55 protein-coding genes, 4 tRNA genes and 2 pseudogenes (2 of these 61 cut by a window edge) are annotated in these 56511 nt (G+C 70.6%); 14 read left to right on the forward strand and 47 right to left on the reverse strand.

All coding sequences use genetic code 11. The annotated features are described in order from the left end of the window. From fusA to AC507J_RS15910, 21 genes are all read right to left on the reverse strand, one after another. On the reverse strand, window positions 1-1284 hold the 5' portion of the coding sequence (gene fusA / locus AC507J_RS15810; protein WP_496289903.1) for an elongation factor G. Its footprint begins 813 nt before the window's first position; the window shows 1284 of its 2097 coding nt (coding positions 1-1284); its start codon is at window positions 1282-1284; its stop codon lies beyond the left edge, outside the window. A 75-nt stretch (window positions 1285-1359) separates the two neighbouring features. Continuing rightward, window positions 1360-1830 carry a 30S ribosomal protein S7 gene (gene rpsG / locus AC507J_RS15815; RefSeq protein ID WP_091650217.1) on the reverse strand — a complete coding sequence of 157 codons (471 nt, stop codon included), beginning with the start codon at window positions 1828-1830 and terminating at the stop codon, window positions 1360-1362. A 1-nt stretch (window position 1831) separates the two neighbouring features. Continuing rightward, window positions 1832-2206 carry a 30S ribosomal protein S12 gene (gene rpsL / locus AC507J_RS15820; protein ID WP_013735958.1) on the reverse strand — a complete coding sequence of 125 codons (375 nt, stop codon included), beginning with the start codon at window positions 2204-2206 and terminating at the stop codon, window positions 1832-1834. Between the two features lie 474 nt (window positions 2207-2680). Beyond that, a complete protein-coding gene (locus tag AC507J_RS15825; protein WP_496289963.1) occupies window positions 2681-3061 on the reverse strand; it encodes a phage holin family protein in 381 nt (126 codons plus the stop codon). 797 nt (window positions 3062-3858) lie between these two features. Further along, window positions 3859-4233: a hypothetical protein gene (locus AC507J_RS15830; protein ID WP_496289904.1), complete on the reverse strand. Its 375-nt coding sequence runs from the start codon at window positions 4231-4233 to the stop codon at window positions 3859-3861. 100 nt (window positions 4234-4333) lie between these two features. Continuing rightward, window positions 4334-8221, reverse strand: coding sequence for a DNA-directed RNA polymerase subunit beta' (locus AC507J_RS15835; protein WP_496289964.1), 3888 nt, complete (start codon window positions 8219-8221; stop codon window positions 4334-4336). Between the two features lie 97 nt (window positions 8222-8318). Next, entirely contained in the window at window positions 8319-11750 is a 3432-nt protein-coding gene (gene rpoB, locus AC507J_RS15840; protein WP_496289905.1) for a DNA-directed RNA polymerase subunit beta, read from the reverse strand. Window positions 11751-12311: 561 nt separating this feature from the next. Next, complete coding sequence (gene rplL / locus AC507J_RS15845) at window positions 12312-12698, reverse strand: 50S ribosomal protein L7/L12 (protein ID WP_496289906.1); 387 nt, start codon at window positions 12696-12698, stop codon at window positions 12312-12314. A 55-nt stretch (window positions 12699-12753) separates the two neighbouring features. Beyond that, window positions 12754-13302, reverse strand: coding sequence for a 50S ribosomal protein L10 (gene rplJ, locus AC507J_RS15850; protein WP_496289907.1), 549 nt, complete (start codon window positions 13300-13302; stop codon window positions 12754-12756). 424 nt (window positions 13303-13726) lie between these two features. After that, window positions 13727-14443: a 50S ribosomal protein L1 gene (gene rplA, locus AC507J_RS15855; RefSeq protein WP_496289908.1), complete on the reverse strand. Its 717-nt coding sequence runs from the start codon at window positions 14441-14443 to the stop codon at window positions 13727-13729. Window positions 14444-14526: 83 nt separating this feature from the next. After that, the gene (rplK, locus tag AC507J_RS15860) at window positions 14527-14958 is read right to left on the reverse strand and encodes a 50S ribosomal protein L11 (protein ID WP_341717663.1); all 432 of its coding nucleotides are present in this window, start codon (window positions 14956-14958) and stop codon (window positions 14527-14529) included. Window positions 14959-15156: 198 nt separating this feature from the next. Beyond that, window positions 15157-15879, reverse strand: coding sequence for a transcription termination/antitermination protein NusG (nusG, locus tag AC507J_RS15865; protein WP_496289909.1), 723 nt, complete (start codon window positions 15877-15879; stop codon window positions 15157-15159). A gap of 38 nt (window positions 15880-15917) precedes the next feature. Continuing rightward, the gene (secE, locus tag AC507J_RS15870; protein ID WP_496289965.1) at window positions 15918-16310 is read right to left on the reverse strand and encodes a preprotein translocase subunit SecE; all 393 of its coding nucleotides are present in this window, start codon (window positions 16308-16310) and stop codon (window positions 15918-15920) included. Window positions 16311-16519: 209 nt separating this feature from the next. Continuing rightward, window positions 16520-16592 (reverse strand) — tRNA-Trp (locus AC507J_RS15875). 126 nt (window positions 16593-16718) lie between these two features. Beyond that, window positions 16719-17111: a MaoC family dehydratase gene (locus AC507J_RS15880; protein WP_496289910.1), complete on the reverse strand. Its 393-nt coding sequence runs from the start codon at window positions 17109-17111 to the stop codon at window positions 16719-16721. Window position 17112: 1 nt separating this feature from the next. Beyond that, a complete protein-coding gene (locus AC507J_RS15885; RefSeq protein ID WP_496289911.1) occupies window positions 17113-17559 on the reverse strand; it encodes an FAS1-like dehydratase domain-containing protein in 447 nt (148 codons plus the stop codon). A 127-nt stretch (window positions 17560-17686) separates the two neighbouring features. Next, complete coding sequence (rpmG, locus tag AC507J_RS15890) at window positions 17687-17854, reverse strand: 50S ribosomal protein L33 (RefSeq protein WP_013288652.1); 168 nt, start codon at window positions 17852-17854, stop codon at window positions 17687-17689. Window positions 17855-17983: 129 nt separating this feature from the next. After that, window positions 17984-18056: transfer RNA gene (locus AC507J_RS15895), tRNA-Met, on the reverse strand. A gap of 25 nt (window positions 18057-18081) precedes the next feature. After that, window positions 18082-18154, reverse strand: a tRNA-Thr gene (locus tag AC507J_RS15900). A 92-nt stretch (window positions 18155-18246) separates the two neighbouring features. Beyond that, window positions 18247-20778: a putative bifunctional diguanylate cyclase/phosphodiesterase gene (locus tag AC507J_RS15905; RefSeq protein WP_496289912.1), complete on the reverse strand. Its 2532-nt coding sequence runs from the start codon at window positions 20776-20778 to the stop codon at window positions 18247-18249. Window positions 20779-20823: 45 nt separating this feature from the next. Beyond that, window positions 20824-20958, reverse strand: coding sequence for a hypothetical protein (locus AC507J_RS15910; RefSeq protein ID WP_496289913.1), 135 nt, complete (start codon window positions 20956-20958; stop codon window positions 20824-20826). A 662-nt stretch (window positions 20959-21620) separates the two neighbouring features. Between AC507J_RS15910 and AC507J_RS15915 the strand changes: the two genes are divergently transcribed. Further along, window positions 21621-21914, forward strand: a complete 294-nt coding sequence (locus tag AC507J_RS15915; RefSeq protein ID WP_496289914.1) for a hypothetical protein — start codon at window positions 21621-21623, stop codon at window positions 21912-21914. Window positions 21915-21923: 9 nt separating this feature from the next. On the opposite strand, the gene AC507J_RS15920 is transcribed toward AC507J_RS15915, so the two are convergent. Together AC507J_RS15920 and AC507J_RS15925 are read right to left on the reverse strand one after the other, a co-directional pair. Beyond that, window positions 21924-22271 carry a hypothetical protein gene (locus tag AC507J_RS15920; RefSeq protein WP_496289915.1) on the reverse strand — a complete coding sequence of 116 codons (348 nt, stop codon included), beginning with the start codon at window positions 22269-22271 and terminating at the stop codon, window positions 21924-21926. Next, a complete protein-coding gene (locus AC507J_RS15925) occupies window positions 22258-22596 on the reverse strand; it encodes a hypothetical protein (protein WP_496289916.1) in 339 nt (112 codons plus the stop codon). Before AC507J_RS15925 ends, AC507J_RS15920 begins: the two co-directional genes overlap by 14 nt. A gap of 165 nt (window positions 22597-22761) precedes the next feature. Between AC507J_RS15925 and AC507J_RS15930 the strand changes: the two genes are divergently transcribed. The 3 genes from AC507J_RS15930 (at window position 22762) to AC507J_RS15940 (ending at window position 24954) form a co-directional block, all read left to right on the forward strand. Continuing rightward, window positions 22762-23628: a GntR family transcriptional regulator gene (locus AC507J_RS15930; RefSeq protein ID WP_496289917.1), complete on the forward strand. Its 867-nt coding sequence runs from the start codon at window positions 22762-22764 to the stop codon at window positions 23626-23628. A gap of 50 nt (window positions 23629-23678) precedes the next feature. Beyond that, complete coding sequence (locus AC507J_RS15935) at window positions 23679-24353, forward strand: HAD family hydrolase (RefSeq protein WP_496289918.1); 675 nt, start codon at window positions 23679-23681, stop codon at window positions 24351-24353. A gap of 61 nt (window positions 24354-24414) precedes the next feature. Beyond that, window positions 24415-24954 (forward strand): 2'-5' RNA ligase family protein, encoded by a 540-nt coding sequence (locus tag AC507J_RS15940; RefSeq protein WP_496289919.1) that lies wholly within the window; start codon window positions 24415-24417, stop codon window positions 24952-24954. Here AC507J_RS15940 and AC507J_RS15945 read toward each other — a convergent pair. The 4 genes from AC507J_RS15945 to AC507J_RS15960 all read right to left on the reverse strand — a co-directional run bounded on the left by AC507J_RS15945 (window position 24914) and on the right by AC507J_RS15960 (window position 26130). Then, a complete protein-coding gene (locus AC507J_RS15945) occupies window positions 24914-25219 on the reverse strand; it encodes a helix-turn-helix domain-containing protein (protein WP_496289920.1) in 306 nt (101 codons plus the stop codon). The genes AC507J_RS15940 and AC507J_RS15945 overlap by 41 nt on opposite strands. Further along, the gene (locus tag AC507J_RS15950) at window positions 25219-25584 is read right to left on the reverse strand and encodes a type II toxin-antitoxin system RelE/ParE family toxin (protein WP_496289921.1); all 366 of its coding nucleotides are present in this window, start codon (window positions 25582-25584) and stop codon (window positions 25219-25221) included. Before AC507J_RS15950 ends, AC507J_RS15945 begins: the two co-directional genes overlap by 1 nt. Before the next feature lie 28 nt (window positions 25585-25612). Further along, on the reverse strand, window positions 25613-25909 hold the full coding sequence (locus AC507J_RS15955) for a hypothetical protein (protein ID WP_496289922.1): 297 nt from the start codon (window positions 25907-25909) through the stop codon (window positions 25613-25615). 137 nt (window positions 25910-26046) lie between these two features. After that, window positions 26047-26130 (reverse strand) — tRNA-Tyr (locus AC507J_RS15960). Window positions 26131-26278: 148 nt separating this feature from the next. On the opposite strand from AC507J_RS15960, the gene AC507J_RS15965 reads away from it, so the two are divergent. After that, on the forward strand, window positions 26279-26773 hold the full coding sequence (locus AC507J_RS15965) for a YajQ family cyclic di-GMP-binding protein (RefSeq protein WP_496289923.1): 495 nt from the start codon (window positions 26279-26281) through the stop codon (window positions 26771-26773). A gap of 177 nt (window positions 26774-26950) precedes the next feature. On the opposite strand, the gene AC507J_RS15970 is transcribed toward AC507J_RS15965, so the two are convergent. The 3 genes from AC507J_RS15970 to AC507J_RS15980 form a co-directional block, all read right to left on the reverse strand. Beyond that, a complete protein-coding gene (locus AC507J_RS15970; RefSeq protein WP_496289924.1) occupies window positions 26951-27781 on the reverse strand; it encodes an SDR family NAD(P)-dependent oxidoreductase in 831 nt (276 codons plus the stop codon). Between the two features lie 161 nt (window positions 27782-27942). Beyond that, window positions 27943-29202: an MFS transporter gene (locus tag AC507J_RS15975; RefSeq protein WP_496289925.1), complete on the reverse strand. Its 1260-nt coding sequence runs from the start codon at window positions 29200-29202 to the stop codon at window positions 27943-27945. 128 nt (window positions 29203-29330) lie between these two features. Continuing rightward, entirely contained in the window at window positions 29331-29915 is a 585-nt protein-coding gene (locus AC507J_RS15980) for a TetR/AcrR family transcriptional regulator (protein ID WP_496289926.1), read from the reverse strand. Window positions 29916-30040: 125 nt separating this feature from the next. Between AC507J_RS15980 and AC507J_RS15985 the strand changes: the two genes are divergently transcribed. Next, window positions 30041-31252 (forward strand): macrolide family glycosyltransferase, encoded by a 1212-nt coding sequence (locus tag AC507J_RS15985; RefSeq protein WP_496289966.1) that lies wholly within the window; start codon window positions 30041-30043, stop codon window positions 31250-31252. Window positions 31253-31327: 75 nt separating this feature from the next. On the opposite strand, the gene htpX is transcribed toward AC507J_RS15985, so the two are convergent. The 7 genes and pseudogenes from htpX to AC507J_RS16020 form a co-directional block, all read right to left on the reverse strand. Continuing rightward, window positions 31328-32200: a zinc metalloprotease HtpX gene (htpX, locus tag AC507J_RS15990; protein ID WP_496289927.1), complete on the reverse strand. Its 873-nt coding sequence runs from the start codon at window positions 32198-32200 to the stop codon at window positions 31328-31330. 156 nt (window positions 32201-32356) lie between these two features. Then, window positions 32357-33820 carry an NADH-quinone oxidoreductase subunit N gene (locus tag AC507J_RS15995; RefSeq protein ID WP_496289928.1) on the reverse strand — a complete coding sequence of 488 codons (1464 nt, stop codon included), beginning with the start codon at window positions 33818-33820 and terminating at the stop codon, window positions 32357-32359. Between the two features lie 376 nt (window positions 33821-34196). Continuing rightward, a pseudogene (locus tag AC507J_RS16000) lies at window positions 34197-35591 on the reverse strand (complex I subunit 4 family protein); the annotation flags it as partial. Window positions 35592-35718: 127 nt separating this feature from the next. Then, window positions 35719-37674 (reverse strand): NADH-quinone oxidoreductase subunit 5 family protein, encoded by a 1956-nt coding sequence (locus AC507J_RS16005; protein WP_496289929.1) that lies wholly within the window; start codon window positions 37672-37674, stop codon window positions 35719-35721. Further along, window positions 37671-38048 (reverse strand): NADH-quinone oxidoreductase subunit NuoK, encoded by a 378-nt coding sequence (nuoK, locus tag AC507J_RS16010; RefSeq protein WP_496289930.1) that lies wholly within the window; start codon window positions 38046-38048, stop codon window positions 37671-37673. The genes AC507J_RS16005 and nuoK overlap by 4 nt, the downstream gene beginning before the upstream one ends. Further along, complete coding sequence (locus tag AC507J_RS16015; RefSeq protein WP_496289931.1) at window positions 38045-38620, reverse strand: NADH-quinone oxidoreductase subunit J family protein; 576 nt, start codon at window positions 38618-38620, stop codon at window positions 38045-38047. Before AC507J_RS16015 ends, nuoK begins: the two co-directional genes overlap by 4 nt. Beyond that, window positions 38617-39351, reverse strand: a complete 735-nt coding sequence (locus AC507J_RS16020; RefSeq protein WP_496289932.1) for a NuoI/complex I 23 kDa subunit family protein — start codon at window positions 39349-39351, stop codon at window positions 38617-38619. The genes AC507J_RS16015 and AC507J_RS16020 overlap by 4 nt, the downstream gene beginning before the upstream one ends. Window positions 39352-39446: 95 nt before the next feature. Here AC507J_RS16020 and AC507J_RS16025 point away from each other — a divergent pair, with 95 nt between their 5' ends. Beyond that, a complete protein-coding gene (locus AC507J_RS16025; protein WP_496289933.1) occupies window positions 39447-39677 on the forward strand; it encodes a hypothetical protein in 231 nt (76 codons plus the stop codon). A 103-nt stretch (window positions 39678-39780) separates the two neighbouring features. Here AC507J_RS16025 and AC507J_RS16030 read toward each other — a convergent pair whose 3' ends face one another. Then, window positions 39781-40371, reverse strand: a complete 591-nt coding sequence (locus AC507J_RS16030; RefSeq protein ID WP_496289934.1) for a TetR/AcrR family transcriptional regulator — start codon at window positions 40369-40371, stop codon at window positions 39781-39783. A gap of 61 nt (window positions 40372-40432) precedes the next feature. On the opposite strand from AC507J_RS16030, the gene AC507J_RS16035 reads away from it, so the two are divergent. Together AC507J_RS16035 and AC507J_RS16040 are read left to right on the forward strand one after the other, a co-directional pair. Continuing rightward, window positions 40433-41161, forward strand: coding sequence for a CPBP family intramembrane glutamic endopeptidase (locus AC507J_RS16035; protein WP_496289935.1), 729 nt, complete (start codon window positions 40433-40435; stop codon window positions 41159-41161). Window positions 41162-41319: 158 nt separating this feature from the next. Continuing rightward, window positions 41320-42366: a glutathione S-transferase family protein gene (locus AC507J_RS16040; protein WP_496289936.1), complete on the forward strand. Its 1047-nt coding sequence runs from the start codon at window positions 41320-41322 to the stop codon at window positions 42364-42366. A 77-nt stretch (window positions 42367-42443) separates the two neighbouring features. Here AC507J_RS16040 and AC507J_RS16045 read toward each other — a convergent pair whose 3' ends face one another. After that, the gene (locus AC507J_RS16045; RefSeq protein ID WP_496289937.1) at window positions 42444-43406 is read right to left on the reverse strand and encodes a complex I subunit 1/NuoH family protein; all 963 of its coding nucleotides are present in this window, start codon (window positions 43404-43406) and stop codon (window positions 42444-42446) included. Further along, complete coding sequence (locus AC507J_RS16050) at window positions 43406-44164, reverse strand: NADH-quinone oxidoreductase subunit C (protein WP_496289938.1); 759 nt, start codon at window positions 44162-44164, stop codon at window positions 43406-43408. Before AC507J_RS16050 ends, AC507J_RS16045 begins: the two co-directional genes overlap by 1 nt. Before the next feature lie 150 nt (window positions 44165-44314). Here AC507J_RS16050 and AC507J_RS16055 point away from each other — a divergent pair, with 150 nt between their 5' ends. After that, window positions 44315-45361: a glucose 1-dehydrogenase gene (locus AC507J_RS16055; protein WP_496289939.1), complete on the forward strand. Its 1047-nt coding sequence runs from the start codon at window positions 44315-44317 to the stop codon at window positions 45359-45361. A gap of 46 nt (window positions 45362-45407) precedes the next feature. On the opposite strand, the gene AC507J_RS16060 is transcribed toward AC507J_RS16055, so the two are convergent. After that, entirely contained in the window at window positions 45408-45986 is a 579-nt protein-coding gene (locus tag AC507J_RS16060) for an NADH-quinone oxidoreductase subunit B (protein WP_496289967.1), read from the reverse strand. 138 nt (window positions 45987-46124) lie between these two features. On the opposite strand from AC507J_RS16060, the gene AC507J_RS16065 reads away from it, so the two are divergent. After that, window positions 46125-46685 carry a SigE family RNA polymerase sigma factor gene (locus tag AC507J_RS16065; RefSeq protein WP_496289940.1) on the forward strand — a complete coding sequence of 187 codons (561 nt, stop codon included), beginning with the start codon at window positions 46125-46127 and terminating at the stop codon, window positions 46683-46685. Next, on the forward strand, window positions 46678-47877 hold the full coding sequence (locus AC507J_RS16070; RefSeq protein ID WP_496289941.1) for a hypothetical protein: 1200 nt from the start codon (window positions 46678-46680) through the stop codon (window positions 47875-47877). The genes AC507J_RS16065 and AC507J_RS16070 overlap by 8 nt, the downstream gene beginning before the upstream one ends. 90 nt (window positions 47878-47967) lie before the next feature. Here AC507J_RS16070 and AC507J_RS16075 read toward each other — a convergent pair whose 3' ends face one another. From AC507J_RS16075 to AC507J_RS16085, 3 genes are read right to left on the reverse strand one after another with little or no spacing between them, the layout of a single operon-like run. Further along, a complete protein-coding gene (locus AC507J_RS16075) occupies window positions 47968-49446 on the reverse strand; it encodes a pyridoxal phosphate-dependent decarboxylase family protein (RefSeq protein WP_496289942.1) in 1479 nt (492 codons plus the stop codon). Continuing rightward, window positions 49443-51059 (reverse strand): MFS transporter, encoded by a 1617-nt coding sequence (locus AC507J_RS16080; protein ID WP_496289943.1) that lies wholly within the window; start codon window positions 51057-51059, stop codon window positions 49443-49445. The genes AC507J_RS16075 and AC507J_RS16080 overlap by 4 nt, the downstream gene beginning before the upstream one ends. Window positions 51060-51091: 32 nt before the next feature. Beyond that, window positions 51092-51406 (reverse strand): MGMT family protein, encoded by a 315-nt coding sequence (locus AC507J_RS16085; RefSeq protein ID WP_496289944.1) that lies wholly within the window; start codon window positions 51404-51406, stop codon window positions 51092-51094. Between the two features lie 61 nt (window positions 51407-51467). Between AC507J_RS16085 and proB the strand changes: the two genes are divergently transcribed. Then, window positions 51468-52577, forward strand: a complete 1110-nt coding sequence (proB, locus tag AC507J_RS16090; RefSeq protein WP_496289945.1) for a glutamate 5-kinase — start codon at window positions 51468-51470, stop codon at window positions 52575-52577. Window positions 52578-52654: 77 nt separating this feature from the next. Then, window positions 52655-53899 carry a glutamate-5-semialdehyde dehydrogenase gene (locus tag AC507J_RS16095; protein ID WP_496289946.1) on the forward strand — a complete coding sequence of 415 codons (1245 nt, stop codon included), beginning with the start codon at window positions 52655-52657 and terminating at the stop codon, window positions 53897-53899. Between the two features lie 5 nt (window positions 53900-53904). Here the strand turns inward: AC507J_RS16095 and AC507J_RS16100 are convergent, their stop codons facing one another. The 3 genes and pseudogenes from AC507J_RS16100 to AC507J_RS16110 all read right to left on the reverse strand — a co-directional run. Further along, complete coding sequence (locus tag AC507J_RS16100) at window positions 53905-54726, reverse strand: prenyltransferase/squalene oxidase repeat-containing protein (RefSeq protein ID WP_496289947.1); 822 nt, start codon at window positions 54724-54726, stop codon at window positions 53905-53907. 153 nt (window positions 54727-54879) lie between these two features. Then, a pseudogene (gene moeZ, locus AC507J_RS16105) lies at window positions 54880-56131 on the reverse strand (adenylyltransferase/sulfurtransferase MoeZ). 95 nt (window positions 56132-56226) lie between these two features. After that, window positions 56227-56511, reverse strand: partial view of a DUF3152 domain-containing protein gene (locus AC507J_RS16110; protein WP_496289948.1) — the 3' portion only. It continues 507 nt past the right edge of the window; only the last 285 of its 792 coding nucleotides appear in the window; its start codon lies beyond the right edge, outside the window; its stop codon occupies window positions 56227-56229.

Here is a 56511-nt window from a genome sequence, read left to right on the forward strand (position 1 = left end):
GATGGCGGTGCTGAGCTTCTCCTGGTCGGCCTTGGTCTTCGGCTCGATGGCCACCTCGATGACCGGCTCCGGGAAGGTCATCGACTCCAGGATGACCGGGTTCGCCGGGTCGCAGAGGGTGTCACCGGTGGTGGTCTGCTTCAGACCCTGCACCGCGATGATGTCGCCAGCCTGGGCCGAGCTGCGCTCTTCCCGCTTGTTGGCGTGCATCTGGTAGATCTTGCCGATCCGCTCCTTGCGGTCCTTGGTGGAGTTGACCACCTGGGAGCCGGACTCGAGCGTGCCGGAGTAGATCCGGACGTAGGTGAGCTTGCCGAGGTGCTTGTCCGTCTGGATCTTGAAGGCCAGACCGGAGAACGGCTCCGACACCGACGGCTTACGCTGCATCGGGGTCTCGCCGTCGGTGGCCGTGCCCTCGATCGCCGGGATGTCCAGCGGCGACGGCAGGTACGCGACGACCGCGTCCAGCATCGGCTGGATGCCCTTGTTCTTGAAGGCGGTGCCGGTGAGGACCGGGTTGGCCTTGCCGCCGATGGTGGCGCGACGGATGGCGGCCTTGATCTCCTCGGCGGAGATCTCCTCGCCCTCCAGGTACTTCTCCATCACCGAGTCGTCGACGTCGGCGAGCGTCTCCATCAGCTTCTCGCGCCACTCCGCGGCGGAGTCGGCGAGGTCGGCCGGGATTTCCTCGACCGCGTAGTCCTCACCCTTCTGGGTCTCGCCACGCCAGGTGAGGGCGCGCATCTCGACCAGGTCGACCACGCCGATGAAGTCGGACTCGGCGCCGATCGGGATCTGAAGCACCAGCGGGGTGGCGTTCAGCCGGTCGATCATCATCTGCACGCAGCGGAAGAAGTCCGCACCGGTGCGGTCGAGCTTGTTGACGAAACACATCCGGGGGACGTTGTACTTGTCCGCCTGGCGCCAGACGTTCTCCGTCTGCGGCTCCACGCCGGCCACGCCGTCGTAGACCGCGACCGCACCGTCCAGGACCCGCAGCGACCGCTCCACCTCGACCGTGAAGTCGACGTGGCCGGGCGTGTCGATGATCTGGATCGTGTGGCCCTTCCACTCGCACTTCGTGGCGGCGGAAGTGATGGTGATACCGCGCTCCTGCTCCTGCTCCATCCAGTCCATGACGGCAGCGCCCTCGTGGACCTCACCGATCTTGTACGTGATACCGGTGTAGAACAGGATCCGCTCGGTGGTAGTGGTCTTACCGGCATCGATGTGCGCCATGATGCCGATGTTGCGTACGTTGGCGAGCGCGTCTGCGGCGGCCACTTCAATCCCTACTTATCGTCGTCTCGACACAACTGGTGGCGGTCCCGGCACCGGTTGGGCGCCGGGACCAGGGTGTTACCAGCGGTAGTGCGCGAAGGCCTTGTTGGACTCCGCCATCTTGTGCGTGTCCTCGCGCCGCTTGACGGCGGCACCGAGGCCGTTGCTCGCGTCCAGCAGCTCGTTCATCAGCCGCTCGACCATGGTCTTCTCGCGCCGCGCGCGGGAGTAGGTGACCAGCCAGCGCAGGCCCAGCGTGGTCGCCCGGGCCGGGCGGACCTCGACCGGCACCTGGTAGGTCGCGCCACCGACACGGCGGCTGCGGACCTCAAGGGTCGGCTTGACGTTGTCCATCGCCCGCTTGAGCGTGACGACCGGGTCGGTGCCGGACTTCTCCCGGCAGCCCTCGAGCGCCGCGTACACGACGCGCTCGGCCAGCTGACGCTTGCCCCGCAGGAGAATCTTGTTCACCAGCTGGGTGACCAGCGGCGAGTTGTACACCGGGTCAGCGACCAGCGGCCGCCGCGGAGCGGGTCCCTTACGCGGCATGTCAGCTCTTCTCCTTCTTCGCGCCGTAACGGCTGCGCGCCTGCTTGCGGTTGCGGACACCCTGGGTGTCCAGCGAGCCGCGAACGATCTTGTAACGCACGCCGGGGAGGTCCTTCACCCGACCGCCGCGGACGAGCACGATCGAGTGCTCCTGGAGGTTGTGCCCGACGCCCGGGATGTAGGCGGTCACCTCGACCTGGCTGCTGAGCTTGACACGAGCGACCTTGCGCAGCGCCGAGTTCGGCTTCTTCGGGGTGGTGGTGTACACGCGGGTGCACACGCCGCGCCGCTGAGGGGATCCCTTCAGCGCGGGGGTCTTGGTCTTGGTGGTCTTCGCCTGTCGGCCCTTTCGGACCAGCTGCTGAATGGTGGGCACCGGGTTTCTCCGCTCCCTTCGGCCGCTCGTTGCGGCCGCGCCGTCTGCCGTAGCCGACCGGGTGATCGACTCTCCTACATTCCGGCCAGGGCCACCTCGCGGAGGTCCCGGCACCCGCGGTCGGGCGTGTCGCCCATCTCACGGTCCCGGTTCCGACACGTGCGCGTGGGCCCCGGGGTTCTGTCACCGGCACACGGATCGCCGCAGGCCGGATCATCTCGCTCTGTCGTGGTGCCACCCGAATCCCGGATGACCGGATCCAGCGCACGCACGAGTTGCCCGGGCGGGCCCGGGCACAAGGGGAAAGAGTACCTACCACAGCCGCGCAGGTCAAAACGGAAGACCCCGCCGGCCTGCGCACCGTTCGGCGACCGGTCCCGTCGTCCACCCGCCCGTGATGGGCACCTACGCAGACAAGTGTACCGGCTCCGCAGGAAACCGCCCGCCGAGCCCCCGACCAGGCGTTCAGGCCGGTCAGGCCACCGCCAGCAGGACCGCCAGACCCATGCCCAGCAGGCTCAGCAACAACCCGGCACCGCCGCAGCTGATCCCGGCGATCGCCAGACCGCGGCCGGTGAACCGGACCGCGGGCGGAGGTGCCGGTCGCCGGATCTGGCGCGCGCCCAACAGGCCGGTGACCACGGCGCCGGCGCCGATCAGGCCACCGAGGGCGGTGAAGGCACCGGCGACCCAGACGCCGTTCGTCCCTCCGAAGCCCACACCGAAGCAGATGACCAGGAGCGACACCACGATGGAGATGATTCCGGCAACCAGCGAGCCGACCGCCAGGCCCGAGGTGACCGGCGGCACGTCGAGGTGCACCATCGCGAACGGCGTGCCGGGCACCGGCTCCACCCGCTTCGGCGGCCGGGGACGGTCCGGTGGCGGGGCGGGCGGAGCGGGGGTGCCACCTCCCCAGCCCTGACCGGGCGGCCAACCCGACACTCCCCCGCCGACCGGCCCGCCCGACGGCGTGGCCGGCGGAACCGAGTGTGGCCCGAAGCCTGGCGAGCCCGGCGGGAACGGCGGCGACCCGAAGCCGGGCGACCCAGGCGGAACCGACGGCGACCCGAAGCCGGGCGACCCAGGCGGAACCGGCGGCGACCCGAAGCCGGGCGACCCAGGCGGAACCGACGGCGGCGCGTAGCTCGGCGACCCGGGCGGAACCGGCGACGGCCCCGGCGGGACCGACGGCGGCCCGAAACCCCGCGAACCGGGCGGCGAACCAGGCGGGAACGGCGCGAGCCCGGGTGCGGGCGGGGACGGGGAGTAGCCCGGTGCGGACGTGGCTGGCGGGGCGTCCGGCGCTGCCCACCCGTTCGGTTCCGGTGTCTCGGCCTCCGGGCGCCCGGCGGTGGGTCGAGCGAACTCGCCGCTCTCGGGACGCGCCGGTTCCGTCACAGGATCCTCCTCATCGGCCGCGCCCACCACCGCGCGGTGGTGGACACCGTCAGGCTACCGTCGCCGATCAGGTGCTCGGCCTACGGCGCGGGAGACCGCGCCTTGATCGACCCCAGGTCGGCGGAATGGCGGGGTCCGGACAGCCGGGACACCCCCATTCCGGCGGAACGGAGTCGATCAAGCCGTCAGGCCCGCCGGTTCGCCGGGCGACCCGGTGTCGGCCACCGCTTCGGGCGAGGCGCCGTGGGGGGTCAGTCGATGTTCGGCGCGAAATCCTGGCCGTAGGGCACCTCGGCGAGCCGGATCACGCCGACCACAATCGCGGCGACCACGGTCACCGCGAACAGCACCAGGCCCGTCCAGGCCAGGGTCTCGCCGCGCCGCAGCCAGGCCGCGCCGGTGAGAAAACCTCCCGACGCGTACGCCTCGCGGCGCGCCTGCCGGGCGAGTTGCAGCGCCACCGTGGCCGGCACCACTCCCCCGATGAACAGACCGGTCAGCGCGCCCATCAGACCGAGCGCGAAGACGGCCCGCGCCTTCGTGGCCCGGACCGGGTCCGGGTCGAGCGGATGCCGGGGCGGTTCGGGTGGTGGAGCGACCGGCATCGGGCCGGCGGCGGTCGTCATGCCCCCCATTCTGCCCGCACAAGCCTCTTCGAGCCCGGTGCCCGGACCGACGACGAGGCCCCCGGCGGATGCCGGGGGCCTCGTTGTCAGAGCGGATGGCTCAGCGGTACGACCCGAAGTCGAAGTCGTCAAGCGGAACCGCCTGGCCGCTGGCCGGCCCGAAGCCGTAGTCGGTCTCCGGGTAGCCGGTCATCGAGTAGACCTTGGCCTTCGCCTCCTCGGTCGGCTCGACCCGGACGTTGCGGTACTTGCTGATGCCGGTACCGGCCGGGATGAGCTTACCGATGATCACGTTCTCCTTGAGACCGATCAGCGAGTCGCTGCGGGCGTGGATCGCCGCGTCGGTCAGCACCCGGGTGGTCTCCTGGAAGGAGGCCGCCGAGAGCCAGGAGTCGGTGGCCAGCGAGGCCTTGGTGATGCCCATCAGCACCGGACGGCCGGCGGCGGGCTCGCCGCCCTCGCCGACGAGCCGGCGGTTCTCCGACTCGAACAGCGCCCGGTCGACAAGCACGCCCGGCAGGAACTCGGTCGAGCCGGAGTCGATGACCGTCACCCGCTTGAGCATCTGGCGAATGATGATCTCGATGTGCTTGTCGTGGATGAGCACGCCCTGCGAGCGGTAGACCTCCTGGACCTCCTGGGTCAGGTGGACCTGGACCGCCCGCGGACCGAGGATGCGCAGCAGCTCGTGCGGGTCGATGGTGCCCTCGGTGAGCTTCTCGCCGACGTCGACGTGGTCGCCGTCGTGCGCCCGTAGCCGGACCCGCTTCGAGATCTTGTCGTAGACGATCTCGTCGCTGCCGTCGTCCGGGATCACGACGATCTTGCGCGACCGCTCGCCGTCCTCGATCCGGATCCGGCCCGGGGTGTCGGCGATCGGCGCCTTGCCCTTCGGGATCCGGGCCTCGAAGATCTCCTGGACACGCGGCAGACCCTGGGTGATGTCCTCACCCGCGACGCCACCGGTGTGGAAGGTACGCATCGTCAGCTGCGTACCCGGCTCACCGATCGACTGGGCGGCGATGATGCCGACCGCCTCGCCGACGTCCACGATCTTGCCGGTCGGCAGCGAGCGGCCGTAGCACGCACCGCAGACGCCCAGCTTCGACTCGCAGGTGAGCACGCTGCGCACCCGGACGGTGTCGACCCCGGCGGCGACGATCCGGTCGACCAGGATCGAGTTGATGTCGGCGCCACGCTCGGCGACGACGGTGCCGTCCGGACCCTTGATGTCGTCGGCCAGCGTACGGGCGTGCACGCTGGTCTCGGCGTGCTCGTGCACCACGAGCCGGCCGTCGAGCTGCTGACCGATCTGCATCGGGATGGCCCGATCGGTGCCGCAGTCCTCCTCGCGGATGATGACGTCCTGCGAGACGTCCACCAGACGCCGGGTCAGGTAACCCGAGTCGGCGGTACGCAGGGCGGTGTCCGCGAGACCCTTACGGGCACCGTGCGTGGAGATGAAGTACTCCAGCACGGAGAGACCCTCCCGGTAGCTGGCCTTGATCGGCCGCGGGATGATCTCGCCCTTCGGGTTGGCCACCAGACCACGGATCGCCGCGATCTGCCGGAGCTGGAGCAGGTTACCGCGGGCACCCGAGTTGATCATCTTCCACAGCGGGTTCTCCTGCGGCAGCGCGGTGTCCATCTCCTTGGCGACCTCGTTGGTCGCCTTGGTCCAGATCTCGATGAGTTCGCCGCGGCGCTCCTCGGCGGTCATCAGACCACGCTGGTACTGCTTGTCGATCCGGTCGGCTTCCTTCTCGTACCGCTCCAGGATCTCCCGCTTGCGCGGCGGAGCGATGACGTCCTCCATGCCGATGGTGACGCCGGACCAGGTGGCCCAGTGGAAACCGGCCTCCTTGAGCCCGTCCAGGGTGGCCGCGAGGGCCACCTTCGGGAACCGCTCGGCGAGGTCGTTGACGATCGCGGAGAGCTGCCCCTTGCGGATCTCGTAGTTCACGAACCGGTAGCCCTGCGGCAGGGTCTCGTTGAACAGCACCCGGCCGAGGGTGGTCTCCACGGTCAGCGGCTCACCCGGAACCCAGCCCTCGGGCGCGGTCCACGGCTGCCCACCGGCACCGTTGTCGACCTCGACCACGTCCCGCAGCCGGATCTTGACCGGCGCCTGAAGGTGCAACTCGCCGTTGTCGTACGCCATCCGCGCCTCGGCGTCCGAGCTGAACGCCCGGCCCTCCCCGCGCTCACCGGTGGTGAGGTGGGTCAGGTGGTAGAGCCCGATGACCATGTCCTGGGTGGGCATGGTGACCGGCTTGCCGTCCGCCGGCTTGAGGATGTTGTTCGACGACAGCATCAGGATCCGCGCCTCGGCCTGAGCCTCGGCGGAGAGCGGCACGTGCACCGCCATCTGGTCACCGTCGAAGTCGGCGTTGAACGCGGTGCAGACCAGCGGGTGGATCTGGATGGCCTTGCCCTCGACCAGCTGCGGCTCGAAGGCCTGGATGCCCAGCCGGTGCAGGGTGGGCGCCCGGTTGAGCAGCACCGGGTGCTCGCCGATGACCTCTTCCAGCACGTCCCACACGACCGGCCGCTGCCGCTCGACCATCCGCTTGGCGGACTTGATGTTCTGTGCGTGGTTGAGGTCGACCAGCCGCTTCATGACGAAGGGCTTGAACAGCTCCAGCGCCATCTGCTTGGGCAGGCCGCACTGGTGCAGCTTGAGCTTCGGGCCGACCACGATGACCGAACGGCCCGAGTAGTCGACGCGCTTGCCCAGCAGGTTCTGGCGGAACCGGCCCTGCTTGCCCTTGAGCATGTCGGAGAGCGACTTCAGCGGACGGTTACCCGGACCGGTGACCGGCCGACCGCGGCGGCCGTTGTCGAACAGCGCGTCGACGGCCTCCTGGAGCATCCGCTTCTCGTTGTTGACGATGATCTCGGGCGCGCCGAGGTCGATCAGTCGCTTGAGCCGGTTGTTCCGGTTGATCACCCGGCGGTACAGGTCGTTCAGGTCGCTGGTCGCGAAGCGGCCACCGTCCAGCTGCACCATCGGACGCAGGTCCGGCGGGATGACCGGTACGCAGTCCAGCACCATGCCGAGCGGCGAGTTGCGGGTGTTCTGGAACGCCGCGACGACCTTCAGCCGCTTGAGCGCCCGGATCTTCCGCTGGCCCTTGCCGGTGCGGATGGTCTCGCGCAGGCTCTCCGCCTCCGCGTCCAGGTCCATGTTCTGCACCAGGGCCTTGATCGCCTCGGCGCCCATGCCCCCGGTGAAGTACTCGCCGAACCGGTCCCGCAGCTCGCGGTAGAGCAGCTCGTCGGTGACAAGCTGCTTCGAGTCGAGCTTGCGGAAGGTGTCAAGCACCTCGTCCAGGCGGTCGATCTCGCGCTGGGCCCGGTCGCGGATCTGGCGCATCTCGCGCTCTCCGCCCTCCTTGACCTTGCGCCGGACGTCCGCCTTCGCGCCCTCGGCCTCCAGCTCGGCCAGGTCGGACTCGAGCTTGGCGGCCCGCTTCTCGATCTCCGAGTCGCGGCTGTTCTCCGACTGCCGCTTCTCGGCCAGGATCTCGTTCTCGATCGTCGAGAGGTCGCGGTGACGCGCCTCGGCGTCCACGCTCGTCACGACGTACGAGGCGAAGTAGATGATCTTTTCGAGGTCCTTGGGGGCGAGGTCCAGCAGGTAGCCCAGCCGGCTCGGCACGCCCTTGAAGTACCAGATGTGGGTCACCGGGGCGGCGAGCTCGATGTGGCCCATCCGCTCACGGCGGACCTTCGAGCGGGTCACCTCGACGCCGCAGCGCTCGCAGATGATGCCCTTGAAGCGGACCCGCTTGTACTTACCGCAGTAGCACTCCCAGTCGCGCTGCGGACCGAAGATCTTCTCGCAGAAGAGCCCGTCCTTCTCCGGCTTGAGAGTGCGGTAGTTGATCGTCTCGGGCTTCTTGACCTCGCCGTGCGACCACTGACGGATGTCGTCTGCGGTCGCCAGCCCAATTCGCAACTCGTCGAAAAAGTTGACGTCGAGCACGTTCAATTCCCTCACACGTCGCTTGTTGCGTCAGCAGCTCAGCTCATCGGGGTTCGGTCCCGGGGCGGGGGTCACCCCCCGGCCCCGGAACCCAACGTCACACCTCTTCGACCGAGCTCGGCTCGCGCCGGGACAGGTCGATACCCAGCTCCTCCGCGGCCCGGAACACCTCGTCGTCGGTCTCGCGCATCTCCAGGGCCACACCGTCGCTGGAGAGCACCTCTACGTTGAGGCACAGCGACTGCAGCTCCTTGAGCAGCACCTTGAACGACTCCGGGATGCCCGGCTCCGGAATGTTTTCGCCCTTGACGATGGCCTCGTAGACCTTCACCCGGCCGAGCACGTCGTCGGACTTGATCGTCAGCAGCTCCTGCAGGGCGTACGCGGCACCGTAGGCCTGCATCGCCCAGCACTCCATCTCACCGAAGCGCTGGCCACCGAACTGCGCCTTACCACCCAGCGGCTGCTGCGTGATCATCGAGTACGGACCGGTCGACCGTGCGTGGATCTTGTCGTCGACCAGGTGGTTGAGCTTCAGGATGTAGATGTAGCCGACGGCGATCGGGTCCGGCAGCGGCTCGCCGGAGCGACCGTCGAACAGCTGCGCCTTGCCGGAGGAACCGATCAGCTGCTTGCCGTCCCGGTTGGGCAGGGTCGACGCGAGCAGACCGGAGATCTCCTCCTCACGGGCACCGTCGAAGACCGGGGTGGCCACGTTGCTGTCCGGCTCGGACTCGTGCGCGTCGATCGAGCGGAGCTGTCGCTTCCACTCCGCGTCGTCGCCGTCCACGCTCCAGCCGGTCTTGGCCACCCACCCGAGGTGGGTCTCCAGCACCTGGCCGATGTTCATCCGGCTCGGCACACCCAGCGGGTTGAGCACGATGTCGACCGGGGTGCCGTCCTCCAGGAACGGCATGTCCTCGACCGGCAGGATCTTGGAGATGACGCCCTTGTTACCGTGCCGGCCGGCGAGCTTGTCACCGTCCTGGATCTTCCGCTTCTGGGCGACGTAGACCCGGACCAGCTCGTTGACGCCCGGCGGCAGCTCGTCGCCGTCCTCGCGGGAGAAGGTACGCACGCCGATGACCGTGCCGGTCTCACCGTGCGGCACCTTCAGCGAGGTGTCCCGGACCTCGCGCGCCTTCTCACCGAAGATCGCGCGGAGCAGCCGCTCCTCCGGGGTCAGCTCGGTCTCACCCTTCGGCGTGACCTTGCCGACCAGGATGTCGCCGGGGACGACCTCGGCACCGATCCGGATGATGCCGCGCTCGTCGAGGTCGGCGAGCATTTCCTCGCTGACGTTCGGGATGTCGCGGGTGATCTCCTCCGGGCCGAGCTTGGTGTCCCGCGCGTCGACCTCGTGCTCCTCGATGTGGATCGAGGTGAGCACGTCCTGCTGCACGAGGCGCTGCGACAGGATGATCGCGTCCTCGTAGTTGTGCCCCTCCCAGGTCATGAACGCCACGAGCAGGTTGCGCCCGAGCGCCATCTCGCCCTCGTCGGTGCAGGGACCGTCGGCGATGACCTGGCCGGCCTCGACCCGGTCACCCTCGAAGACCACCGGCTTCTGGTTGACGCAGGAGCCGGCGTTGGAGCGACGGAACTTGTGCAGCAGGTACGTCCGGCGGTGGCCGTCGTCCTGGTGGACCGTGATGTAGTCGGCGCAGAGGTCCTCGACCACGCCACCGACCTCGGCCACGACCACGTCACCGGCGTCGACGGCGGCACGGTACTCCATGCCGGTGCCGACGAGCGGGGACTCGGCCTTGACCAGCGGCACCGCCTGACGCTGCATGTTCGCGCCCATCAGGGCCCGGTTCGCATCGTCGTGCTCCAGGAACGGGATCATCGCGGTCGCGACCGAGGTCATCTGCCTCGGCGACACGTCCATGTAGTCCACCGCGGCCGGCGGGACGTCCTCGGTCTCGCCACCCTTACGACGGACCAGGACGCGATCCTCGGCGAACGAGCCGTCGGCCCGCAGCGGCGCGTTGGCCTGCGCCTTGACGAACCGGTCCTCCTCGTCCGCGGTCAGGTAGTCGATCTGGTCGGTGACCCGACCGTCGATGACCTTCCGGTACGGCGTCTCGATGAAGCCGAACGGGTTGACCCGGGCGAAGGTGGAGAGGGCACCGATCAGGCCGATGTTCGGGCCTTCCGGCGTCTCGATCGGGCACATCCGGCCGTAGTGGGACGGGTGCACGTCGCGGACCTCGAAGCCGGCCCGCTCCCGGGACAGACCACCCGGACCGAGCGCGCTCAGTCGACGCCTGTGGGTCAGGCCCGCCAGCGGGTTGGTCTGGTCCATGAACTGGGAGAGCTGCGAGGTGCCGAAGAACTCCCGGATCGCGGCCACCACCGGGCGGATGTTGATCAGGGTCTGCGGCGTGATCGCCTCGACGTCCTGCGTGGTCATCCGCTCACGGACGACGCGCTCCATCCGGGACAGGCCGACCCGAACCTGGTTCTGGATCAGCTCGCCGACCGTACGCAGGCGCCGGTTGCCGAAGTGGTCGATGTCGTCGGCCTCGTAGCCCTCCTCACCGGCGTGCAGCCGGCAGAGGTACTCCACGGTGGCGACGATGTCGTCCTCGGTGAGCGTGCCGGTGGTGATCGGCACGCTCAGCTCGAGCTTCTTGTTGAACTTGTACCGACCGACCTTGGCGACGTCGTACCGCTTCGGGTTGAAGAAGAGGTTGTCGAGCAGGGTCTGGGCGTTCTCGCGGGTCGGCGGCTCGCCAGGGCGCAGCTTGCGGTAGATGTCTAGCAGCGCCTCGTCCTGGCCGGCGATGTGGTCCTTCTCGAGCGTGGTCATCATCAGCTCGGACCAGCCGAACTTCTCCCGGATCCGCTCGGCCGACCATCCGATGGCCTTGAGCAGCACCGTGACGGCCTGCCGCCGCTTGCGGTCGATCCGGACGCCGACGGTGTCGCGCTTGTCGATGTCGAACTCCAGCCAGGCACCCCGGCTGGGGATGACCTTGACGCTGGAGAGGTCACGGTCGGAGGTCTTGTCCGGCTGCTTGTCGAAGTAGACACCCGGCGACCGGACGAGCTGGCTGACGACCACCCGCTCGGTGCCGTTGATGATGAAGGTGCCCTTCGGCGTCATCATCGGGAAGTCACCCATGAACACCGTCTGGCTCTTGATCTCGCCGGTGGTGTTGTTGGTGAACTCCGCGGTCACGAAGAGTGGCGCGCAGTAGGTGAGATCCTTCTCCTTGCACTCCTCGATCGAGGCCTTGACCTCGTCGAAGCGCGGTGCCGAGAAGGAAAGCGACATAGTGCCGGAGAAGTCCTCAATGGGACTGATTTCGTCGAGGATTTCCGCGAGACCCGAGCGTGCGTGCGGGTCGTCCGCCGACCGGCCCTGCCAAGCCTCGTTGCCGACGAGCCAGTCGAAGGACTCGTTCTGGATGGCGAGGAGGTTGGGGACCTCGAGGTGTTCGGTGATCCGACCGAAGGAAACTCGGCGGGGAGCGAATGCGCTCGACGTACGACTGGTCTTCGCAGGGCGGGAAGCTGCCAAGATGCGTCCTTCCGAGGACCGGTGCTGCAGAACGGCTGGTACGCGTGCACTCCAATGACCCCACCAGAAAATATCCACAAACGGACATTTCCGAGCAGGGGTCAAGTCGGAAGGCAGCGCAAACTAGCAGTGTAGCCGAGAGGCTAACCGCTGTCCAGCCCACCCCGCAGGTCGTTGCGGAACTAGGCCTCGGGACCCTGGCACGGGTCGCACCGGACCGCTCGGAACGCAACGTTCCCGCTGGGCCGCTCGGGTGTCAGCGGCGTGCTGCTGCTGCCGCTTCCTTACCCGTGCGGTGGCCGTCGCAAGCGCGGAAGGTCTTGCTGATGTCAGCGTGCCTGGCTGCCGGGGCCGCGTCAAGGGCGGCATCGCCATCCGGTGCTCTTTCCCACCGACGGGGCACGGCGCGGGCCGCTGCCCGGACCCCGCGGACCTGCCCACCTACGGGGTCCGGCAACGCCACGAGCACGGCGGACGACGATCCGAGTGTCGGATCGTCGTCCGCCGCGACGTTGCACTGCCCCCGCTCAGATGAGCCGGGACGGCCAGGTGAGGCTCAGATCACTTGAGGGTGACCTTGGCGCCCTCGCCCTCCAGCTTGGCCTTGGCCTTGTCGGCGGCCTCCTTGTTGACCTTCTCCAAGACCGCCTTCGGCGCGGCCTCGACCAGGTCCTTGGCCTCCTTGAGGCCCAGGCCGGTCAGCTCACGAACGACCTTGATGACCTGGATCTTCTTGCCACCGTCGGCGTCGAGGATGACGTCGAACTCGTCCTTCTCCGGCTCGGCCTCGGCGGCGGCGCCACCCTGGGCCGGGCCCGCGGCGACCGCGACCGGCGCGGCGGCGGTGACCTCGAAGGTCTCCTCGAACTGCTTCACGAACTCGGAGAGCTCGATCAGCGTCATCTCCTTGAACGCGTCGAGCAGCTCGTCGGTGCTGAGCTTCGCCATGTCTGGCGTCCTTTCCTCAAAGGTTTATCTAAGTACGTGGTGCGTCGGGCGAGCCTCAGGCCGCCTCGGCGCCCTCTTCCTTCTCGCGCTTGTCCGCAAGAGCGGCCGCCAGGCGGGCGGTCTTCGACAGCGGGGCCTGGAACAGGGCCGCGGCCTTGCTCAGGTTGCCCTTCATCGCGCCGGCCAGCTTGGCCAGCAGCACCTCGCGGGACTCCAGGTCGGCGAGCTTCGTGACCTCGGCCGCGGAAATGGCCTTGCCCTCGAAGACGCCACCCTTGATGACGAGCTTCGGGTTGGCCTTCGCGAAGTCGCGAAGACCCTTCGCCGCCTCGACGACGTCGCCCGAAACGAAAGTCAGCGCGGTAGGACCGGTGAACAGCTCGTCGAGGCCGGAGATGCCAGCGTCCGCCGCGGCACGCTTGGCCAGCGTGTTCTTGGCGACCGTGTAGCTGGTCTCCGTACCGAGCGAGCGCCGCAGCTGGGTGAGCTGGGAAACCGTCAGACCGCGGTACTCGGTCAGCACGGTGGCACCCGCGCTGCGGAAGCTCTCGGTCAGCTCAGCAACAGCCGTGGCCTTGTCGGCCCGGATCGGCTTGTCCGCCATGTCCCTCCTCTCTCGTTGCTTCGCGGCTGGTCACCGTCGCAGGCGAGGCTGCGACGGGAGCGGAGGATCGCGGCAACAGAAAAGCCCCGGCGCAGGGCGCACGGGGCGAGGTCGGCGGCCAATCATCGCAGTCGGCGGACCACGGGATGCTGCCGATGTTCGCTTGCCGCCCTACGCGGGTCGCCCGTCATCACGGAACCTTCGACCGTGCCGAGGCACGGTGACCAGCGGTCTCTGGGTGGAACGTAGGCCACACGGAGTGGCCAACGTGCAAAGACTACGCGACGTGCCGCAGCACCACCAAATCCGCGCTGGTGGGCCGGCTCACACCACCGCAGGCACGGCGGCCCGCGCACACCCACCGCAGGCACGGCGACGGGGCGCCGCCCGTAGGCGACGCCCCGTCGTCAGGCAGGCGTACCGCTCAGCTCTCGGCCGAGCCCTCCTGGAGGTTCTTCACCACGTTCGGGTCCACCGGGACACCCGGGCCCATGGTGGTGGTGAGGGTGACCTTCTTGAGGTACTTGCCCTTCGCCGCCGACGGCTTGGCCCGGAGCACCTCGTCGAGGACGGCCGCGTAGTTGTCGACCAGCTGCGTCTCGGAGAACGAGGCCTTGCCGATGATCAGGTGCAGGTTCGAGTGCTTGTCCACCCGGAAGGTGATCTTGCCGCCCTTGATGTCGGAGACCGCCTTGGTGACGTCCATGGTCACGGTGCCGGTCTTCGGGTTCGGCATGAGACCGCGCGGGCCCAGGATCCGCGCGATCCGGCCGATCTTGGCCATCTGGTCCGGCGTGGCGATCGCCGCGTCGAAGTCCAGCCAGCCGCCCTGGATCCGGGCGACCAGCTCGTCGGTGCCCACCTCGTCCGCACCGGCGGCGACGGCCTCCTCGGCCTTCGCGCCGGCGGCGAAGACGATCACGCGGGCGGTCTTACCGGTGCCGTGCGGCAGGTTGACCGTGCCGCGGACCATCTGGTCCGCCTTGCGGGGGTCGACGCCGAGGCGCATCGCGACCTCGACCGTGGCGTCGAACTTGACGGAGGTGCTCTCCTTGGCCAGCTTGACGGCCTCGGCGGGGGTGTAGAGCTTGGACCGGTCGATGGCCTCGGCGGCCTTGCGGTAGCTCTTGCTGCGCTGCATGTTCTGTCTACTCCTGTGGTTTCTGGCGGGCCGCGGTGCTCGCGCGCCCTCCCACGATCCGTACGGGTCGGTGGTGGCCGAGGTCAGTCGGTGACGTCCAGGCCCATCGACCGGGCGGTGCCGGCGATGATCTTCTCAGCCTGGTCCAGGTCGTTGGCGTTGAGGTCGGCCATCTTCTTCTCGGCGATCTCGCGCAGCTGGGCGCGGGTCACCGAGCCGACCTTCTGCGTGTGCGGGACGCCCGAGCCCTTCTGCACACCGGCGGCCTTGATCAGCAGCCGGGCGGCGGGCGGGGTCTTCAGCACGAAGGTGAAGGTGCGGTCCTCGTACACGCTGATCTCGGCGGGGACGATGTCGCCCCGCTGCGACTCGGTCTGCGCGTTGTACGACTTGCAGAACTCCATGATGTTCACGCCGTGCTGACCGAGCGCGGGGCCGACCGGCGGCGCCGGGGTGGCCTGGCCCGCCGGCAGCTGAAGCGTGAACGTCTTGACGAGCTTCTTCTTCGGAGGCATGTCTCTTCCTGGGACTTGAACTGGGAAAGGTTCGCACCGACGCCGCCGTCGGGGCGCGCACGGTCAGCGCGGATTCGACAGCAGCGACGTTCTAGGGTAGCGCAGCCCTGGATACGCCCGCCCACAGAGGTTGGCCGGACGAACGAACCGGACAAACGCCGCTGGCGACGGCCGAGGCCGTCGCCAGCGGTCGGCGAATCAGATCTTGGCGACCTGGTTGAAGTTCAGCTCCACCGGCGTCTCACGGCCGAAGATCGACACGAGCACCTTGAGCTTCTGCTGGTCGGCGTTGATCTCGCTGATCGTGGCCGGCAGCGAGGCGAAGGCACCGTCGGTGACGGTCACCGAGTCGCCGACCTCGAAGTCGAGGACCTTGACCTCGGGCTTGGCCTTCTTCTGCTCGGTCTCCACGGCCGGCGCCAGCCACTTGAGCACCTCGTCGAGGCTCAGCGGCGCCGGACGGTCGGCCCGGTCCGTGGCACCCACGAAGCCGGTGACGCCCGGGGTGTTGCGGACGCAGGAGTAGGACTCGGCGGTCAGCTCCATCCGGACCAGGATGTAGCCCGGGAAGACCTTGGCCTGCACCTGGGACCGCTTGCCGTTCTTGACCTCGATCTCTTCCCGGGTCGGCACCTCGACCTGGTAGATGTAGTCCTCCATGTCGAGGGAGGTGATCCGGGTCTCGAGGTTGGTCTTGACCTTGTTCTCGTAGCCGGCGTACGAGTGCACCACGTACCAGTCGCCCGGTGCGTAGCGCAGCTTCTGCCGCAGCTCCGCGACCGGGTCGAAACTCTCGTCAGGCGCCGGCTCGGTCAGGGCGAACTCCGGCTCGCTGGCGGCCTCGACCGACTCGTCACCAGCCGCCGTCGCCACCGTGGACTGCTCGTCCGGGGTCTCGGCGGTCTCGTCGTACTCAGGCACGCTCGCTCACTTCCGTCACTATCGGCACAGTCAGCCGGTCAGCTGGGGTTGCCGAAGACCCACAGCACGCCCTTGGCGAATCCGTAGTCGAGGACGGCCACGATCGTCAGCATCACCGTGACGAACGCGATCACCACGGCCGTGTAGGTCAGCAGCTCCTTGCGCGTCGGCCAGATGACCTTACGCAGTTCGGCCACGACCTCGCGGATGAAACGCGCGATGCGGCCGAACAGCCCGACCTTGTCGGCGTCGGTTCGCGTCTTCGACCGGCTGTCGGCGGACTCCGCCTTGGCCCGTTCCCGGGTGGCGGTGCCGCCCCGGGAAACCGGCTCATCCCCGTCGGTGGCGTCGTCGTCGGCGCCGTCACTGACGACCTCGTCGTTCAGGCGGTCGTCGTCGGCGTCCTCGCCGCGCCGCTTGTTGTCGGCCACTTCGCCCTCCGTCGCGGGATGTCGGGTCGCACGCAGTGCGCGTGCGCGGCGCTTGGTCACGCCGGCCGGACCAACCGTCCCGGGACGGGCCGCGGCCGGCGGATCAACCGGAAGGCCCGATGCCTCGGAACCTCCCCGCCAATGCCACCACCACGGGCCGGACGCCACCGGAAGGTGACGCGACCCACGGAACGGTCAGGCCTGAGGCGCAGGGGTGACAGGACTTGAACCTGCAGCCTGCGGTTTTGGAGACCGCTGCTCTGCCAATTGAGCTACACCCCTGTGTGGCAACGCTCGCCCCACCAGGTCACACGACCAGGCAGGGGTCACTTGCCCCACGGCGGACCAGTGTACGGGTACCGACCCGACTTTCCCAACCGGTCTACCGATCACGCTCTCCGGCGTCGGTCAGCCGGCCGTCCGTACGGTGGCCCTGGCCTGTGAGAGCACCTTCTCGCCGCGGCAGGTGGCGGTGATGTCGAGCCTGGTCAGCCCCGCCTCGGTCACCTCACGGACCACCGCGCTCACCACGATCTCGGTGCCGGTGTCGTCGTCGGGTACCACCACCGGCCGGGTGAACCGGACATTGAAGTCGACCACCGCGTCGGCGGCGCCTGCCCAGGCGGTGACCGCCCGGCCGACCAGCGCCATGGTGAACATGCCGTGGGCGATCACCCCGGGCAGCCCGACCTTGGTGGCGAACCGGTCACTCCAGTGGATCGGGTTGAAGTCGCCCGAGGCACCGGCGTAGCGGACCAGGTCCGCCCGGGTCACCCGGAACGTCTGGGTGGGCAGCTCCACGTCAGGCCTCCCCGCGTACGACGAGCTTCATCCAGGCGGTGACCACCGGCTCGCCGGTGGTGGTGCTGACGTCGGTCCGGGTGGTCAGGAAGTCGTGGCCGCCGCGGCTGGTCACGTCCTCCACGGTGTTGACGCAGACCAGCTCGTCGCCGGCCACCACCGGACGGGTGTACGCGAACCGCTGGTCGCCGTGAACGACCCGGCTGTAGTCGATGCCGAGGGCCGGGTCCTCGATCACCTGGCGGTTGGCGGCCATGGTGAGCACCATCGGGAAGGTCGGCGGCGCGACCACGTCCGGGTGGCCCAGCGAGCGGGCCGCCGCCGGGTCGTGGTGGGCGGGGTCGGTGGCACCGATGGCCGTGGCGAACTCGCGGATCTTCTCGCGGCCCACCTGGTAGGGCGCGGTCGGCGGGTAGCTCCGGCCGACGAAGGAGTGGTCCAGGGACATGCCGCGAACCTACACGTAAAGCACGATCGCCGATCCGCGTGGTCAGCGCAGACCCGAAGGGCCGCGCCGACCATGGCGGACCGGCGATCGTGTACGTGTGCAACCGGGCCGACTCGGCCCGGACGGGTCAGCGCGTCTCGCGGTGAACCGTGTGCTTCCCGTCCCGGGGGCAGAACTTCTTCAGCTCGATGCGGTCCGGGTCGTTGCGGCGGTTCTTGCGCGTGATGTAGTTGCGCTCCTTGCACTCCACACACGCCAAAGTGATCTTCGGCCGGACATCGGTCGCCTTCGCCACGGCGGAGTGCCTTCCTCGCTAACGGATACAACTACAGCGCTACAGCCTACGCGCCGCCTGGGCGGACACGCAAAGCGGGCGCCTGTGGCGCCCGTCCTACGACCACCGGGAACATCCGGTGGACGAGAGTAGCGGTGGCCGGACTTGAACCGGCGACACAGCGATTATGAGCCGCTTGCTCTGCCATCTGAGCTACACCGCCGTGGTGGGCCCAGCCGGACCCTCTGAGCCCCCTTACGGAATCGAACCGTAGACCTTCTCCTTACCATGGAGACGCTCTGCCGACTGAGCTAAGGGGGCCTGCGCGATCACTCGGTGGCCGCGCAGAGGTAAGAGTACACGGCCCCGCCGCACCGGTGAAATCGGATCCCCCGGTGCCGCGTACGCCCAGCTCAGGGCACTACACGCAGGCGCGGCAGCTCGGTGTTGGAGATCGTCTCGGAGTCCACCCGGGCGCCGAACCAGGCCTCCAGCCGCTCATACGGCAGCGGGCGGCTGAACAGGAATCCCTGCCCGATCTCGCAGCCGATGTCCTGGAGCAGCTCCAGGGTCAGCTCGCTCTCCACCCCCTCGGCCACCACGGTCAGGCCGAACTGTTGGGAGAGGGTGACCACGGCGTTGACGATCGCCAGGTCCCCCGGGTCGGTCGCCATGCCCTGCACGAACGACCGGTCCACCTTGACCTCGTTGACCGGCAACCGGCGCAGGTGGGCCAGGGAGGAATTGCCGGTGCCGAAATCGTCCACCGACAGGCGTACGCCGAGGTCACGCAGGCGACGCAGGGTCGGGATCAGCCGGTCGGTGCCGTCCAGCACCCCGGCCTCGGTGATCTCCAGCGTCAGCAGCTGCGCCGGTACGCCGTGTTCCTCCAGCAGCTCGCGTACCCGATCGGGGAAGCCGGGGTCGATGAGCGTACGCGCCGAGAGGTTGACGGCGACGGCGAGCGGGTGGCCGCCGAGGGCCCAGTCGCGACTGTGCCGCAGCCCCTCCCGGAGCACGAACTCGGTGAGCCGACCGAGCTGGCCGGTGTGCTCGGCGACCGGGACGAAGTCCTCCGGGGCGATCGTGCCGTGCGTCGGGTGCTCCCAGCGGGCCAGGCACTCCACCCCGACCAGCCGGCGGTCCCGCAGCGTCACCTTGGGCTGGTAGTAGATCTCCAGCTCGCCGTTGTCGAGCGCGCTGCGCAGGTCGCCGGCGAGACCGAGCCGGTGCAGCGCCCGCGACTCCAGGGCCGGCGTGTAGAGCTGCACGCTCCCCGGTACCGCCTTGGCCGCCATCGCCGCCACGTCCACCCGTTGCAGCAGGGTCGCCGGATCGCTGCCGTGATCCGGGTGTACGACGATCCCGACGGCGGTGTCCACGTCCAGGGTCAGGGCGTCGAAGACCATCTCGTCGCGGATCTGCTCCCGCACCTGGCCGGCGAGTTCCACCGCCGCCTCGACGCTCTCCAGGCGCAGGGTCACCAGGAACTCGTCTCCGCCCACCCGGCCGACCAGCGCGGCCGACGGTACGCAGCCGCGCAGCCGGTCGGCGACCTCGACCAGCACCTTGTCGCCCGCCGCGTGGCCGAGGGACTCGTTGACCTGGCGCAGCCGGTCGACGTCGAAGAGCAGCAGCGCCACCACCTCGCCCGGCGCGCGGATCCGGACCGCCTCGGCCAACGCGCCGAGGATCCGGCGTCGGTTGGGCAGTTTGGTGAGGCCGTCGTGGTAGGCGTCGTGCCGCAGCCGGTCGACCAGGCGGGAGTTCTCCAGCGCCACCGCGGCGTGCGCCGCCACGGTCTCGAAGACGGTGACGTCCTCGGCACGGAAGAAGTTGATGTCGCCGAGCCGGTTGGCCACCTCCAGGGTGCCGATGACCGCCTTGCCCGAGCGCAGCGGCACCACGATCACGTCCTTGACCCTGGTCGGCCGCAACGCCTCGCGTAGCTCCGGGTCGGCACCGAGCCGATGGCTCACCGCCACCGTCTCCTGACGGGCCAGTACGGCCTCGCGAAGCACCGCCGGGCTGGGGGTGGAGTCCAACAACCCGGGCTTACCCTCCTGAGCGGTAAGCAGCACCTCCGGGTGCCGTCCCTGCGCGGGCAACCAGAGGGTGGCGGACTCCGCCTGCATCAGGCTCCGGATCCGGACCAGCAACGCGTCGATGAGGTTTCCGTCCGGCCCGCTCTCGGTGATCGCCCTGGTCAGCTCGTACATCTCGGAGAGGGTCCGGTGCTGCCGGAGGAACTGCGTGTAGGAGTGGTAGACCAGCGCGAACGCCAGGGCCAGCCCGGCGAAGATCAGGATAGCCCACGGGGTGCTCTGCCAGGCGATGATGATCAACAGTCCGATGGAGAGGTTGATCATGACCCCGAGCAGCATCGGCGGGCCGGCGGCTCGGATCAGTTCCCGGCCGGCCTGCCAGCTCTGCACCACTGTGAAAACCCCGACCATGGCCGCGAGCTGGACCACGGTGTGAATGCCGATGGCGGCGAGCAGGACCGCCCACGTGCCCGGTCCGACATTCCCGGACTTCGGCAGCACGGTGTAAACCGCCGTGGCCAGCGAGGTCGCCGCCGCAGCACCGGCCACGTTGAACCAGAGCTTCACCGGCAGCACCTTGCGGCGCAGCTGGATCACGAGACTGGCGACGGTGTACGCCAGCACCACCGAGAGCGGTGGCAGCACGAACAAGGCGACGACGAGCGGGATCTCGGTCGGCGAGACCAGGAACGCCTGCCGTCGGATCACCACGTTGATGGTCGGCATGGCCGCCACGACCATCGCCACGGTGAGTAGCAGGGTGAGCGGCAGTTTCCCCAGCGGGGGGTAGACCGTGACCCCAAGCAACAGGCAGACAAGCACCGCGCATAGCGCCAGCGGGCCCGTGATGAGCCAGGCGTATTCCGTTCGCCGGCGAGCGGAGCGGGGACGAGACGTCATGGCTCCCCTCGTCGGTTATGTCTGGTGGCCGAGCGGGGTGACCGGTCAGGGCAGCGTGGACGAGGCCCAGTCGATGCCGGAGGTCCGAACTTCGAGCTCGGCAGCCGCGCCGGACGCGAATACCAGGCTGAGAACGAGCATGAGGGAGCCGAGCAGCCGGCCCAGACGTTGAGCAGACATCTGTGCTCCTGGTGGGGTGATCGCAACCGTGATGGAGGTTCTCCCGATAGTGCCACAGCCGCTGAGCCCGTGGAAAGTTCACCGGACCGATGTCAGACCGGTCGTCGCCCGCCGTGGCCCGACCGTAGCCGACAGATGTACGTCCGGGCATGTCAGGACGGGTAGTCGACAGGCACTGCCGGAAGAAGACGCCAACCGCTCATTACTTTCCTTACCTGCCGTAGCGGATCTAGCGGACAACGCCCGGCGGTGGGCCGGAGTGCGCTGACAAGTGCAAACCAACCCCCGACCTTCCCCGGGCTCTACGTCGCCTTCCAGGCCGGACGAGCGCTCATCCTCGATGTCGCGGTACGCCGGCATCCACTTCGCAGCTCTACCTCTGCGCGCTCTTCTGGTTCGTCCCGGTGGTGCTGGCCGTCATCGCGGTCGCCGACATCCACCGCGCCTCCGGCCACCCCCCGGAAATGCCCGCTCCACCCACCTTCTGAGGGTTGTTCAGACCCGCTCGGCAACATCACGCTCGTTTCTGATCGGCAACATCACGCTCGTTCCAGGATCGAGTGGTATCCACCGACGTTCGAAGCCACTCGATCCTGGAACGAGCACGATCACCAGATCACTCGCCGCGCTCGGTTATGATCCAGTGACCGCAGGGAGGGCCGATGGAAACCTGGCGCTTTCTGGCGAGTGGCATCGCGAGCCTGGCCATGACCCTGGTGGGTGCGGCGCTAGCCACCAACGTCCGCGGCCTGACCGAGTGGCACGTACGCCGCTCGATGGCCACCGTAAGCCTGCTACGGCCTCGACCGGTCCAGGGTCGGCACGACCGACGGTTGGCGCGCTTCATCCTGCTGGGACGAGTGATCGGCACGGCCTTCGCTGCGATCGGCCTCACCTTCCTGATCGTCCTCGGCCACAGTGTCCTCACCGATCAGCCAATGCGGACAGTCAAGTAGGCGAGCCGTTCAGTCGGGGTCGTAGCGACCGTCAAGCGGCAGCCCCTTGGTCATCACCCGCCACCGGACGTAGGTCAGCTCGTAGATGAGCCGATCGAGCTGCACCCGCGAGAGCAGCACCGACTCCGTCGCCCCGGACCGGCTCGCGTCGACCCGGACGACCGGGTCGCGACGGCGGAACCGATCCAGCAGCAGTTGCACACTCACCCAGCCGCTGCGCTCGGTGCCGACCGTGGCGAGCAGCCCCCGGTGCATCGGATCATTCGGCCCACAACCCCGACACCAGTCCGGACACGTCACGTCCTCCGCCGCCACACTCGCCCGCCGCGCGCCGGCCGGCTGGTCACCTGCCCCCATGCTCGCCGCCCTCCTCACCGCCGGCCTGCGCCAGCAACGATCGCAGCTGCTCGACCAACTTCCCGGCCTGCGGTAACGACAACTCGGCCCAGGCGGTGCCGGCCCGGCAGGACGCGTGCACCCGCACGCTCGGCGCCTGCCCATCGGACCCGATCAGGTACGACACCACCGCCCCGGACGGCCGCACCGCCCCAACCTTCAGCAGTACGCCCCGATGCCGCCGCTCCATGTTCGCCAGCACCGGCGGCACCAGATGCCCACACCGATCCAGGACACACCAGTCCGGATGCACCGGAACCCTGGCCGATTGCTCTGACTGGCTCACCACAACCACCTCCTAACGTCCTCCAGATCAACCCGCTGACACTCCATCGCTTGAAATTTGGCTAGCCAAATCTCTTGAGGTTGAAAGTAGGCCGACTTGACTAGTCAGGTCAATAACCGGACTCCGATTCGCCTGACTTGGCTAGCCAACCGCTACCCTGGCGTCATGACCAGCGAGCTGGAAGTCCTGGCCGGACTGGACCCGGATGACCCCAGGCCCCCGTCTCAGCAGATCGCCAGCCTCCTACGAGCCGCGATCCGTACTCGGAAGCTCCAGCCGGGTGAGCGGCTGCCATCGCAGCATGACCTCGCAGAGCGTTTCGATGTCGCCCGCGAGACGGTGAAGACAGCGCTGCGCGTCCTGCGGGACGAGCGTCTGATCGTGACGCGTCAGGGCAGTGGTGCCTTCGTCCGAGCGCAAACTGAGCGTCCTGTCGGACTACGCCCTCACGTCGAGGCGGCCTTCGAACGTGCCCACGTGGCCATCGACTTCGCCGGCTTCTCGGGAGAGACGCTGCACGGCGCTCTCACGGAGCCGCTCGACAAGATCCGCGCCGGTCGCCTCGCACCGGAATCCGTAACCATCCGGATCCTCCTCCCCGATGTCACCGCGCCGATGGCACTGCCCTGCCTGGCCGAGACGCAGGCGGACGATCCCGCTGTGCGGGAGCGCGCAAAGCGCATTACTCGCCGGCACACCGAAGCCATCCTTGATGCGGTCCATGAGCTGGCCAACCTGAGCCTGGTCAAGGAGGCAAAGGCGGAAGTCCGCGTGCATCACGCCGCCCCGACCTTCAAGCTCTACATCCTCAACGGCGAAGAGGTCTTCTTCGGCTTCTATCCCGTGATGGAACACGTGGTGACCATCAAGGAGAAGGAAGTGAGAATCTTCGACCCGATGGGCAAGGACGCGATTCTGTTCCATCGCGCCATCACCGACGACGAGACATCGGATGCGCCGCAGTACGTCGAGCAGGCTCGCACCTGGTTCGACTCCATGTGGTCCACCATCGCCCGCGAGTATCAGCCATGACACCGCCACGCGACCGACTCACCGAGATCGCCGAGCGGGCCCAGGCGGTCTTGCTCGACTTCGACGGCCCGATCTGCAGCGTTTTCGCCGGAAAGTCCGCGCCAAGCATCGCCGCCGACCTGCGCCAACTGATCGTCAGGCGAGGAGTCCACCTGCCCGACGAGCTACGTGACCAGGACGACCCGTTGGAACTGCTCCGCGCCACCACCGCGTTTGCGCCCCAGCTGGTCGAAACAATCGATGCCGCCCTTGCGGCAGCAGAGGTCGAGGCGGCGGCAACCGCCGAGGCGACCGTTGGAGCCTTCGATGTCGTCCGCGCGTGCCTCGCCACCGGGCGATCCCTCGCCATCGTCAGCAACAACTCCACTGCAGCTATCAACGCCTACCTGGTACGCCACGACCACGCCCGGCAATTCACCGCCGTAATCGGACGGGCCGAGCGACCGGAGCTGATGAAACCCAGCCCAAGCCAGGTCGTGCAGGCGCTCCGAGCACTGAACGTCCAACCCGGGGCGGCCGTCCTGGTCGGCGACTCCACCACCGACCTCGAAGCCGCCGACGCCGCTGGCGTCGCCTGCATTGGATACGCCAACAAAACCGGCAAAGGCGAGCGCCTGACCGCCGCCGGCGCCAAAGCCATCGTCAGCAACATGAGCGACCTGGCAGCCGCCCTCGCCAGCACCAGCTGGCCGGGCACTCCGATGCCCTCCAGGTCGCCAGCGTAGGCCGCTATCGCCGGCCACCGGACTGAAAGCGGCCATCGAGATCGCATTGGAGAGGAGCATCGTGGCTCTCGCCGACCTCGCCCAAGGGCAGCACGCCGACCGTGTCCGCGACCACTGGTGGTGGCGACCCGGCTGGCGCGTCGGCCGACGCTTCTACGCCTTCCACGTCACCTTCGAAGACCAGCCGGACCTGTACCGCCTCGCCGAGTCCTACCGATCCGCGCTGACCACCGCTCCGCCGGCAACTCTCATCCCTGACCGCTGGCTACACCTCACCATGCAGGGCATCGGCTTCACCGATGAGACCAGCACCGGAATCCTGGCCAGGATCATCGATGAAGCGGGCGCACAGCTCGGCGACCTGCCCGCAGTCGATGTCGAATTCCACGAAATCGTCGTCGCCGACGAAGCCATCGTGCTGCCGGCCACACCCGCAGAGCCGATGCAGCAACTCCGCGCCGCGACCAGAACTGCCATCGCCCGCGTGCTCGGCGAGGACCAGGTCCACAAAACCCGGCCAAAGTCACCACCGTCAGCCACCCCGATAGCCCTGCAAGCGGTCAGTTCAGCGCGAGCCGATCACCGTCAAAATCGGCAATGATCTCCAGCTTGCCACCAAGGGCGGCAACATACCGCTCGATGGTGCCGACCTCGGTGGTCGGCACTTCACCTTTTTCGATTGCGGCAACCCGCGGCTGGGAGACCTGCATGCGGTCGGCGACCTCCCGCTGGGTCAGGCCGCGACGCTCGCGCATCTCACGCAGGCGGGTGGCGCGGACTTCAGCGAGCATTCGCTCCTTGTGCTCGGCGACCTCGGCCTCATCGAGGTTCATCCGGGAACGGGTGTCCTGCCAACTGCGCGCCATCAGCGTTGTCCCTTTATTGATCGAAGATGTTCGGCGAAGAGCCGGTCAGCCTCAAGGATGTCGGTCTCGTACCAGCCCTTCCAGTTGCCGGCTTTGTTCCCCGCCACCAGCAGGATGGCTGCCCGGAGCGGATCGAAGGCAAACAGGATGCGGATCTCGGTCCCGCCCGAGGAGCCGGGCCTGAGTTCCTTCATGTTCTTGTAATCCGAGCCCTTGACTCGGTCGACCAAGGGACGACCCAAGGTCGGGCCTTCCCTGGCGAGGATGTCGATCGCGGCTGCTACCTGGTTGGCGGATCCTGGGTCTTCCTTACTCAGGCGGACGAGCCCCGCCGAGGAGATCCGCCTCCAGACGGAAGGTGACACGGGACGATTACAGCAATGCTTGGCGCTACTAACTGGATAGGTTCCTCTTCCGGCGAGCCGAGAGGACCCAGTCGGCCACTATCACCGGGAACACGGCGATCGCACCAACCAGGGCGAGTGCCCACCAGGGCCAGGCGCTCATAAAGAAGCCAGTCGCTATCAAGATGACGAAGATCGACAGATAGACCAGGTACAGGGGCCTGCTCATATTCATGCCATTCAACCTAGGCGCCGGGGCCAACCCGATCGATGAGCAGTCCCGCGAGGCTTCCTTGTTCGCCTGGTCCTCGACGGCGCGCTGAAACTCGCCTTCGGGCTTCTCCACGCCGACAGGGAGCCCCCTCGCGCGCGCCCGCTACGTGCCCGATCGGTCGGTCAACCGGGCAACCAAGGCCAACAGAGCCGAGAGACGACGAAGGCCCCTGATCGGCGTTTCCGCAGATCGGGGGCCTTGCCTTTCCCTGGTGGCGGGTAGAGGATTCGAACCTCTGTAGCTTTCGCGACGGATTTACAGTCCGCTCCCATTGGCCGCTCGGGCAACCCGCCAGGGCGTACCGCCACGCCGTGGCGCGGCAGCGAAGCAAGGATAGCGGCATCCCCGGCCTCCACCGCAACCGGGTACCGTCAGGGTGTCGTACCCCTGGGCATCCAGGGGCAAAGGATCACAAACTCGCCGGACAGCAGGAGCATGAGCATGGCAGCGAACCCGTCGTTCGACATCGTGAGCAAGGTCGACCGCCAGGAGGTCGACAACGCCCTCCGCCAGGCGGAGAAGGAGCTCGCGACGCGGTTCGACTTCCGGGGCACCGGTGCGGAGATCTCCTGGTCGGGTGAGGAGGCGATCAGCCTCCAGGCCGAGACGGAGGAGCGCGTACGGGCTGCGCTGGAGGTGTTCAAGGAGAAGCTGATCAAGCGCAACATCTCGATGAAGTCGCTGGACGCGGGCGACCCTCGCGCCTCGGGCAAGATTTTCAAGATCGACGCCAAGGTGGTGCAGGGCATCGACCAGGAGAAGGCCAAGGCGATCAGCAAGAAGATCCGTGACGAGGGCCCGAAGGGCGTCCAGGCCCAGATCCAGGGCGACCAGCTGCGCGTGACCGGCAAGAAGAAGGACGACCTCCAGGCCGTCATCACGCTGCTCAAGAGCGAGGACTTCGGCGTCGCCCTCCAGTTCACCAACTACCGCTGACGCTCGGCCGGGCCCGCGCCTTCGCCAGCTACCGCTGAGCCGGGGCCGGGCCCGCGCCGCCGAGGGGCCCAGCAGGCGCTGGGCGACGGCGCGGGCCCGACCGTCGGGCACCGGGCACCTGTCCGGCATGGTCCCCGGCATCCGGGGCGCCGATGCGGAAGGCGCTGCGGGCCCGGCTCAGCCGGGGGCCTGGCGGCTCAGGTGCTCCCAGGCGCGGTACTCCGCCACTCTGGCCTGCTCCATCTGCTGCACGATGTCGTACGAGTTGCTGCCGACGATCAGGCGCAGTGGCGGGTCGGGTAGCTCGGCCAGGGCCATGATGACCGGTGCGGCGGTGTCGGGTGCGGGGCCGGCGTCGTCGCCCCAGAGTTCGGCCAGTTTGGCGCGCAGTGGGGCGTACGCCGGGTCCGGCTCGGTGGCCGTGGTGCCCACTGTGTAGAGGCCGGTGTCGTAGCCGCCGGGCTGCACGATTGTGACCTTGATGCCGAAGGGTGCGAGTTCCATCGCGACGGACTGGCTGAGCGCGTCGAGCGCCGCCTTCCCGGCCGCGTAGTAGCCGACCGAGGCCACTCCGCCGCCGCTGCCCATCGAGGTGACCTGGAGCAGGCGGCCGCCGCCCTGGGCGCGCAGGTGTGGGATGACGGCCTGGGTGACCCAGACGGCGCCGAAGAAGTTGACGTCGAAGTGCCGCCGGATCTGCTCCTCGGTGGCCTCCTCCAGCATGCCGAGCAGCAGGCCACCGGCGTTGTTGAACACGATGTCGAGCTGGCCGAACGCCCCTGCCGCGCGCTCCACCGCCTCGATGACGGCGGCGCGGTCGGCCACGTCGAGTGGCAGGGTGATCAGGGTTTCCGGGTAGCGCTCGGTCAGTTCGGCGAGCGGGCCGGGGTCGCGCGCCGCGCCGACGACGCGGTCTCCCGCGGCCAGGGCCGCCTCGGTGACCGCGCGGCCGAGTCCACGGGTCGCCCCGGTGATGAACCATACGCGGGATTGGGCAGTCACGATCATTCCTCGATCCTCAGATGAGACGAGACGGGCCGTCTCGTCATGAGCCCAGGTTGGCACGCCGGCAGGCCGGATGACAAGGCAGAACCAGGATGGAGCCCAGGCAGCCGATCCGGTTGGTGAAGTAGCGGAACATCCGGCCGGCGTAGCCGGGATGGCGCTTGTCAGACCGGGACGGGCTGCTCTTCGGTGCGTACGGCGGCGGCTTCCGCGCGGGCGATGGGGCCGGCGGGCAGGGCGGCGACCCCGGCCCCGACGGCGACCGCAGCCCCGGCGAAGAGGAAGGCCCAGGGCACGCCACCGTGGTCGACGATCAGGCCGGCGACCGCGCCGCCGACGGCGCTGGCACCGACCGACATGGTCACCACCCAGGTGTACGCCTCGTTCATCATGGCGGTCGGCGAGATCCGCCCGACCAGGGTGTTCTCCAGGATCAGCGCGGGCGCGATGGTGGCCCCGCCGATCACCAGCGCGACGCCGAGCGCGGCCGGGGTGGGCATCACGGCGAAGACGGCGAAGGTGCCCGCCAACGCGGCGAGCAGCCAGGCTAACTGGCGGGTCATGTTGCGGGCCGGTCGCCGCGTGCCGAACCAGACTCCCCCGATCGCGCTGCCGATCCCCCACACCGCCAGGAGCAGGCCGGCGAGGCTGTCCGGATCATCCGGGGTGTAGCTGGTGGCGAAGGCCGGGACGGTCACCCCGGCCGCCCCGAAGGCGATGCCGATGCCGGCCATGCAGAGCAGCAGCGCCGGGAAGCCACCAACCCGTAGCGGGCCCAGCCCGCGCGCGTGGTGTTCGCGGGAGTGCGGCTGCCGGCCGCGCATGGCCTGGCCGAGGGCCACCGCGACGGTGCCGACCAGGGTCACCACCGCCGCGCCGATAAGCGCCGTGCTGGCGTCGGCGACCAGGACGAAGCCGGCCACCAGCAGTGGACCGAGCACGAAGACGAGTTCGAAGAGGGTGGTCTCGGCGGCGAGCGCGGTGTTGCGCAGGTGGTGCCGGCCGGAGGCGAGGCTGGTCAGGTCGTGCCAGGCGCCCCGGATCGCGGCGGTCATCGGCGGGTACGACCCGCCGGCCAGCGCGGCGGCCAGCAGGACCACGGCGAAGGGTGTGGCGTCGGAGCGGGCCGCCCAGAGCAGGCCGACCAGGGCCAGCGGGTGGGCGACCGCGGTGGCGAGCAGCACCGGAGTGGGGCCGATCCGGTCGGCGATCCGGCCGGCCACCGGGCTGAGCGCGGCACCGGAGAGGGCGTAGGCGGCACCGGCCAGGGCGGCCAGGGCGTATCGCCCGGTGACCTGCTCGATGACCAGCAGCAGCGCCAGCGGGGTCATGCCGATGCCGAGGCGGCCGAGGATGCCGGTGACCAGCAGCGTCGGAGCACCAGGGAGCTGCCAGACGGTCAGGTAAGGGCGCAGCCCAGCCACGACCGACCTCCAGGGAATGTAATGAGTGAGACCCGTTTAGACCCTAACTTCAGTTTTGTTTCCTCGGGCTCGCTACCGCCCGGCACCGCGTTGTGCGCTGCGCCACGTCCGCCACTGAGCTGGGCAAACTATTTATTGATAGCGGCCAGCGTGAGGTCCACGAGCTGGTCGGCGTACTTCTCGGTGAGCGGCCCGGTGCGCAGGAGCCACCGGTGGTAGACCGGGCCGAAAAGCAGCTCGACCGCCTGGTCGAGGTCGACATCGGTACGCACCTGACCGGCGCGTTGGCCGGCGCGTAGCCGGTCCCGGACCGCAGCCAGCTGGGGCCTGAGCAGCCGGTCGCGGACCTGCGCGGCGAGTTCATCGTCGGCAAGCGTCTCGATGGTCAACGCGCGGGTGCTCGCGGACAACTTGGGGTCGGCGAATTCCGCGACCGTGCCCCGCAGGACGGCACGCAGGTCGGCCCGCAGGTCGCCGGTGTCCGGCAGGCCGGTGCCACCGGCAGCGGCGACGGCCTCCACGAGCGCGTCCAGGATCACCGCTCCCTTACCGCGCCACCAGCGGTAGATGGTCTGTTTGCCCACGCCGGCGCGGGCGGCGATCGCCTCGACGGTCAGCTCGGTATAGCCGGCTTCGGTGAGCAGGTCGAGGGCGGCGTCGAGGATTGCGCGGCGGGCGCGTTCGTTGCGGCGGCTGGGGTCGGGTGTCGGCACGGGAACAGCTTATCGCGACGAGACAAGACGTCTCGTCTTGACACTCGCCGCGCTCCCCGGCAATCTCACCGGCACGAGACGTCACGTCTCGTCTTGATCGAGGAGGAACTGTGGCTCACATCGCGATGGTCGGCATCCCGGCGCACGGTCACGTCAACCCCAGCCTGGACGTGCTGCGCACCCTGGTGAGCCGAGGCCACCGGGTCAGCTACGCCAACGACCCGTCGTTCGCCGACGTCATCGCAGGCACCGGCGCCGAACTCAAGCCGTACAAATCGCTGCTGCCCGGCCCCGACGAGGTGTGGCCCGACGATCCGATCGAGCAGCTGACGGTCTTCCTCGACGATGCGATCGCGATGCTTCCGCAGCTGCGCGACGGGTACGTCGACGACCGGCCGGACCTGTTTCTCTACGACATCGCCGGGGCGCCGGCACGCCTCCTCGGCCAACAGTGGGACATTCCGGCGATCCAGCTTTCGCCCGCGGTCGTCGCCTGGGACGGATACGAGCAGGAGATGGCTCCGGCCATCGAAGCCATGCGCGCCGAGCCCCGGGGAGCGGAGTACTACCGGCGGTTCGAGACGTGGCTCGCGGACAACGGATCGTCCGTCACGGACAGCGTCGCCTTCCAGGGGCGACCGGCCCGCTGCCTCGCCCTGCTCCCCCGCGTCCTGCAACCACACGCGGACCGGGTGGACCCGGCCGTCTACAGCTTCGTCGGACCGGCCCTGGGCGACCGCAGCGATCAGGGCGCCTGGGCCCGCCCCGCAACCGCGCAGAAGGTGCTGCTCGTCTCCCTCGGGTCAGCGTTCACCCGGCAACCCGACTTCTATCGCCGCTGCCTCGCCGCCGTAGCCGAGCTCCCCGGTTGGCACACCGTCCTCCAGATCGGCCGACACGTCGATCCGGCCGAACTCGGCACCATCCCGGACCGCGTCGAGGTGCACCGCTGGGTCCCGCAGCTGGCCATCCTGGAGCAGGCGGACGCGTTCCTCACCCACGCGGGGATGGGTGGCAGCAGCGAAGGGCTGTACTGCGGCACTCCCATGATCGCCGCGCCCCAGGCCAGCGACCAGTTCGCCAACGCGGAGCAACTTGCCGCGCTCGGCGTCGCCCGGATCGTCGATTCGGCCACCGTGCGCGCCGACGAGCTGCGGGCCGCGCTGCTGCACCTGACCTCCGACGCCACCGTGGCCGCCCGCTGCGCCGAGATCCGGCGGCAGGTGCGCAGCGAAGGCGGCGCCGACCGCGCCGCTGACCTCATCGAGGCCGAGTTGAGCCCGAGCCGCAACCAGAACCACCCCGGGACCATGGCACCCGACGCCGACTCACGGTGAGGTGACGAGCCGTACGAAACGCCGCCCGGGCCGGTGGAGAGACCGGCCCGGGCGGCGCAAGGGGTTGGTGCGAGATCAGCGCTGGAAGCGGACCGGGCCCTGCTGGGCGGCCATCTGCTCCAGCCGGGCCACCCGCTGCTCCATCGGCGGGTGCGTGGCGAAGAGCGCGGCCACCCCGCCACCCTTGAACGGGTTGGCGATCATCAGGTGCGCGGTGCTGGTGAGCTGCCCCTCGGCCGGCAGCGGCCGACGCTGGGCGCCCATGTGGATCTTCCGCAGGGCGCTGGCCAGGGCCAGCGGGTCACGGGTCAGCTCGGCGCCGGAGGCGTCCGCCTGAAACTCCCGGCTCCGGCTGATCGCCAGCTGGATGACGGACGCGGCGATCGGGCCCAGGATGATGGTGAGCAGCAGCACCAGCGGGTTCGGGCCGTCCTCGTCGTTACCGCCCAGCGGGATGAAGAGGGCCAGGTTCGCGATCATCGTGATGATGCCGGCCAGACCCGCCGCAACGCTTGAGATGAGGATGTCCCGGTTGTAGACGTGCGACAGCTCGTGCCCGATGACGCCCCGCAACTCACGGTAGTCGAGCAGCTCGACGATCCCCTGCGTCACGCAGACCGCCGCGTTCTGCGGGTTACGGCCGGTGGCGAACGCGTTGGGCTGGGCGGTCGGGCTGATGTAGAGGCGGGGCATCGGCTGCCGAGCCTCGGCGGCCAGCTCCCGCACCATGTGGTACAGCTCGGGGAACTGTGCCTCGCTTACCGGTTGCGCCCGCATCGAGCGCAATGCCAGCTTGTCGGAGTAGAAGTAGGTGATGCCGTTCATCACCAGCGACACGAGTACGGCGATGACCAGTCCGCCACTGCCACCGAACCAGTAGCCCACCGCCAGGATCAACGAGGTGAGCAGGCCGAGCAGTGCGGCGGTCTTGAGACGGTTGTGGTGCACGATCACTCCTTCGGTGCACGGATGCCGGGATCCGCTGACCGGTACAACACACCGGTACCCGCCAACCATCCGTCTCATGACTGAGAGTTACCTGAGTGACAGTCACTCAACTCTCGGCGGACACTCAGCTTCCGGTGCCAGCCAGCGGCCAGCGGCTCAGCTTCCGGCGAGGTCGAGCACCAGCTGCGGGGCGAAGCCGACGATCAGGGCGACCAGGGTGGCCACCGCCAGCGCCCCGGCCACCGCCCGGCCCGGCCGGGCGAGCGGGGTCACGGTGGCGTCGCCGGTCGGGGCGTACAGCAGCGCGGCGAAGCGCAGATAGTAGGCCAGACCGATCACCGCGTTCACCGCCACCACCAGGGCCAGCCAGCCGGCGCCGCCGTCCAGCAGCGACCGGACCACCGTCACCTTGGCGAAGAGCCCGGCCAGGGCGGGCGGCAGACCGGCCAACCCGACAAGCGCGAACGCCAGGGCGGCACCGACCCAGGGCTGCCGGCGGGCCGCACCGCGCAGGTCCTCCAGGCGACCGCCGTCCGCGCCCGCCGGGCGCAGGGCCACCACACCGGCGAAGGCGGCCAACTCCAGCAGCACGAAGAAGACGGCGTACGCCAGCGCGGCGGCGTACGCGCCGGAGCGGGCGTCGGCGTCGGCCAGGGCCAGGGCACCGAGCGGGGCGAGGATGTAACCGGCCTGCGCCACCGAGGACCAGGCCAGCAGCCGGACGGTACGCCGCTGGCGCAGCGCCACCAGGTTGCCCACGGTCATGGTCAGCGCGGCGACCACGGCCAGGATCGGCCCGGTCACGCCCTGCGGCAGCGCGTACTGCACGACGGCGAGCAGGGCGACCACGCCACCGAGCTTCGACGCGGTCGACAGGTACGCGGCCACCGGCAGCGGTGCGCCGTCGTAGGTGGCGGGGGCCCAGGCGTGGAACGGCACCGCCGCCACCTTGAACGCCAGCCCGGCCACCACCAGGGTCACCGCGACCCCGGTCAGCGGCAGGTCGAGCAGTTCCGAGCCGTCAGCCAGCGCCACGCCCAACTGGTTGAGGTGCAGCGCGCCGGTGGTCGCGTAGAGCAGCGCGGCACCGAGCAGGGTGATCGTGGTGGCGACCACGCTGACCACGAAGAAGGTCACCGCCGCCTCGGCGCTGGCCAGGCTGCCCCGGCGCAGCCCGACCAGGATGTAGAGCGGCAGGGTGAGGGTCTCCACCGCCACGATCAGGGTGATCAGGTCGCCGGCCGCGCCGAGCACCACGCCGCCGGTCATCGAGCAGGCGAGCAGGAAGCAGTACTCCCCGACCGGGGTCGCGCCGGCCCGCAGCAGCGGCCCGGAGAGCGCCAGCACGCCGAGGACCAGCAGCGGCACCAAGCCGGCGACCAGCGCTGCCCGGCCGCCGAAGATGTACGAGCAGTCGGTGCCGACGCAGAAGGTACGCCGCTCGCCGGCCGCGCCGACCGCTGCCGCCCCGATCGCGGCGGCGACCGCACCGGCGACCGCCGCGAGCACGGTCGCCGCCGGCCGGGCCAGCAGCAGGTCGACCAAGAGCACAAGCACCGCCGTCCCGGCGGCCAGGTACGCCGGCAGCAGCGCCACGTTGTCGACGCTCTGCGCCACCATGCTCACGCCCACCTTCCGTCGGCGGTCCCGGTCATCGCAGCACCTCCACCAGGGCGGCCACCGGTGCCTCGGCCACGCCCAGCACCAGGGTCGGCGCCAACCCGACGGCCAGCGCCAGCAACACCAGCGGCGCCCAGGCGACGAGTTCCGCAGCGGCCAGCTTCGAGCCCGGTCCGGCGACGGCAGGACCGGCCGACTCCGGCCGCGGCCCGGTGCCGGCAGGCTGCGGCCCGGTGCCGGCAGGCTGCGGCCCGGTGCCGGCAGGCTGCGGCCCGGTGCCGGCAGGCTGCGGCCCGGTGCCGGCAGGCTGCGGCCCGGTGCCGGCAGGCTTCGGCTGCGGCCCGGTGCCGGCCGGGGTGGCCGCCGGCTCCCGCCGCAAAGCCGCGACGGCCGGGCTCGGCCGGCCATGGGTCACCCGCCGCAGCAGCCGCAACAGGTACGCGGCCGTCAGCGCCCCGCCGAGCGCAGCCAGCACCGCAAGCGTGGTCCAGAGGGCGCCGCCCACCTCGACGGCGGCGACCACGGCGAACGCCTCGCCCCAGAAGCCGGCCAGCCCGGGCAGCCCCAGCGAGGCGACCGCCGCGAAGGCGAGCAGCCCGGAGAGCCGGGGCGCGGTCTCCCGCAACCCGGACAGCTCGCTCAGCGCCCCGGTGTGGGTCCGGTCCTTGATCGCACCGGCCAGGAAGAAGAGCAGGCCGGTGATGATGCCGTGCGCGACGTTGCCGATAAGCGCCGCCTGGATGCCGGTGGTGGTAAGCGTGGCGACCCCGAGCAGCACGAAGCCCATGTGCCCCACGCTGGAGTACGCGATCAGCCGTTTCAGCTCGGTCTGCGCCAGGCAGACCAGCGAACCGACCAGGATGGCCGCGACCGCGAGCACGCCGAGCACCGGTGCCGCCCAGCGGGCCCCCTCCGGGGCCACCCCGACGGCGACCCGGATCAGGCCGTACGTGCCCATCTTGAGCAGCACCCCGGCGAGCAGCACGCTACCGACGGTGGGTGCCTGGGTGTGTGCGTCCGGCAGCCAGGAGTGCAGCGGCCAGAGCGGGCTCTTCACCGCGAAGGCCAGCGCGAGCAGCGTGAACGCGGCAAGTTGGCTGCTCCGGGACAGCCCGGTGCCACCGGTGAGCGCGACGATGTCGGCGGTGCCGGCGGCGGCCACCACGACGTAGACGCCGACCAGCAGCAGCACCGAGCCGAAGAGGGTGTAGAGGGCGAACTTCCGCCCGGCCCGGCGGCGCGCCGCCACCGCCGCCGGATCGGTGCCGTCGCCGCCCCAGCCGACGATGATCGCGTACATCGGCAGCAGGACGACCTCGAAGAAGAGGAAGAAGAGGACCAGGTCCAGGGCGAGGAAGGTGCCGAGGATGCCCACCTCGACCACCAGCAGCAGCGCCACCAGGGCCCGCCCGCTGCCGCCGGCCGGCACCCGCCAGAGGCTGTAGCCGCAGCAGAGCAGGGTGAGCAGGGCGGTCAGCACCACCAAAGGCCAGGAGATGCCGTCCACCCCGAGGTGAAAGCGCAGGTCCAGCCCCGGCACCCAGGGCAGGTCCAGCGCGTGCCAGGGGCGTACGGCAGGTGGGGTCGGCCCGTAGGCCGTCCAGGTGCCGGCCCGGTCGGCGGCCAGCGCGAGCGCCGCGACGAGGGTCAGCGCGGCGGCGATCGTACCCACCAGCCGGGCGGCCCGGTCGCGTGGCGTGGCCGCCACCGCGAGCGCGCCGAGGGCCGGCACCGCGAGCACCGCGACCAGCAGGAACTGCCCGAGACTCATGCCGCCCCTCCGGTCCTGCGCGGTGCCGGTCCGCCGAGGCGGCGCATGCGGTTGCTCCGATTGCGCACTGCCGCTCGGTCGAAGCGCACCCGGTCGCTCCGATTGCACACTGCCGCTCGATCGAGGCTCATGCGGTCGCTCCGATCAGGACGGCGGCCAGCCCGAACAGCAGCACGCCGGCGAGCAGCGCGGCGGCGGCGCGGGGCAACGCCGCCCGGTGCAGGGCACCGAGCCCACCACCGAGGGCGCGGGCACCCCGCCCGGTCCCGGTGACCGCCCCGTCCACCACCCGCTCGTCGGCGACCCGCGCCGCCCGGCCGAGCGCGGTCGTCGGGCGTACCACCAGGGCGTGCTGGAGGTCGTCGAGGCGGAACGCGCGGGCGAAGACCGGCCGCAGCGGACCCAGCGCCGCCGCCGGATCGGCGGCGGTGTCCCGTCGCCAGCCGGCCCAGGCCAGCGCGGTGCCGAGCAGCAGCAGCGCCAGCGGCAGCAGCATCAGCGGCCCGACGTGCATCCCCAGCTCACCGGGACCATTCGACACCAGCCGGTCGGTGAAGGCAGGCCAGAACCCGGCCAGGCCGAGCAGCGCGGCCGGGACGGCGAGCAGCAGCACCGGCCAGCGCAGCAGCGCCGGCGGGTCGTGCGGCGTCACCGACGGGTCGCGGGCGGTGCCGAAGAAGGTACGCAGCAGCAGCCGGGTGGCGTACCAGGCGGTGACGGCCACCCCGACCAGCCCGGAGAGAAACACCAGCCAGCCGACCCACGCCGGGGCCGGACCGTCGCCGTGCAGGGCGTCCTCGGCGGCGGCGAGCACACCCTCCTTGCTCCAGAAGCCGGCGAGCGGCGGTACGCCAGCCAGCGCGCCGAGGCCGATGAGCGTGCACCAGAAGGTGACCGGCATGGTGTGCCGCAGCCCGCCCATCCGGGCCATCGACGCGGTGCCGAGCGCGTGGATCACCACACCGGCGGCGAGGAAGAGCAGCGCCTTGAACGCGGCGTGGGTGAGCAGGTGGAACAGCGCGGCGGCCGGGGCGCCGACGGCGAGCGCGCCGGTCATGTAGCCGATCTGGGAAACCGTGGACCAGGCGAGCACCCGCTTGAGGTCGTCCTGCGCGGTGGCGGCGAACGCGCCGAGCAGCAGGGTCACCGACGCCATCACCCCGAGCACCGCCAGCACGGCCGGGGTGGCCGCGAAAATCGGCCAGAGCCGGGTGACCGCGTACACGCCGGCGGCCACCATGGTCGCGGCGTGGATCAACGCGGAGATCGGGGTGGGGCCGGCCATCGCGTCCGGCAGCCAGGTGTGCAGCGGGAACTGGGCGCTCTTGCCGGCCACCCCGGCGAGCAGCAGCAGGCCGGCGGCGGTGAGCGTGGTCGCGCCGTGGTCGTGGGCGAGCACGTCGGCGATCCGGAAACTGCCCGCCGAGACGCCGAGCAGCGCGATGCCGAGCAGGAAACCCACGTCGCCGACCCGGGTCACCAGGAACGCCTTCATCGCGGCGGCCGGCGCCTCCGGCAGCCGCCGGTCATGGGCGATCAGCAGGTACGAGCAGATCCCCATCACCTCCCAGCCGACCAGCAACAGGATCAGGTCCCCGGAGACCACCACCAGCAGCATGGCGGCGGTGAAGAGGCTGATCTGCGCCGCGTACGGCGGGTAGCGGTGGTCGACGTCCACCTCGTCGTGCGGGCCGCGCCTGAGGTAGCCGATCGAGTAGACCTGCACGGCCAGCGCGACCGCCGCCACGGCGACCGCGACCAGGGCGGCGGCGCCGTCGAGGCGTACCCCGAGGGTGACGGTGAGCCCGCCGAACCGGATCCAGGTGGTCGACGCCTCCGCCGGGTGCTCCAGGGTGACCAGCAGGGCCAGCGCCAGGCCGAGCGCACCGGCCGCGCCGGCCACGCCGAGACCGATGGCGACCCGCCGGACGACGTCGGGCCCGGTACCGGCGATGGCGGCTCGCCTGGCGACGTCGGGCCCGGCGCCCGCGCCGCGTGACGAGGGTGGCAGCAGCAGACCGATCAGACCGGCGACCAGGGGTACGACCGGCAGCAGCGCGCCAAGCAACGTCACCCCGCTCACCGCTGCCCCTCCGGTCCGTTCGGCGGCCCGGCGGGGCCGATGGCGGCGGGGACCGGCGCGTCGGCGGGTGGTTCGGTAAGCGGTACCTCGTCGACGGCGACGCTGGCCCGCATCCGGTAGAGCTGGAGCACGATCGCCAGACCGACCCCGATCTCGGCGGCGGCCAGCACGATCACGAAGAGCGCGAAGACCTGGCCGCCGTGCGGCAGCATCGCCTTCGCCGTGGTGTCCGCCGTGATCAGGATCAGGTTCACCGCGTTGAGCATCAACTCGACGGCCATCAGCACCAGCACCGCGTTGCGGCGGCGCAGTACGCCGTACACGCCGAGGCCGAAGAGCAGGGCGGCGGTGACGTACGGGATTACGGGTCTCACCGCAGCGGCCCCCGTTCGCCCTCCGGGACGCTCTCCGTCGAGGCGCGACGGCCGGTGCCGGGGCCGTTGACGTCACGGCGACCGATGTCGGGGCGGGAGAGCACGATGGCGCCGACCAGGGCCGCCAGCAGCAGCACCGAGAGCAACTCGAACGGCAGCACCCAGGCGCCGAAGACCTGCTCGCCGATGCGTTCGGCGGTGCCCGCCGCCGGCAGCTCCACCCTCGTCCAGCGGTACGCGTCGATCAGCAGCGCCGCCAGGCCCAACCCGACCCCACCGCCGATCAGCGCGGCCGGCCAACCGGGACGGTCCAGGTCGTCCGAGGGACCGATCGGCGCGCGGGTGAGCATCACCGCGAAGAGCAGCAGCACCACGACCGCGCCGACGTAGATGAGCACCTGGACCCAGGTCACCAACTCGGCGGTGAGGACCAGGTACATGCCGGCCAGGGCACCGAGGCAGACCACCAGGTAGAGCCCGGCCCGGACCAGGTGTCGGGTCGCCACCACCAGCACGCCCGCACCGACGGCCACCGCGCCGAGGGCGAGCAGCAGCACGTCCACGCCGGTCACGCGGTCGTACCTTCGTCGTCGCCGGCCCCGGACGCGGGCGGGCCGCTGTCGGGGCTGGCTGGGCCGTCGCCGCTGTCCGGAGCGGCTTTGCCGTCGCCGCCGGTGGGCGTGGGGCCGCCGGGGTTGGCGCGGGGTGGGGCGGGGCGGCGTTCGGGGCGTACCGCCGGGGTGGTCGGCCGGGCGGCGGAGGCGGCGGGGACCGCGGCCTTGCGCGCGGCGGCGGTCTCCTCCTTGGCCGGCTCGCCGTTGCGGTCGTGCGCGGGCGGCGGCGGCACGGTGACCATCCACTCGCCCAGGTGGTCCTTGTCGTGCAGCAGGTCCTTGATGTCGTACTCGGCGTACTCGAACTCGGGCGACCAGTAGAGCGCGTCGAAGGGGCAGACCTCGATGCAGATGCCGCAGTACATGCAGAGCGAGAAGTCGATGTCGAACCGGTCGAGCACGTTGCGCTGGCGGGGGCGGGCGGCGCCGGGCACCGCCACCTCCTCCTTGTGCGAGTCGATGTAGATGCACCAGTCCGGACACTCGCGCGCGCAGAGCATGCAGACCGTGCAGTTCTCCTCCAGCAGCGCGATCACCCCGCGCGAGCGCGGCGGCAGGTCGGGGGCGACGTCCGGGTACTGCTGGGTGGTGGACCGCTTCGTCATCGTCTTGAGCGTGACCGCCAGGCCCTTGACCAGGCCGCTGCCCGGCATCCCGGCCGGCTCGCTTCGCTCGCTCATGCCGAACATCCTGCCCTGTGCTCACGGCGCGCGCGACCACCACCCGGGGGTAGTCGTTGGTACGGCGACTCTGGGGAGAGCGACGCACCCGAAAGGACCCGTCGATGACCGCCGCGCTGCACGACGACTACCCGGCGCCGGGCGACTGGACGACGGTCGACCTCGACCGCCTGCCCGACGACGGCCACCGCCGTGAACTCCTGGACGGACAACCGCTCGTGTCGCTCTCTCCCACGCGACTGCACCAATCCATCGCACTGCAGCTCGGTGCCGCTCTGCTGGTGGGAGATCGACATCCCGCTGGCTCGGATCGCCCCGCGCACCCGCTGACGTGATCGACTCCGTTTCGGCGGAGTGGCGGGGTTCGCCAGGCGCGGGATGCCGCCATTTTCGCTCGCCAGGCGCGGGATGCCGCCGTTTTCGCCGGAACGGCGTCGATCAGTCGGCGGCGGCGAGGCGGGCGAAGTGGGCGTCCACCTCGGCGCGGGCCTCGGCGGGGGTGAGCGCGGTCGACAGCAGCCGGACGGTCAGCCCGTCCAGCAGCGTGGCGAGCCCGCTTGCCGCCGCCGGCACGTCGACGTCGGCGGCGATGCTGCCGTCCGCGCGGGCCTGGGCGACCAGGCGTTCGAGGTTGCCGCGCAATTCGACGGCGCTGTCCCGCAGCACGCCCGCGATCCGGTCGTCGATCAGGGACTCGGCGGTAAGCACCAGCCAGATCCGCGCCTCGAAGATCCGCTCGGCGTCCAGGGGTACGAGTTCCAGCACGGCGAGGCGCAGCGTGTCCAGGGCGGTCGGCCCGGTCGGGATCATCCGGGCCCGGTCGACCACCCGGTCGACCAGGTGCGCCATCGCGGCCCGGACCATCAGCTCCCGGGTCGGCAGGTAGTGCTGGGCGGTGGCCAGCGGCATGCCCGCCTCGCCCGCGACGGCCCGGACGGTCGTCCCGGCCGCTCCGGTCCGGCTCAGCACGGCGCATGCGGCGGCACCGAGTCGTCGCCGGCGCTCCTCGTGATCGACCACCTTCGGCATGCGTCGATGATACTTTATCGGTCGGTTGACCTAAATAGGTCGCGTGACTAACATTGGCGCGATGAGTACGCCTACCGCTCCGGCCCGACCCACCCCGTCGCCGACCGCGACCCGGTTCACCTGGCTCGACCTGGTGATCGTCCTGGTGGTCGGCTTCGGCCTGGCGAACGCCACGGTGGCCGACCTGCTCGCCCGAGGACCTGCCGCGCTCGGCGCCTCCGAGGTGGTCGCCATGAGCGTCGCCTGGCTCCTGATCAACGGGGTCCAGCTGCTGGTCGGGCTCGCCGTGACGTACCGCCGGTTCGGCGCGGTACGCGCACCGCTGCTGCTGCACCGGCCACGACCCGCCCAACTGCGGGCGGCGGGCGGCTGGGGTCTGGCGAAGGCGGCGTTCACCCTCGTCCTGCTGCTCGTCCTGCCGGCGGCGCTGACCGCCGACGGCGGCGGCGAGGGCGGCTACCCGGCCGGCCCGCTGCTGGCCCAGTTCACCTTCGCCCTCTTCTTCGCGGCCGTCGCCTCCCCGATCTACGAGGAGGTGCTCTACCGGGGCGTCTTCTTCCAGGGGCTGGCCACCCGACTCCCCGCCGTCGCCGCGATCGTGACCTCCGCCGCCTTCTTCGCGGTGATGCACCTGCCCCGAGGCTTCAACACCATAAGCGCGTTCGCCGCCGGCCTGCTCTTCGCCTGGCTGCTGCAACGCCACCGCAACCTCTGGGTACCGATCGTGGCGCACGCGGTGAGCAACGGCACCCTGGTCGTACTCGCCTTCGCCGCCCAGGCCGCCGGCTGAGCAAGCCGACGGCTGGCCGGCGGTTGAGCGAGCCGGTGGCTGGGCCGCTCGCCGCGCCGGTGGCTGGCCGTCGGCTGGGCCGCTCGCCGCGCCGGTGGGCGGAGCATCGGCAATGATGGGACGCGGACAGCGAGCTGGCACGGGCAGAGGGCGAGGGCATGACCGAGAACAACGGCGCGGACCGGACGCAGACCGGCGGGAAGTACGTCGAGCCGGGTGGTGAGTTCAACCGGGACCAGCGGTACATCACCACGAGGATCACCGCCGACGGGCGGGACGGCTATCCGGTCGAGCCGGGTCGCTACCGGTTGGTGGTCAGCCGCGCCTGCCCCTGGGCGAACCGGCTGATCATCGTACGTCGGCTGCTGGGCCTGGAGGACGCCATCTCGATGGGCGTCGCCGGCCCCACCCACGACGCGCGGAGCTGGACCTTCGATCTCGACCCGGACGGGCGGGACCCGGTGCTCGGCATCGAGCGCCTCCAGGAGGCGTACTTCGCCCGCTACCCCGACTACCCCCGGGGCATCACCGTGCCGGCGATCGTCGACGTGCCGACGGGGCAGGTCGCCACCAACGACTTCTCCCAGATGAGCCTGGACCTCTCCAGCGAGTGGACGGCGTACCACCGGCCCGGCGCACCGGACCTGTATCCGGAGCACCTGCGCGCCGAGATCGACGAGGTCAACGCGGCGGTCTTCGGCGACGTCAACAACGGCGTCTACCGGTGCGGCTTCGCCGGCAGCCAGGAGGCGTACGACAAGGCGTACCACCGGCTCTTCGACCGGCTGGACTGGCTCAGCGAGCGACTCGCCGGGCAGCGGTACCTGGTCGGCGACACGATCACCGAGGCCGACGTACGGCTCTTCACTACGCTGGTCCGTTTCGACCCGGTCTACCACGGTCACTTCAAGTGCAACCGGAGCAAGCTGACCGAGATGCCGGTGCTCTGGGCGTACGCCCGGGACCTGTTCCAGACCCCCGGCCTCGGCGACACGATCGACTTCGACCACATCAAGCGGCACTACTACGAGGTGCACCGGGACATCAACCCGACCGGAATCGTGCCCCTCGGCCCCGACCTGTCGAACTGGCTCACCCCGCACGACCGGGACCGCCTCGGTGGCCGGCCCTTCGGCGACGGCACCCCGCCGCCGCCCCCGAGCCCCGCCGAGCACGTCGACCCGGCCCACACCCCACTGCGCTGATCAGCGGGGCGGGCGGTTTGTTAATAGGGGGCCCTTCCTATACCGCAGGCGTTAACAGGGGGCCCTTCCTTACATCCTTACATCGCGATGCGGACGGCGGCGGTCAGGACGAGCTGGGCGAGGGCGGTGGGGACGAGGACCAGCCAGCAGAGGCGTTGGAGCTGGTCCTCGCGGAGCCGGGGGTAGGAGACCCGGAGCCAGATGATCAGGAAGCTGACGGCGGCCACCTTGAGCAGGGTCCAGAGCCAACCGAGTTGCGCGTCGGCGAACGGGCCCTGCCAGCCACCGAGGAAGAGCACGGTGGTCAGCGCGGCGATCACCACGATGCCGACGTACTCGGCCAGCAGCAGGAACGCGAAACGCAGCCCGGTGTACTCGGTCATGTACCCGAAGACCAGCTCCGAGTCGGCCACCGGCATGTCGAACGGCGGCCGGCGGATCTCGGCCAGGCCGGCCAGGAAGAAGACCACCATCGCCGGGGCCTGCCAGAGCAGCCACCAGGGCTGCCACGCCTCGACGATGCCGGAGAGGCTCAGCGTGCCGGCGGCCATCGCCACCGACGCGGCGGCCAGCACCAGCGGTAGCTCGTAGCCGAGCAGCTGGGCGGCGCCCCGCAGCCCGCCGAGCAGGCTGTACTTGTTGGCCGAGGCCCAGGCCGACATCAGCACCGCCAGGACGCCGACGCCGACCACCGCCAGCACGAAGAAGAGGCCGACGTCCAGCGGCTGACCGACCAGGTCGTTCGGGCCGAGCGGGATGACCAGCAACGCCAGCAGGTACGGCAGCAGCGCCACCGCCGGGGCCAGCCGGAACACCGGCCGGTCCGCCGAGCGTGGCGTGACGTCCTCCTTCTGGACGAACTTCACCCCGTCGGCGATCAACTGGGCCCAGCCGTGGAAGCCGCCCGCGTACATCGGGCCGAGCCGGCCCTGCATGTGCGCCATCACCTTGTGCTCGGCCTGCCCGACCAGCAACGGGAGGACGAGGAAGGCGACAAGCACGCCGCCGATCCGGATCACCAGCTCCAGCCAGAGTGGCATCAGGGCGTACCCCCCTCGTCGGGGGCCGGCCGCTCGGTGGCGGGTGCCGGGCCGTCGCCGGCCGGGCCGGTGGGCCGGGTCCCGCGTGCGCCCGGGGCCGGGCGGGCGGGGCGTTCCCGGGCGGGTCGGGCCGGGGTGCCGCCACGCGGTCCCTCGCCGACCCCGCCCGCGCCGGCCGGGGTCGGGGTGGTGCCCCACTCCCCCGGCGCGGGTACGCCTGGCGGCCGGATCGGTCGACGGCCACCGCCAGCCTCCGACTCGCCCGGTTCCTTCGCCCCCGGCCACGGCTTGGCCACCCGCGAGGCGAGCACGAACTCCTTGCGCAGCGGATGCCCCTCGAACTCCGGCGGCAGCAGCAACGGCCGCAGGTCGGCGTGGCCGGCGAAGTCGATGCCGAACATCTCGTGGGTTTCCCGCTCGTGCCAGGCGGCACCCGGGAAGACGTCCACCACGGACTCGACCGCCGGCGTCTCGCGCGGGATCCGGGCGCGCAGCAGCACACCGTGCCGGTGCCGGGTTGACCAGAGGTGGGCGACCACGTCGAAGCCGTCGGCCAGCTCGTCGACCGCGGAGAGCCAGTCGAAGTAGTCACAGGCCAGCTCCGCGTCGTCCCGCGCGGCCAGCAGCGCCGCCCGCCATCCGGCCGGGGGTACGTCGACGGTGGCCCGGGCGTACGCCTGACCGCCGGAGACCGCCGCGGTGGCCTCGACGGGTGCGAGCAGCGCGACGAGCCGCTGGCCGACCTCTTCCGGTGTCATGCCGCTGATCCTATGGCCGACCACGGCCGAACGCGTCGCCCCGGCAGGCGAGTAGACGTGGCGGACGGCACCCAGCCGGCGAAGGTACGCGGGTGGGTGGAGATCCCGGCTTTGCCGGCGGCACCCGGCGGCGGCCGTCAGGATGGGGCCGTGCGCGCTGTGACTGTCATCCCCGGGGTACCCGGTTCGCTGCGGCTGCTGGAGGACTACCCGGAGCCGGCCACCGACGAGGGCGCGATCCTGGTGGAGGCGGTCGCGGTGGGGATCTGCGGCACCGACATCGAGATCATCGAGGGGTACTACGGCGAGGCGCCGCCCGGCATCGACCAGCTGGTGCTCGGGCACGAGTCGCTGGGCCGGGTCGTGGAGGACCCGACCGGCACCTTGCAACCCGGCGACCTGGTGGCCGGGATCGTCCGGCACCCGGACCCGCTGCCCTGCCCGAACTGCGCGGTCGACGAATGGGACATGTGCCGCAACGGAATGTTCACCGAGCACGGCATCAAGGCGCTGCCCGGCTTCGCCCGCCAGCGGTGGCGGCTCCAGCCGCGCTTCGCCGTCGGGCTCCACCCCGCCCTGGGCGAGGTCGGCGTGCTGCTCGAACCGACAAGTGTGGTGGCCAAGGCGTGGGACCACATCGACCGGATCGGCCAGCGGGCGGAGTGGCAGCCGCGTACCGCCCTGATCACCGGTGCCGGACCGATCGGCCTGCTGGCCGCGCTGCTGGCCAGCCAGCGCGGGCTCGCCGTACACGTGCTCGACCTGGCCACCGAGGGTCCGAAGCCGGCGCTGGCCGGTGCGCTCGGCGCGACGTACCACTCCGGGCCGCTCGACCAGCTCGACTTCGAGCCGGACATCATCATCGAGTGCACCGGGGCACCGGTCGTCGTGCTGGAGGCGATGTGCCGGGTCGCGCCGACCGGGATCGTCTGCCTGGCCGGCGTCTCCAGTGGCGGGCGGACGATCGACTTCGACGCGGGTGCCCTGAACCGCACCCTGGTGCTTGAGAACAATGTCGTCTTCGGCTCGGTAAACGCCAACCGGCGGCACTGGGACGCCGCCGCCGAGGCGCTGGCCCGGGCCGACCACGCCTGGCTCGGTTCGCTGATCACCCGCCGGGTGCCGCTGGCCGACTACGCCTCCGCCTACTCCCCCGGCCCGCAGGACATCAAGGTGATCCTCGACTTCACCGCCTGAGCCAGGCCAACCGCAGGCCGGACCGCCGGACCGGCCGACGCGGCGGTCAGGGGGTCGGCGGGCGGACCGGTGGGGCGGTGAGCGAGGCGGCGGAGCGGGCCGGTCGACCGTCGCTGGGCGGGGCGTCAACCGGCGGAGCGAGCAGGTCGGGGCGGGGTACGCCACCGACGCCGGACTGCTCGGCGGCGATCTTCTCCTGGAGGCGGAGGATGCCGTGCAGCAGCGCCTCCGGCCGGGGCGGGCAGCCCGGCACGTAGACGTCGACCGGGATGAGCTGGTCGACCCCCTTGGTCACCGAGTACGAGTCCCAGTACGGGCCGCCGCAGTTGGAGCAGGCGCCGAACGAGATGACGTACTTCGGCTCGGGCATCTGGTCGTAGAGCCGCTTGATCGCCGGGGCCATCTTGTCGGTGACCGTGCCGGAGACCACCATCAGGTCGGCCTGCCGGGGCCCGTGCGCGAACGGGATCACGCCGAGTCGCATGAAGTCGTGCCGGGACATGCTGGTCGCGATGAACTCGATGGCGCAGCAGGCCAGCCCGAAGTTGAAGACCCAGAGCGAGTAACGCCGGCCCCAGTTGAGCACGAACCGGATCGGCTCGCCGAGCACCGCCGGCAGCTGCACCTCGGCCTCCCTCGTCACCTGTCCCCGATGTGACAGTCAACCACAGCACCGAAGACGCCAACCCCCGCAACCCTTGCCCGCTTCGGGGCGTGTGATCCACGTCGATTCGCGCGACGCTGGCGCAGACGGGGAGGACAGATGATGGTGACCAGGAAACCACGGCTCGGGGAACCACCCCCGGACGAGGCGACAGAGCTGCCGGTACCAGCCGAGGGAATCGACTTCGACGGGCTCTACCACACGCATTTCCGCTCCCTCACGCTTCAGCTCGCCGCCTACTGTGGTGACCTGTCGCAGGCCCAGGACCTGGTCCAGGAGGCGTTCTGCCGGGCGTTCGCCCGTTGGTCGAAGGTGTCCCGGTACGACGATCCGGTGGGCTGGGTACGCCGGGTCGCCTGGAACCTCGCCACCAGCCGTTGGCGACGGATGCGAACCGCACAGTCCTGGCTGCGCCGGCAGCGGCCGGAGCACGTGGCGGGACCGGGACCGGACCGGGTGGCGTTGAGCGCCGCCCTGGCTCAGCTGCCCACCACCCAGCGCCGGGCGATGGTGCTGCACTACCTGGCGGACCTCAGCGTCACCCAGATCGCGGAGCAGGAAGGCGTGCCGGCGGGCACGGTCAAGTCCTGGCTGCACCGGGGTCGGGTGGCACTGGCCGCGCAACTGACCGGCACCGGGGAGGTGGGCGACCGTGACTGAGCCCGAGGACATCCTGGTCAGCGGCGAGTTCGCTGCGTTCCGGGCGGCGTACGGCCCGGCGGTGCGACCGGCCGGCACGCAGGCGGTACGACGCACGGTGCGTCGGCGGCGGCAGCGGGCGGCGGTTGCCGTCGCGGTGGCCGTGGTGCTCGCCGTGGTGGTGCCGATGGGTGCCCACGCACACCTGAACCGCACCGATCCGAACCCGATACCGGCACAGACCGGCGAGCCGACGCCGACGGGTACGCCGACCCCGGCTGGTACGCCGACACCGACGGCGACGCCGCCATCGACGCCGAGCACCTCCAATCCCACCCCGGGCGGGCCGGACGGCCGGATCAGTCGGGCGCAGTTCCTCGCGGCCCGCGTCGACCTGCCCGCCTGGCCGCCGTACGCCCCGACGACCTGCATCACCGACGATGTCCGGCTGCGCGAACCACAGGAGGAGAGCCGGCCGGAGCTGTGGGGGGAACTCCACTACGGCGACGTCAACGGCGACGGCGGCACCGACACGATCGCCCTGGTCGCCTGCCGGTACGGGGAGGCCCTGGCCAAGCAGGTGCTCGCCTTCTCCCGGGACGGCACCGGCCGGATCGTCACCCTGGGCCGGGTGGTCGCCACCCGCGAGGGGATGGACGACATCACGGACGTCGCCATCGGCGCCAACGGCACGGTCCGGGTGGAGGTGGCCGACATCCAGCCCTGCTGCGGCACGCCCAACTGGTGGCCGCAGAAGCAGTGGCGGACGTACGCCTGGAGCGGCACCCGGTTCGACCAGACGACCGGACCGACGAAGTTCGGGATCGACCCCCGGCTTACCGATCTCACACTGACCGCGGGTGAGCTGGTGCTCGGCCCGCCCGACGCCGACGGCAACCGGACCGGCTCGGTCACCGTCACGGTGACCAACAAGGGTCCGGTGGACGTGCCCCGGCTCGGTTTCACCAACCTCTACACCATCGGCGAGCCGGCCGGCGGTGACCTGTCGGGGTGCCGGATGGTGCCGACGGTGGAGGTCTGCTCGCTGGACGGCTTGAAGTCCGGCGCGAAGCGGAGCCACACCTTCCGGTTCCTGGTCGCCCAGGCCGATCCCGCGCCGAGTCTGTTGGTCCTCCACCTCGACGACTGGGATCAGGAGTGGCGGGACCGGAAATCGCAGGACAACGCCGTCGACCTGCGCATGATCCGCTGACCGCAGGTGCGGCGGCCCCGCCACCGGGCCGCCGCACCTGCCAACCGTCGAACCTCCGGCGTCCCCGCTGCCGGCGCTGCCCTGCGGCAGCTACCAGGTCGGGCGTTGCAACAGCCCGACGAACTCCACAAGCAGTCGTTCCCGCAACCGCACCGGCGCGGCGTCGAGCAGCGTGTTCACCACCGCCATCCGGTCCGGCGGACCGGCGTGACCGGCCAGGCCGAGCCCGTCGGCGAGCCCGGCGACCAGCTCCGGGGTGAGCGCCTCCGGGGTGAGGCTGCCGGCGAGCGCCAGCAGGTGCGGTGGCAGCACCACCGGGCCGTGGACCCGCGCCGCGGCCACCGCGTCGGTCAGGGCCGGCCCGAACTCTGCCACCCGGGGCGTCACCGCGGCCGTCACCGTCAGGTGCACGCTGCGCGGCAGCCCGGCGTACGCGAGCTGGGGCTGGGTGTGCCAGCCGCGCGCGGTCAGCTCGTCGACCAGCACGAAGAGGTCCAACGCCGGATCGGTCGAGGTGAGGCAGACCACTGTCGACTCCGGCTCGGCGACCAGTCGCAGCCCGTCGACGCCACGCACCGCGTCGGCCAGCGCCCGCACCGCCGCCCAGGTCCGGCCGGTCAGCTCCAGATAGCCGTCGTCGCCGAGGTGGCGCAGGGTGGCGTACGCGGCGGCGATCGGGCCGCCGGGGCGGGTCGAGGAGAGCACCGGATTGACCATTGTGTAGCCGGGCCAGTCGGCGTACCCGAAGTACTGCGGCGCGCGCAGCCCGGGGTCGCGGTGCAGCAGCACCGAGACGCCCTTCGGGGCGTACGCGTACTTGTGCAGGTCCACCGAGATCGAGGTGACCCCGTCGACAGTGAAGTCGAAGGGCGGCACCGGCGCGCCGAGGCGACGCAGGTAGGGCAGGGTCCAACCGCCGAAGCAGGCATCCACGTGACAGCGCACACCGGCCGCTGCGGCCACCCCGGCGATCTGCTCGACCGGGTCGACGACACCGTGCGCGTACGACGGGGCGGAGCAGACCACGAGCACCGTCTCCGGCCGGATCGCGGCGGCCACGTCGGCGACCGCCGGCCGCAGGGTGGCCGGGTCGATCGGCACCGGATCGAGTTCCACCCGCAGGTAGTGGGCCGCCTTGGCGAACGCGGCGTGCGCGCTGGCCGGCACCACGATCCGGGGCGTGTCGATCTCCGGTCGGTCGTCCCGGGCGGCCTTCACGGCCAGGATTAGCGACTCGGTGCCACCGCTGGTGACGCTGCCGACCGCGTCCGGTGCGTTGCTGCCAGGCCCGCCGCCGAGCAGCCGTGCCGCCGCACCGACAAGCGCGTTCTCCATCGCCAGCAGGGAGGGGAAGGCGGTCGGGTCGAGCCCGTTGACGTGGGCGCTCTCGGCGTACGCGGCGGCGGTCAGCTCGTCCAGCCCCGGCACCCCCGGGTCGTACACGTACGCGAACAGCCGCCCCCCGTGCGTAGGCCGATCCAGCCCCCGCAGCTCCCGAATCTCCCCCAACACCCGCTCTGCCGGCACCCCGTGCGCGGGCAGCGCCGCCGCCCTGCTCTCGTCGATCATGAAGTTTCGATCCCCTTTTCGTGGTGGTTCGCGGCTTCTGTCCCGACGACAACTCCATGATCGGCGGTGGTCGGGAGGGCGGTGAGGGTGGCCTCGGCGAGGGTGGCCTCGGTGAGGGTGTAGGGGCGGAGTAGGAGGGTGGCGAGGGCGATCAGGAGGGCGGGGAGGAGGGTGAAGCCTAGGAGGACACCGAGGCGGGCGGTGTCGGACTGGGCGGCGGCGGTGCCCGTGGTGGAGGAGACGTAGCCGGTGACGGCGAGCACCAGGCCGTAGATGCCGGGACCGAGGGCCAGGCCGAAGGTCTCGCCGGCGGTCCATAGGCCGGTGAAGACCCCCGCCTGTCGACGGCCGGTCCGCGCGGTGTCGTACGCGATGCAGTCCGGGAGCATCGCCATCGCGAAGACCTGCTGCCCGGCGTACCCGACCCCGATCAGCGCGACCAGCAGGTAGATCACGACGGCGGGCAGCACCGGCGCGGCGATCAGGGCCAGCCCGCCGGCGGCCAGGATCAGCGACGCGGCGACCAGGCCGGCGAGCTTGCCCAGCCGGGCGCCCACCCGGGACCAGAGCGGCATCACCACCAGGGCCGGGCCGACGAAACAGACGAAGAGCAGGGTCGGCCCGGTCGTCGGATCGCGCAGGATCTGATCGGCGAAGTACTGGACCCCGGCGAGGATCGTCGCCACCCCGGCGGACTGCACCACGAAGCAGAGCAGCAGCGCCCTGAACGGCCGGTTGCGGCCCGCGACGGCGAGTTGAGCGCGCAGGCTGGGCTCGCTCTCCCCGATGCTGCCCTGCGGGGCGGACCGGGTGCCGAGGAAGGCACCGATCGCCCCGAGCGCGATCAGCGCCGCGACGAACAGACCCATCCAGCGGTGCCCGGGGACCGCGCCGCCGCCCGCGTCGCGCACCAGCGGGGCCACCGCCCCGGCGACCAGGATGGCCAGCGCCAGCACCGCGACCCGCCAGGTCATCAGCCGGGTACGTTCGGCGTAGTCGTCGGTCAGCTCGGCCGGCATCGCCACGTAGGGCACCTGGAAGAAGGCGAACGCGGTCGCGGTGGCCAGGAAGGCGATCGCGACGTACGCCCCGGCGGCGGGTCCGGTGCCGAACGGCGCGGCGAAGATCGACCCGAACAGCACGGCAAGCGCCAGCCCGCCGAAGAGCAGGTACGGCCGGCGCGCGCCCCAGCGGGACCGGGTGCGATCGGAGATCCGCCCCGCCACCGGGTTGACCAGCACGTCCCACGCCTTCGGCAGCAGCACCAGCAGGGCCGCCACCCCGGCGGCCACCCCGAGGGTGTCAGTGAGGTACGGCAACAGCAGCAGCCCCGGCACCGTGCCGAACGCCCCGGTGGCCAGCGAACCGAGGGCGTAACCGGCGTGCACCTTGCGCGGCAGGCCGGCGGACGACTCACGCGGCGAGCCGGCGGGCACCTCGCGCGGCAGGGCGATCTGCGACTCACCCGGCAGGGCGACCTGCGACTCACCCGGCGGGGCGGCGGGTGCCTGGCGCGGCCGGGCGACCTGCGACTCACCGGGCGGGGCGGCGGGTGCCTGGCGCGGCCGAGCGGCATCGGATGGTGAGCCGGCTGCGCCCGGCGACGCGCTCATGGCGCCGAATGTTACTCACGTTTTCCGCCCGGTCACATCCCCTCTCCGGGCCACCAGGCCGCCGCGCGCATGTCCACCCGGCCCTGGCGCAGCGGCGTACCCTCGGCGAGCCAGCGCGCCCGCGCCTCGGCCGCGAGCCCGGGTGGCATGCCGCCCGAAGCGTTGACCACCCGGTGCCAGGGCACGCCGCCACCGTGCCGGGACATGATCGCCCCGACCAACCGGGCGGAGGCCCGACCGGAGCGCTCGGTGAGCGCGTCGGCCACCGCGCCGTACGACATCACCCGGCCCGGCGGGATCCGGTCGACAAGCTCCAGCACCGCCTCGACGTACTCGTCAGGTGTCACGACCGGCCAGACTATGGGAACGGCGGCGGGGGTCGCTGCGGCGACCACGCAGAATAGGCGGGTGCGTGACGCAGTCACGGCGGCCCGGCGGGTCGTCGTCAAGATCGGATCATCCTCGTTGACCACCGCCAGCGGCGGCCTGGACGACGAGCGGCTCGACGCGTTGGTCGACGCCCTCGGCCTTCGTACCACCGAGGGTCGGGAGGTGGTGCTCGTCTCCTCCGGTGCGATCGCCGCCGGGCTGGCCCCGCTCGGGTTGACCCGGCGACCACGCGACCTGGCCACCCAGCAGGCCGCCGCCAGCGTCGGCCAGGGCCTGCTGATCGGGCGGTACGCCGCCGCCTTCGCCCGGCACGGGCACACCGTCGGCCAGGTGCTGCTCACCGTCGACGACGTGACCCGGCGGGCGCACTACCGCAACGCGTACCGGACCCTGCGCAAGCTGCTCGACCTGCGGGCGGTGCCGATCGTCAACGAGAACGACACGGTCGCCACCGAGGAGATCCGGTTCGGCGACAACGACCGGCTGGCCGCCCTGGTGGCCGCCCTGGTCGACGCCGACCTGCTGGTGCTCCTCTCCGACGTCGACGCCCTCTGGACGGGCAACCCGGCCCGCCCCGGTTCCCGCCGCATCGCCGAGGTACGCGACGAGACCGACCTGGCCGGCGTCGACATCGGCGGCGCCGGCCGCTCGGGAGTCGGCACCGGCGGCATGGTGACAAAGGTCGAGGCGGCCCGGATCGCCACCGGATTCGGCATCCCGGTGGTGCTCACCTCCGCCACGCAGGCCGTCGCCGCGCTGGCCGGCGAGCCGGTCGGCACCTACTTCCACCCCAGCCTGCGCCGCCCGGCCGCCCGGCTGTTCTGGCTCGCCCACGCCACCTCGCCCCGGGGACGCCTGCACCTCGATCCCGGCGCGGTCGCCGCCGTGGTGGGTCGACGCAAGTCGCTGCTGCCGGCCGGGATCACCGCCGTCGACGGGGCGTTCACCGCCGGTGACCCGGTCGACCTGGTCGACACCTCCGGCGCACCGGTCGCCCGGGGGCTGGTCAACTACGACGCGGTCGAGCTGCCCGGCCTGCTCGGGCGCTCCACCACCGATCTCGCCGCGGCGCTCGGCCCGGCGTACGAACGAGAGGTCGTCCACCGCGACGACCTGGTCCTGCTGTAGATGCTGGTAAGGAAGGGCCCCCTGTTAACGCCTGGTGTATATAAAGGGCCCCTTCCTAACACTGTGAGGAGCTTGGGATGAGCGTGAGCGAGCAGGCCCGGCGGGCGCGTACCGCAGCGGAGGTGTTGGCCGTGGCGACCCGTACCGCCAAGGATGCCGCGCTGCACGCGATGGCCGACGCGCTGGTGGCGCGTACGCCGGAGATTCTGGCCGCGAACGGCGCGGACCTGGCGGCCGGGCGCGAGGCCGGGCTGAGCGCGGCCGTGCTGGACCGGCTCGCCCTCGACGAGGGCCGGGTGGCCGGCATCGCCGACGCGCTGCGCCAGATGGCCGCGCTACCGGACCCGGTGGGCGAGGTGGTACGCGGCTCGACGCTGCCCAACGGGCTGGAACTGCGGCAGATCAGGGTGCCGTTCGGCGTGGTCGGCATCATCTACGAGGGTCGACCGAACGTCACAGTGGACGCCGCCGGCATCTGCCTGAAGTCCGGCAACGCGGCGCTGCTGCGCGGCTCGTCGTCCGCTGCCCACTCGAACGCGGCGCTGGTGGCGGTGCTGCGCGACGCCATCGCCGACGCCGACCTGCCGGCGGACGCGGTGCAGCTGCTCGACGCCAGCACCCGCGACTCGGTCAAGGAGCTGATGCGGGCGCGCGGCCTGGTCGACGTGCTGATCCCGCGCGGTGGCGCGTCGCTGATCCGGACCGTGGTCGAGGAGTCGACCGTGCCCGTGATCGAGACCGGGGTGGGCAACTGCCACGTCTACGTGGACGCCGCCGCCGACCTGTCGATGGCGGTGTCGATCGCGCTCAACGCCAAGACCCAGCGGCTCTCCACCTGCAACACCGCCGAGTCGCTGCTGGTGCACGCCGCGATCGCGGAGGAGTTCCTGCCCGCGATGCTGGCCGCCTTCGCCGAGGCCGGGGTGACCGTGCACGGTTCCGCCGAGGTGGCCCGCTTCTCCGACGCCGTGGTCCCGGCCACCGACGAGGATTTCGCCACCGAATACCTCTCGGCGGACATCTCGGTCGCCGTCGTCGACTCGCTCGACGCGGCGGTCGCGCACATCCGGCGGTACGGCAGCGGTCACACCGAGGCGATCGTCACCGACTCGCAGGCGGCGGCCCGGGAGTTCGTGGCCCGGGTGGACTCGGCGGCGGTCATGGTGAACGCCTCGACCCGGTTCACCGACGGTGGCGAGTTCGGCTTCGGCGCCGAGATCGGCATCTCCACGCAGAAGCTGCACGCCCGCGGCCCGATGGGGCTGCCCGAGCTGACCAGCACCAAGTACGTGGTGACCGGCACCGGCCACCTGCGTAACTGAGTCACTCAGCGGAAGGCGCGGATCGCGGCCAGGGTGGCGTGGACGTCGAACTGGTGGCCGTCGTCGCTGCTCCAGCCGCCGTCGGTGCGCTGCGTCTCGGCCAGCCGGCGGCGGGCCGCCACCAGCGTCCACTCCTGCTCGTCGACGCCGACCCGGCGCAGCGTCGCGGCCAGCCACGCGGCGTCGGCCGGCGCCGCCTGCGGCAGCCGCTCGGCGAGCACCGCCTTGATCCGCGCCGACTCGTAGAACATCTGCTGCCGGTGCAGCACCGCCGCGCTCAGCCAACCGGCGGCCAGGAAGGAGGGCCAGCTGCCGTCGGGGTGCAGCTGGGCGGCGAGCGCCTGGCCGGCGGCCTGCACCACACCGGCGTACGCTCCGCCGACCCGGTGGTCGAGCGGGCCGGCGGCCCGGGCGTCCAGGCCGGCCACGGTGAGCCAGAACGCGGCGTTGGCGGTCAGGTAGAGCCGCGCCTCCGGGCTGCCCGGACGGGCCCATTCGGGAGCGCTGTCGGCGAGCGCCTGATCCTCTTCCCAGCAGCCGTCGCGCTGCTGGGCGGCGGCCAGCCAGTCCAGCGCCCGGCGGGCGGCCGGCCGGCCCAGCGCGCCGAGATCGTCCAGCTCGGTCAGCCGGAAACAGGTCGCGTCGACGGAGGCGACCTCGTCACCCCAGGTCGCCGGCCAGCCGCCGCCGAGGGTCTGGCCGACCTCCGCGCTGTCGAGCACCTCGGGAGCCGGTGGGGTGCCGGTACGCAACCAGGAGAGCCGGGCACGCTCCACCGCGTCCCCGTGCGCCACCACGAACCCGATCGCGGCGTCGATGTCGACCACGGCGGTCAGGCTACCGGCGAGAACCTGATTGCGCCTCGGTTCTTCGGGCAGGTGCGCCGCCCCGACGGCGGGGTTGAGCAGGGTGTTCGTTGCGAACTGTTAATAGGGGGCCCCTCCTCTACACGAGGCGTTAAGAAGGGGCCCTTCCTTACTTCAGTAAGCGGGGAGGGAGGGGTCGATCTGCTTGATCCAGGAGAGCACCCCGCCCTGCACGTGGACGGCGTCGCGGAAACCGGCCGCCTTCAGGGCGGCCAGCGCCTCGGCGGACCGGACGCCGGACTTGCAGTGCAGCACGACCTGCTTGTCCTGCGGCAGCCGAGCCAGCGCCTCGCCGGAGAGGATCTCCCCCTTGGGGATCAGCGTCGCGCCGGGGATGCGGACGATCTCGTACTCGGCCGGCTCCCGGACGTCGACGAGGAAGATGTCCTTGCCGGCGTCCTGCCACTCCTTCAGCTCGGTCGCGGTGATGGTGGCGTCGACCACCGCCTCCTGCGCCTCGACCGAGACCGCGCCGCAGAAGTCCTCGTAGTCCTCCATCAGGTCGGTCAGGGTCGCGTTCTCGCCGCAGAGCACGCAGTTCGGGTCCTTGCGCACCTTGATCTTGCGGTAGCTCATCTCAAGGGCGTCGTAGACCATCAGCCGGCCGACAAGCGGCTCGCCGATGCCGGCGAGCAGCTTGATCGCCTCGTTGACCTGGATCGAGCCGATCGAGGCGCAGAGCACACCGAGCACGCCACCCTCGGCGCAGGAGGGAACCATGCCGGGCGGCGGGGGCTCCGGGTAGAGGCAGCGGTAGCAGGGACCGTGCTCGGCCCAGAACACCGACGCCTGGCCGTCGAAGCGGTAGATCGACCCCCAGACGTACGGCTTGCCGAGCAGCACCGCCGCGTCGTTGACCATGTACCGGGTGGCGAAGTTGTCCGTGCCGTCGACGATCAGGTCGTACTGGGCGAAGATCTCGCGGACGTTCTCCCGGTCCAGCGCGGTGTTGTGGATCACCACCTCGACCAGCGGATTGATCTCGCGGATGCTCGCCGCCGCCGACTCGGCCTTGGGCCGGCCCACGTCGGAGACGCCGTGGATGACCTGGCGCTGGAGGTTGGACTCGTCGACGGTGTCGAAGTCGATGATGCCGAGGGTGCCGACCCCGGCGGCGGCCAGGTACAGCAGGGCGGGAGAGCCGAGGCCACCGGCACCGACACAGAGCACCCGGGCGTTCTTCAGCCGCTTCTGGCCGGTCACCCCGACGTCTGGGATGATCAGGTGACGTGAGTAGCGGCGGATCTCGTCAACGGTCAGCTCGGCGGCGGGTTCGACGAGCGGGGGCAGCGACACGGTGAACTCCCCGGGGATCGATGTGTGGGCAACCCGGCCATTGTCGCTCGCCGGGGCGCCCATCGACCATGAGCAGGGACACGTCGCCCGGCATGCGGGAGCGGGAATAAGCGCGGCCGGAGCAGACGGGCGACGGTGAGGCGGGGTCGCCGGGGTGACCTCGGCTCAGGGCACGAGGTCACCGGCGTACCGGTGGCCGTCGAGGAAGGGCCAGGCGTTCGCCACGCAACCCGCCAGGCCGTACGTCTGCTGCTGCATCACAGGCGCGGGGCGGCCGGGCCCGGGGCACGCCTCGTGGGACTCCCCGAACTCGTGGCCGACCTCGTGGTTGAGCACGTAGGCCCGGTACACCGCAAGCGGCGCCCCGTAGTCCGGCACCGCCGCCAACCAGCGCGCCAGATTGATGATCACTTTCCCGGGTAGCCGACAGGAGGTGTAGCCCTCGGTGTG

The organism is Micromonospora sp. PRAS1 (assembly GCF_059553435.1).

Coding starts and splice junctions, on each gene's coding strand:
- rpsG (WP_091650217.1), bottom strand. CDS start 1,830: ATGCCGCGTAAGGGACCCGCTCCGCGGCGGCCGCTGGTCGCTGACCCG.
- AC507J_RS15830 (WP_496289904.1), bottom strand. CDS start 4,233: ATGACGACCGCCGCCGGCCCGATGCCGGTCGCTCCACCACCCGAACCG.
- rplL (WP_496289906.1), bottom strand. CDS start 12,698: ATGGCGAAGCTCAGCACCGACGAGCTGCTCGACGCGTTCAAGGAGATG.
- rplJ (WP_496289907.1), bottom strand. CDS start 13,302: ATGGCGGACAAGCCGATCCGGGCCGACAAGGCCACGGCTGTTGCTGAG.
- rplA (WP_496289908.1), bottom strand. CDS start 14,443: ATGCAGCGCAGCAAGAGCTACCGCAAGGCCGCCGAGGCCATCGACCGG.
- rplK (WP_341717663.1), bottom strand. CDS start 14,958: ATGCCTCCGAAGAAGAAGCTCGTCAAGACGTTCACGCTTCAGCTGCCG.
- AC507J_RS15885 (WP_496289911.1), bottom strand. CDS start 17,559: ATGTCCCTGGACCACTCCTTCGTCGGCCGGAGCTACCCGCCGACCGCG.
- AC507J_RS15905 (WP_496289912.1), bottom strand. CDS start 20,778: ATGACGTCTCGTCCCCGCTCCGCTCGCCGGCGAACGGAATACGCCTGG.
- AC507J_RS15910 (WP_496289913.1), bottom strand. CDS start 20,958: ATGTCTGCTCAACGTCTGGGCCGGCTGCTCGGCTCCCTCATGCTCGTT.
- AC507J_RS15915 (WP_496289914.1), top strand. CDS start 21,621: ATGGAAACCTGGCGCTTTCTGGCGAGTGGCATCGCGAGCCTGGCCATG.
- AC507J_RS15920 (WP_496289915.1), bottom strand. CDS start 22,271: ATGGGGGCAGGTGACCAGCCGGCCGGCGCGCGGCGGGCGAGTGTGGCG.
- AC507J_RS15930 (WP_496289917.1), top strand. CDS start 22,762: ATGACCAGCGAGCTGGAAGTCCTGGCCGGACTGGACCCGGATGACCCC.
- AC507J_RS15945 (WP_496289920.1), bottom strand. CDS start 25,219: ATGGCGCGCAGTTGGCAGGACACCCGTTCCCGGATGAACCTCGATGAG.
- AC507J_RS15965 (WP_496289923.1), top strand. CDS start 26,279: ATGGCAGCGAACCCGTCGTTCGACATCGTGAGCAAGGTCGACCGCCAG.
- AC507J_RS15970 (WP_496289924.1), bottom strand. CDS start 27,781: ATGATCGTGACTGCCCAATCCCGCGTATGGTTCATCACCGGGGCGACC.
- AC507J_RS15985 (WP_496289966.1), top strand. CDS start 30,041: ATGGTCGGCATCCCGGCGCACGGTCACGTCAACCCCAGCCTGGACGTG.
- AC507J_RS15995 (WP_496289928.1), bottom strand. CDS start 33,820: ATGGTGGCGCAGAGCGTCGACAACGTGGCGCTGCTGCCGGCGTACCTG.
- AC507J_RS16020 (WP_496289932.1), bottom strand. CDS start 39,351: ATGTTCGGCATGAGCGAGCGAAGCGAGCCGGCCGGGATGCCGGGCAGC.
- AC507J_RS16025 (WP_496289933.1), top strand. CDS start 39,447: ATGACCGCCGCGCTGCACGACGACTACCCGGCGCCGGGCGACTGGACG.
- AC507J_RS16030 (WP_496289934.1), bottom strand. CDS start 40,371: ATGCCGAAGGTGGTCGATCACGAGGAGCGCCGGCGACGACTCGGTGCC.
- AC507J_RS16035 (WP_496289935.1), top strand. CDS start 40,433: ATGAGTACGCCTACCGCTCCGGCCCGACCCACCCCGTCGCCGACCGCG.
- AC507J_RS16040 (WP_496289936.1), top strand. CDS start 41,320: ATGACCGAGAACAACGGCGCGGACCGGACGCAGACCGGCGGGAAGTAC.
- AC507J_RS16045 (WP_496289937.1), bottom strand. CDS start 43,406: ATGCCACTCTGGCTGGAGCTGGTGATCCGGATCGGCGGCGTGCTTGTC.
- AC507J_RS16050 (WP_496289938.1), bottom strand. CDS start 44,164: ATGACACCGGAAGAGGTCGGCCAGCGGCTCGTCGCGCTGCTCGCACCC.
- AC507J_RS16065 (WP_496289940.1), top strand. CDS start 46,125: ATGATGGTGACCAGGAAACCACGGCTCGGGGAACCACCCCCGGACGAG.
- AC507J_RS16075 (WP_496289942.1), bottom strand. CDS start 49,446: ATGATCGACGAGAGCAGGGCGGCGGCGCTGCCCGCGCACGGGGTGCCG.
- AC507J_RS16080 (WP_496289943.1), bottom strand. CDS start 51,059: ATGAGCGCGTCGCCGGGCGCAGCCGGCTCACCATCCGATGCCGCTCGG.
- AC507J_RS16095 (WP_496289946.1), top strand. CDS start 52,655: ATGAGCGTGAGCGAGCAGGCCCGGCGGGCGCGTACCGCAGCGGAGGTG.